Origin of the sequence: Sodalis sp. RH19 (genome assembly GCF_047324215.1) — a bacterium.
Classification (GTDB): domain Bacteria; phylum Pseudomonadota; class Gammaproteobacteria; order Enterobacterales; family Enterobacteriaceae; genus Acerihabitans.
In genome coordinates this window covers 4,547,069-4,604,739 of the sequence record NZ_CP178734.1, presented here as the reverse complement: position 1 = coordinate 4,604,739, position 57,671 = coordinate 4,547,069, and the positions used below count along the sequence as shown (strand labels likewise).

Annotated in this window: 49 protein-coding genes, 2 tRNA genes and 3 rRNA genes (2 of these 54 running past the window's edge); 20 read left to right on the top strand and 34 right to left on the bottom strand. The window is 56.3% G+C overall.

The genetic code is table 11. From position 1 onward, the window contains the following. The 13 genes in view from ACL2XF_RS20745 to ACL2XF_RS20685 are tightly spaced (at most 39 nt apart) and all read left to right on the top strand, a layout consistent with a single transcriptional unit that may run on beyond the window. Positions 1–121, top strand: partial view of a phosphopantetheine-binding protein gene (locus ACL2XF_RS20745; protein WP_410012870.1) — the final stretch only. Its footprint begins 143 nt before the window's first position; only the last 121 of its 264 coding nucleotides appear in the window; the start codon falls outside the window, past its left edge; its stop codon occupies positions 119–121. A 39-nt stretch (positions 122–160) separates the two neighbouring features. Continuing rightward, the gene (locus ACL2XF_RS20740) at positions 161–406 is read left to right on the top strand and encodes an acyl carrier protein (RefSeq protein WP_410012869.1); all 246 of its coding nucleotides are present in this window, start codon (positions 161–163) and stop codon (positions 404–406) included. Positions 407–410: 4 nt separating this feature from the next. After that, positions 411–1,007 carry a hypothetical protein gene (locus tag ACL2XF_RS20735; RefSeq protein ID WP_410012868.1) on the top strand — a complete coding sequence of 199 codons (597 nt, stop codon included), beginning with the start codon at positions 411–413 and terminating at the stop codon, positions 1,005–1,007. Positions 1,008–1,012: 5 nt separating this feature from the next. After that, positions 1,013–2,764 (top strand): AMP-binding protein, encoded by a 1,752-nt coding sequence (locus ACL2XF_RS20730; protein WP_413727450.1) that lies wholly within the window; start codon positions 1,013–1,015, stop codon positions 2,762–2,764. Continuing rightward, positions 2,755–4,494, top strand: a complete 1,740-nt coding sequence (locus tag ACL2XF_RS20725) for a glycosyltransferase family 2 protein (protein WP_413727449.1) — start codon at positions 2,755–2,757, stop codon at positions 4,492–4,494. Before ACL2XF_RS20730 ends, ACL2XF_RS20725 begins: the two co-directional genes overlap by 10 nt. A 4-nt stretch (positions 4,495–4,498) precedes the next feature. Continuing rightward, positions 4,499–4,918 carry an acyl-CoA thioesterase gene (locus ACL2XF_RS20720; protein WP_410016676.1) on the top strand — a complete coding sequence of 140 codons (420 nt, stop codon included), beginning with the start codon at positions 4,499–4,501 and terminating at the stop codon, positions 4,916–4,918. Beyond that, complete coding sequence (locus tag ACL2XF_RS20715; RefSeq protein WP_410016675.1) at positions 4,918–5,529, top strand: LolA family protein; 612 nt, start codon at positions 4,918–4,920, stop codon at positions 5,527–5,529. Before ACL2XF_RS20720 ends, ACL2XF_RS20715 begins: the two co-directional genes overlap by 1 nt. Further along, a complete protein-coding gene (locus ACL2XF_RS20710) occupies positions 5,501–7,831 on the top strand; it encodes an MMPL family transporter (protein WP_413721755.1) in 2,331 nt (776 codons plus the stop codon). Before ACL2XF_RS20715 ends, ACL2XF_RS20710 begins: the two co-directional genes overlap by 29 nt. Continuing rightward, on the top strand, positions 7,831–8,397 hold the full coding sequence (locus tag ACL2XF_RS20705; RefSeq protein ID WP_410012864.1) for a DUF3261 domain-containing protein: 567 nt from the start codon (positions 7,831–7,833) through the stop codon (positions 8,395–8,397). Before ACL2XF_RS20710 ends, ACL2XF_RS20705 begins: the two co-directional genes overlap by 1 nt. 3 nt (positions 8,398–8,400) lie before the next feature. Continuing rightward, entirely contained in the window at positions 8,401–9,585 is a 1,185-nt protein-coding gene (locus ACL2XF_RS20700; protein WP_413721756.1) for a beta-ketoacyl-[acyl-carrier-protein] synthase family protein, read from the top strand. 10 nt (positions 9,586–9,595) lie between these two features. After that, the gene (locus ACL2XF_RS20695; protein WP_413723519.1) at positions 9,596–10,057 is read left to right on the top strand and encodes a 3-hydroxy-fatty acyl-ACP dehydratase; all 462 of its coding nucleotides are present in this window, start codon (positions 9,596–9,598) and stop codon (positions 10,055–10,057) included. 4 nt (positions 10,058–10,061) lie between these two features. Beyond that, the gene (locus ACL2XF_RS20690; RefSeq protein ID WP_410012862.1) at positions 10,062–10,793 is read left to right on the top strand and encodes a 3-ketoacyl-ACP reductase FabG2; all 732 of its coding nucleotides are present in this window, start codon (positions 10,062–10,064) and stop codon (positions 10,791–10,793) included. After that, positions 10,790–12,022, top strand: a complete 1,233-nt coding sequence (locus tag ACL2XF_RS20685) for a beta-ketoacyl-ACP synthase (protein ID WP_410012861.1) — start codon at positions 10,790–10,792, stop codon at positions 12,020–12,022. Before ACL2XF_RS20690 ends, ACL2XF_RS20685 begins: the two co-directional genes overlap by 4 nt. On the opposite strand, the gene ACL2XF_RS20680 is transcribed toward ACL2XF_RS20685, so the two are convergent. From ACL2XF_RS20680 to ACL2XF_RS20660, 5 genes are all read right to left on the bottom strand, one after another. Next, positions 12,003–12,773: a hypothetical protein gene (locus ACL2XF_RS20680; protein ID WP_413727448.1), complete on the bottom strand. Its 771-nt coding sequence runs from the start codon at positions 12,771–12,773 to the stop codon at positions 12,003–12,005. The two genes, ACL2XF_RS20685 and ACL2XF_RS20680, sit on opposite strands and share 20 nt — an antisense overlap. 165 nt (positions 12,774–12,938) lie before the next feature. Further along, positions 12,939–13,223: a DNA-binding protein gene (locus ACL2XF_RS20675; RefSeq protein ID WP_413721759.1), complete on the bottom strand. Its 285-nt coding sequence runs from the start codon at positions 13,221–13,223 to the stop codon at positions 12,939–12,941. A 57-nt stretch (positions 13,224–13,280) separates the two neighbouring features. Continuing rightward, positions 13,281–13,736 (bottom strand): PTS sugar transporter subunit IIA, encoded by a 456-nt coding sequence (locus tag ACL2XF_RS20670; RefSeq protein WP_413727447.1) that lies wholly within the window; start codon positions 13,734–13,736, stop codon positions 13,281–13,283. A gap of 2 nt (positions 13,737–13,738) precedes the next feature. Beyond that, positions 13,739–15,112 carry a PTS galactitol transporter subunit IIC gene (locus ACL2XF_RS20665; protein WP_410012857.1) on the bottom strand — a complete coding sequence of 458 codons (1,374 nt, stop codon included), beginning with the start codon at positions 15,110–15,112 and terminating at the stop codon, positions 13,739–13,741. Positions 15,113–15,116: 4 nt separating this feature from the next. Next, complete coding sequence (locus ACL2XF_RS20660; RefSeq protein ID WP_410012856.1) at positions 15,117–15,398, bottom strand: PTS sugar transporter subunit IIB; 282 nt, start codon at positions 15,396–15,398, stop codon at positions 15,117–15,119. A gap of 337 nt (positions 15,399–15,735) precedes the next feature. Between ACL2XF_RS20660 and yieH the strand changes: the two genes are divergently transcribed. Then, on the top strand, positions 15,736–16,419 hold the full coding sequence (gene yieH, locus ACL2XF_RS20655; RefSeq protein WP_413721760.1) for a 6-phosphogluconate phosphatase: 684 nt from the start codon (positions 15,736–15,738) through the stop codon (positions 16,417–16,419). 13 nt (positions 16,420–16,432) lie between these two features. Here yieH and phoU read toward each other — a convergent pair whose 3' ends face one another. The 26 genes from phoU to ravA form a co-directional block, all read right to left on the bottom strand. Further along, positions 16,433–17,197, bottom strand: a complete 765-nt coding sequence (gene phoU / locus ACL2XF_RS20650) for a phosphate signaling complex protein PhoU (protein ID WP_410012854.1) — start codon at positions 17,195–17,197, stop codon at positions 16,433–16,435. A 14-nt stretch (positions 17,198–17,211) separates the two neighbouring features. Next, positions 17,212–17,988: a phosphate ABC transporter ATP-binding protein PstB gene (pstB, locus tag ACL2XF_RS20645; RefSeq protein ID WP_410012853.1), complete on the bottom strand. Its 777-nt coding sequence runs from the start codon at positions 17,986–17,988 to the stop codon at positions 17,212–17,214. A gap of 44 nt (positions 17,989–18,032) precedes the next feature. Beyond that, on the bottom strand, positions 18,033–18,926 hold the full coding sequence (gene pstA, locus ACL2XF_RS20640) for a phosphate ABC transporter permease PstA (RefSeq protein ID WP_410012852.1): 894 nt from the start codon (positions 18,924–18,926) through the stop codon (positions 18,033–18,035). Then, entirely contained in the window at positions 18,926–19,885 is a 960-nt protein-coding gene (gene pstC / locus ACL2XF_RS20635; protein ID WP_410012851.1) for a phosphate ABC transporter permease PstC, read from the bottom strand. Before pstC ends, pstA begins: the two co-directional genes overlap by 1 nt. Positions 19,886–19,947: 62 nt before the next feature. Further along, entirely contained in the window at positions 19,948–20,988 is a 1,041-nt protein-coding gene (gene pstS / locus ACL2XF_RS20630; RefSeq protein ID WP_410012850.1) for a phosphate ABC transporter substrate-binding protein PstS, read from the bottom strand. A 156-nt stretch (positions 20,989–21,144) separates the two neighbouring features. Beyond that, entirely contained in the window at positions 21,145–22,377 is a 1,233-nt protein-coding gene (locus ACL2XF_RS20625; RefSeq protein ID WP_413727446.1) for an anaerobic sulfatase maturase, read from the bottom strand. Between the two features lie 60 nt (positions 22,378–22,437). Next, positions 22,438–23,055, bottom strand: a complete 618-nt coding sequence (locus ACL2XF_RS20620; RefSeq protein ID WP_410012848.1) for a Crp/Fnr family transcriptional regulator — start codon at positions 23,053–23,055, stop codon at positions 22,438–22,440. Then, entirely contained in the window at positions 23,030–24,544 is a 1,515-nt protein-coding gene (locus ACL2XF_RS20615) for a sulfatase-like hydrolase/transferase (RefSeq protein ID WP_413728841.1), read from the bottom strand. Before ACL2XF_RS20615 ends, ACL2XF_RS20620 begins: the two co-directional genes overlap by 26 nt. Continuing rightward, positions 24,541–26,232, bottom strand: coding sequence for a solute:sodium symporter family transporter (locus tag ACL2XF_RS20610; protein WP_413727445.1), 1,692 nt, complete (start codon positions 26,230–26,232; stop codon positions 24,541–24,543). Before ACL2XF_RS20610 ends, ACL2XF_RS20615 begins: the two co-directional genes overlap by 4 nt. Before the next feature lie 557 nt (positions 26,233–26,789). Further along, positions 26,790–28,622, bottom strand: a complete 1,833-nt coding sequence (glmS, locus tag ACL2XF_RS20605) for a glutamine--fructose-6-phosphate transaminase (isomerizing) (protein WP_410012846.1) — start codon at positions 28,620–28,622, stop codon at positions 26,790–26,792. A 277-nt stretch (positions 28,623–28,899) separates the two neighbouring features. Next, positions 28,900–30,279, bottom strand: a complete 1,380-nt coding sequence (glmU, locus tag ACL2XF_RS20600) for a bifunctional UDP-N-acetylglucosamine diphosphorylase/glucosamine-1-phosphate N-acetyltransferase GlmU (RefSeq protein ID WP_413727444.1) — start codon at positions 30,277–30,279, stop codon at positions 28,900–28,902. Positions 30,280–30,617: 338 nt separating this feature from the next. Further along, positions 30,618–31,040 carry a F0F1 ATP synthase subunit epsilon gene (locus ACL2XF_RS20595; protein ID WP_410012844.1) on the bottom strand — a complete coding sequence of 141 codons (423 nt, stop codon included), beginning with the start codon at positions 31,038–31,040 and terminating at the stop codon, positions 30,618–30,620. Positions 31,041–31,060: 20 nt separating this feature from the next. Continuing rightward, positions 31,061–32,443 (bottom strand): F0F1 ATP synthase subunit beta, encoded by a 1,383-nt coding sequence (gene atpD / locus ACL2XF_RS20590; RefSeq protein ID WP_410012843.1) that lies wholly within the window; start codon positions 32,441–32,443, stop codon positions 31,061–31,063. Between the two features lie 33 nt (positions 32,444–32,476). Beyond that, positions 32,477–33,343: a F0F1 ATP synthase subunit gamma gene (gene atpG / locus ACL2XF_RS20585; RefSeq protein WP_410012842.1), complete on the bottom strand. Its 867-nt coding sequence runs from the start codon at positions 33,341–33,343 to the stop codon at positions 32,477–32,479. A gap of 50 nt (positions 33,344–33,393) precedes the next feature. Next, positions 33,394–34,935 (bottom strand): F0F1 ATP synthase subunit alpha, encoded by a 1,542-nt coding sequence (gene atpA, locus ACL2XF_RS20580; RefSeq protein WP_410012841.1) that lies wholly within the window; start codon positions 34,933–34,935, stop codon positions 33,394–33,396. A gap of 12 nt (positions 34,936–34,947) precedes the next feature. Then, positions 34,948–35,481, bottom strand: coding sequence for a F0F1 ATP synthase subunit delta (gene atpH, locus ACL2XF_RS20575; protein ID WP_410012840.1), 534 nt, complete (start codon positions 35,479–35,481; stop codon positions 34,948–34,950). A 14-nt stretch (positions 35,482–35,495) separates the two neighbouring features. Continuing rightward, positions 35,496–35,966, bottom strand: a complete 471-nt coding sequence (gene atpF, locus ACL2XF_RS20570; protein WP_410012839.1) for a F0F1 ATP synthase subunit B — start codon at positions 35,964–35,966, stop codon at positions 35,496–35,498. 63 nt (positions 35,967–36,029) lie between these two features. Then, positions 36,030–36,269, bottom strand: coding sequence for a F0F1 ATP synthase subunit C (gene atpE / locus ACL2XF_RS20565; RefSeq protein ID WP_132924133.1), 240 nt, complete (start codon positions 36,267–36,269; stop codon positions 36,030–36,032). Positions 36,270–36,318: 49 nt separating this feature from the next. Beyond that, positions 36,319–37,140 (bottom strand): F0F1 ATP synthase subunit A, encoded by an 822-nt coding sequence (gene atpB, locus ACL2XF_RS20560; protein ID WP_410012838.1) that lies wholly within the window; start codon positions 37,138–37,140, stop codon positions 36,319–36,321. Between the two features lie 8 nt (positions 37,141–37,148). Then, positions 37,149–37,529, bottom strand: a complete 381-nt coding sequence (gene atpI, locus ACL2XF_RS20555) for a F0F1 ATP synthase subunit I (protein WP_410012837.1) — start codon at positions 37,527–37,529, stop codon at positions 37,149–37,151. Positions 37,530–38,163: 634 nt separating this feature from the next. Then, positions 38,164–38,784 (bottom strand): 16S rRNA (guanine(527)-N(7))-methyltransferase RsmG, encoded by a 621-nt coding sequence (gene rsmG, locus ACL2XF_RS20550; RefSeq protein ID WP_413727443.1) that lies wholly within the window; start codon positions 38,782–38,784, stop codon positions 38,164–38,166. Positions 38,785–38,826: 42 nt separating this feature from the next. Further along, the gene (gene mnmG, locus ACL2XF_RS20545) at positions 38,827–40,716 is read right to left on the bottom strand and encodes a tRNA uridine-5-carboxymethylaminomethyl(34) synthesis enzyme MnmG (RefSeq protein WP_410012836.1); all 1,890 of its coding nucleotides are present in this window, start codon (positions 40,714–40,716) and stop codon (positions 38,827–38,829) included. 374 nt (positions 40,717–41,090) lie between these two features. Next, positions 41,091–41,549, bottom strand: a complete 459-nt coding sequence (gene mioC, locus ACL2XF_RS20540) for an FMN-binding protein MioC (protein ID WP_413721764.1) — start codon at positions 41,547–41,549, stop codon at positions 41,091–41,093. 89 nt (positions 41,550–41,638) lie between these two features. After that, positions 41,639–42,100 (bottom strand): transcriptional regulator AsnC, encoded by a 462-nt coding sequence (gene asnC, locus ACL2XF_RS20535; RefSeq protein ID WP_410012834.1) that lies wholly within the window; start codon positions 42,098–42,100, stop codon positions 41,639–41,641. A gap of 43 nt (positions 42,101–42,143) precedes the next feature. Then, a complete protein-coding gene (gene viaA / locus ACL2XF_RS20530; RefSeq protein WP_413727442.1) occupies positions 42,144–43,613 on the bottom strand; it encodes an ATPase RavA stimulator ViaA in 1,470 nt (489 codons plus the stop codon). A gap of 6 nt (positions 43,614–43,619) precedes the next feature. Then, a complete protein-coding gene (gene ravA, locus ACL2XF_RS20525) occupies positions 43,620–45,119 on the bottom strand; it encodes an ATPase RavA (protein WP_410012832.1) in 1,500 nt (499 codons plus the stop codon). A gap of 240 nt (positions 45,120–45,359) precedes the next feature. Here ravA and kup point away from each other — a divergent pair, with 240 nt between their 5' ends. Next, positions 45,360–47,228, top strand: a complete 1,869-nt coding sequence (gene kup, locus ACL2XF_RS20520) for a low affinity potassium transporter Kup (RefSeq protein WP_410012831.1) — start codon at positions 45,360–45,362, stop codon at positions 47,226–47,228. A 91-nt stretch (positions 47,229–47,319) separates the two neighbouring features. On the opposite strand, the gene ACL2XF_RS20515 is transcribed toward kup, so the two are convergent. Then, the gene (locus tag ACL2XF_RS20515; protein WP_410012830.1) at positions 47,320–48,009 is read right to left on the bottom strand and encodes a FadR/GntR family transcriptional regulator; all 690 of its coding nucleotides are present in this window, start codon (positions 48,007–48,009) and stop codon (positions 47,320–47,322) included. A gap of 467 nt (positions 48,010–48,476) precedes the next feature. Between ACL2XF_RS20515 and ACL2XF_RS20510 the strand changes: the two genes are divergently transcribed. The 5 genes from ACL2XF_RS20510 to rrf all read left to right on the top strand — a co-directional run bounded on the left by ACL2XF_RS20510 (position 48,477) and on the right by rrf (position 54,080). Beyond that, a 16S ribosomal RNA gene (locus ACL2XF_RS20510) occupies positions 48,477–50,019 on the top strand. A gap of 72 nt (positions 50,020–50,091) precedes the next feature. Then, positions 50,092–50,168: transfer RNA gene (locus tag ACL2XF_RS20505), tRNA-Ile, on the top strand. Between the two features lie 291 nt (positions 50,169–50,459). Then, positions 50,460–50,535: transfer RNA gene (locus ACL2XF_RS20500), tRNA-Ala, on the top strand. 389 nt (positions 50,536–50,924) lie between these two features. After that, positions 50,925–53,838 (top strand): 23S ribosomal RNA (locus ACL2XF_RS20495). A gap of 126 nt (positions 53,839–53,964) precedes the next feature. Then, a 5S ribosomal RNA gene (rrf, locus tag ACL2XF_RS20490) occupies positions 53,965–54,080 on the top strand. The 16S, 23S and 5S rRNA genes sit together here with 2 tRNA genes alongside, the layout of an rRNA operon. A gap of 617 nt (positions 54,081–54,697) precedes the next feature. Here rrf and ACL2XF_RS20485 read toward each other — a convergent pair. Together ACL2XF_RS20485 and mobB are read right to left on the bottom strand one after the other, a co-directional pair. Continuing rightward, the gene (locus ACL2XF_RS20485) at positions 54,698–56,944 is read right to left on the bottom strand and encodes an inverse autotransporter beta domain-containing protein (protein ID WP_413727441.1); all 2,247 of its coding nucleotides are present in this window, start codon (positions 56,942–56,944) and stop codon (positions 54,698–54,700) included. Positions 56,945–57,458: 514 nt separating this feature from the next. Continuing rightward, a protein-coding gene (mobB, locus tag ACL2XF_RS20480) for a molybdopterin-guanine dinucleotide biosynthesis protein MobB (RefSeq protein WP_410012828.1) crosses the window boundary here: on the bottom strand, positions 57,459–57,671 show its 3' end. The gene runs 321 nt beyond the window's last position; 213 of the gene's 534 nt are visible here — the last part of the coding sequence; the start codon falls outside the window, past its right edge; its stop codon occupies positions 57,459–57,461.

Sequence of the window (57,671 nt, the reverse complement as noted above, 5' to 3'; positions counted from 1 at the left end):
GCTGGCGGTAAAAAACCGTTATAACGTCGTACTTTCGGCGGAAAACCAGGAAATACGCAGGCACTTTTTTTCGGTGGCTACCTTGTCGGCGTTTATTCAGTCGCAACGCGCCGCCGGATAAGTATTCTTCAAAGCAGTGCTTATAAAAACAGGTCCAAAGATGGATAAACACGCAATTTACCAAGACGTGACGCAACTGCTGATCGCATTATTTGAAATCGACCCGGCACTTATCACGCCACAGGCGCGCCTGTATGAGGATTTGGATCTCGACAGCATCGACGCCGTGGATATGGTGGTGCATTTGCAGAAAAAAACCGGCAGGAAAATCAAGCCCGAGGCATTTAAATCCGTACGCACGGTGCAGGATGTGGTGGATGCGGTGGCCATACTGCTGGCGGAATAACGCCGTGACTGCCCGTTGCGCGGCTGTCCCGGCCCGCTTCCTGGCGCTCGGGGCGGCCCGCCTGTTCAGCCTGGGGGGGATGATACTGTATCCGTTCGCCGTGTGGTACGGCAGCGCCCACGGGCGACCCGGCCTGACGGCGCTGGCGCTGGCCGCCGTTTTCCTGCTGCGTCTGCTGGTGCTGCGGGGCCTGCTGCCGGCGCTGGACTGGCTGGCCAAAGCGCTGGCGCTGTTCGGCATTCTGCTGTGCGCGGCCAGTTGGCTGCTGCGAAGCCATCATTTACTGCTCTGGTATCCGGTGATGATGAACCTATTGATGCTGCTGCTGTTTGGCGCATCGCTGCTCAGCCGGGCCAGCGTGGTGGAACGTCTGGCCCGGCTGCGGCGACCCCGTCTGCCGCCGCGGGCGATAGCCTATACACGGCGGGTGACCCAGGCCTGGTGCCTGTTTTTTATGATTAACGGCGGCGTGGCGCTGTTTACCTGCCTGTACGGGAATATGTCCTTATGGGCGCTGTATAACGGCGTCATCAGTTATCTGCTGATGGGGCTGCTGATGGGAACGGAATGGATAATCAGGAAACGGACACAAGCCGGCTAGCGCCTTTGCCATTTTTCCCTCCCGCGCGCTGGCTGAGCCGGGAGCGCCCCGATGCCACGCCTGTCGCCTGGCAGGGCGATCGATGCCTCGACCTGGGGCAATTGCGCCATGACGTCACGGTATTATGGCATGCCCTGGCCGATGCCGGCGGCACTCGGTGGGCGCTGTGCTTCGACGATGCCTACGGCTTCCTGGTGGCGCTGCTCGCGCTTTGGCATAGCGGCAAAACGCCGGTCATTCCCGGCCATAACCGGCAGGCGCTGCTGGCGGAGCAACGGCATTTATTCGACGGCGTCATCAGCACCCTGCCGCTGGCCCTGGACTGCCCGCTGCTTGACCCCCGGCAGCATCAACAGCCCGCCGCCCTGCCCCTGCCGCCGCTGGCGGAAGACGCCCGTCTGGTACTGTTCACCTCCGGCTCCACCGGCCGGCCGAAAGAGGTGACCAAAACGCTGCGCGCCATGGAAACCGAATCCCGCTGGCTGGCGGCGCTGACGCGCGACCAGGCGGGGGGGGATACGCTTGCCGGGTGCCGGGTGATCTCAAGCGTTACCCATCAGCATTTATACGGACTGACCTTCGCCCTTTTTCTACCGATGAGCCTGGGCCTGCCCTTTACCCTGGAAATCGCGCGTTATCCGGAACAATTTATCCGCCAGTGCGCCGGGCACCCGGTGCTGTTTATCAGCAGTCCGGCCTTTCTGGCGCGCATCGACCCCCGGCTGCCCGCGCCGCGCTGTATTGCGCTATTTTCCGCCGGCGGGCCGCTGTCCTGGCCCGACGCACGGGCCGCCGGGCAATGGCTGTCGGCCGCGGTGACCGATATTTACGGCGCCACCGAAACCGGAATTCTGGCCTGGCGGCGCCGCTTTGGCGAGGCTGATTTATGGCAACCGTTCGACGGCGTTGAATTTCATGCCGCCGCGGGCGGGATCAGGGCGACTTCGGCGCTGATAGCCGGGCCTGAAGGGCAATTACTGGACGATCGGCTGGTATTCGGCGAAGATGGCCGTCAGTTTTCCCTGGCGGGACGCGACGATCGGGTGGTCAATATCGAAGAAAAGCGGCTGTCGCTGGCCGACATCGAGCAGCGCCTGAACGCGCTGCCGGATATCGCCGAGGCGGTGGCGCTGCCGCTGACCAGGCACGGCCGCCACACCCTCGGCGCGGTGATAGTGCTGTCGCCGGCGGGAAAAGAACGCCTGGCCGCAGGCTCCCTGCCGGCGCTGGTGCGGCAATACCGGCGCGCGCTCGGCGCCTGGCTCGAACCGGTGGCCGTGCCGCGTTACTGGCGCGTGGCCGGCGCGCTGCCGCGTACGGCGCGCGGCAAATACGACTGGGATCGGCTCAAGGAGTTGTTTTTTATTATGCTTCCCACTGAGATTTCCCGCCTGACGCCGGACTGGAACCGGGCCGAACTGCTGCTGCGGCTGGATCCGGCTCTGTTCTGGTTTCGCGGCCATTTTCCCGCACGGCCGATATTACCGGGGGTGGCGCAGGTAGATTGGGCGCTGCACTATTTCCGGGAGCTGCTGGCGCGTGAAGCGCCGGGCGGCGATCAGCCGGCGCCCGCCGTTCAGTTCAGCGGCATTGAGAACGTTAAGTTCCAGCTTCCGGTTAAACCGGGCCAAACGCTGCGCCTGCATCTGGAGTGGCAGGCGCCGCACCGGTTATTACGCTTTCGCTATACGCTTTGCGATGCCGATCTCATGGACGGGCCCACGGTCAGCAGCGGGAAAATAATGCTATGTCCCTGACCGATGCCCGCGCCGCGGAGCCGACGACCTGTGTCATCATCCCCTGTTTCAACCATGGTCCCATGCTGACCGGGGTACTGACGCGCCTGCGGCCCTACGGCCTGCACTGCTTTATTATCGACGACGGCAGCGGCGCCCCTACCCGGAACATTCTTGAGCGGCTTTGCGCCGGGCAAGACGGCATCACCCTGCTGCGCCTGGCGGCAAACCAGGGTAAGGGCCGGGCGGTAATGACGGGACTTGCCGCCGCGGCGGCGGCCGGTTATACCCATGCGCTGCAGGTGGACGCCGACGGCCAGCATCAGCTGGAGGACATCCCCCTGCTGCTGCGCGCCGCCGCCGCCGCGCCGGATAAGCTGATTTCCGGCCGGCCGGTATACGATGATTCGGTGCCGCGCGCCAGGCTGTATGGCCGCTATATTACCCATGTCTGGGTATGGATCGAAACGCTGTCGCTGTCGCTGCAAGACAGCATGTGCGGCTTTCGCGTCTATCCCATCGCCGCCACCCTGTCGCTGGGCCGGCGGGTTACGCTTGGCGCGCGCATGGACTTCGATACCGAGGTGATGGTCCGCCTTTATTGGCAGGGCAACGAGAGCCTGTTTGTGCCGACCCGGGTCATCTACCCCGTGGACGGATTATCCCATTTTGACGGGCTGCGCGATAACTGCCGCATTTCCTGGATGCATACCCGGCTGTTTTTCGGCATGTTGCCGCGTATTCCCGCGCTGTTGCGGCGCAACTGGCGGCGGCGCCCGCCGTCCCTGCATTGGTCCGGCATGGCCGAGCGGCACGGCGCCATGGGTATGCGTTTTATGCTGGCCGCCTACCGTTGCGGCGGCCGCAGGCTATTTAACGCCTTGCTCTATCCGGTTATCGGTTATTTTTGGCTCACCGGCCGGGCCCAGCGCCGCGCGTCCGGGCAGTATTTGCACCGGCTGAGACAGACCGCCGCCCTCCAGGGTATTGAGCTGCCGGGCCGCTTGTCCAGTTTTCGCCATTTTATGCGCTTCGGCGACGCGATGCTGGATAAGCTGGCCGGCTGGCAAGGCGATATCAAGCTCGGGGAGCAGATTGATTTTGCCGAACAGTCCCCGGCGCAGCCGGATATCGACCGCCAGCGCGGCCTGCTGATCCTGGCCTCCCACCTGGGCGATATTGAAGTCTGCCGCGCCCTGGCGCAGGGCGGCGGCCGGGTCAGGATCAACGCGCTGGTATTCAGCGCCCACGCGCAGCGTTTCAGGAGGCTGCTGGAACAGATCAACCCGGATGCGGGCATCAACCTGATCCCGGTGACGGATATCGGGCCGGAAACCGCCATCCTGCTGCGCGAGAAGCTGGATCTGGGGGAATGGGTGGCCATCGTCGGCGATCGCACGCCGGTACAGGCGCAGCAGCGGGGCGCCGGACGCCGGGTAATATGGAGTGAATTCCTCGGCCGGCCCGCGCCGTTCCCCCAAGGCCCGTTTGTGCTGGCGGCGGCCCTGCGCTGCCCTGTAGCCCTGATGTTTGCCCTGAAAGAGCAGGGCAAGCTACGTATTTATTACGAACATTTCGCCGACCGGCTCGAGCTGCCGCGCCAGCAGCGGCAGCAGGCGCTGCAGCAAACCGTCGACAGGTATGCGGGGCGGTTGCAGCACTACTGCCTGCGCTCGCCGCTCGACTGGTTTAATTTTTTTGATTTCTGGCGCCTGCCCGACGAGCAGGCGCCGCAGCCACCCGAGGCCTGATATGCTGTTAACCGATCCGCGGTTTAGCGCGGAAATAGAGATAACCGTCCCGTTTCATGATGTCGACGCCATGGGCGTCGTTTGGCACGGCCACTATTTGCGGTATATGGAGATCGCGCGCGAGGCGCTGCTTAATCAGTTCGATTACGGCTACCGGCAGATGGAAGCTTCCGGTTATCTGTGGCCGGTAGTGGATGCGCGCGTCAAATACCGCGCGCCGCTGACCTTTGAGCAATCCATCCGCGTTCAGGCGCGCATTGAGGAATACGAGAACCGCCTGCGCATCGGCTATAGCATTTTCGACCGGCCGAGCGGTAATAAAACCACCACCGGCTACACCATCCAGGTGGCGGTGGAGCGCCACAGCCGCGAGCTCTGTTTTGTCAGCCCGCAGGCACTGTTGCAACGCATGGGGATAGTATGATGAAAAAGCTGTTGCCGGGCCTGCTGCTTTGCTGCCTTGCCGCCGTCAACGCCCGGGCGGTTACGCTTGATGCGCTGCAGCAGCGTTTCGCCGGGCAGCCGGTGGTGCGCGCGCATTTTGATCAGCAGCGCAGCATCAGCGGCATCGCCCGCCCGCTGCGCTCATCGGGCGAGCTGCTTATCGCCCGGCAAAACGGTCTGTGGTGGCAGCAGCAGCAGCCGTTTCTGCTAACCCTGATCCTCAACGACAGCAAAATGGTGCAAATCACCGGCAACCAGCCGCCTGAGGTGGTCACCGCCGCCGGTAATCCGCAGATGTTCCGCTTTAATCATCTGCTGCGCGCCCTGTTCCAGGCCGACCGCGCGGTGCTGGAGCAAAACTTTACCCTGCAATTCACCGATAAAGGCCAGGAAAACTGGCAACTGGTGCTGGTGCCAAAGACTTCACCGCTGGATAAGCTCTTCACGGCCATCACGCTTACCGGCCAAACCTATCTTGATCATATCCTGCTGGAGGATAAGCAGGGAGACAGCACCGCCATTACCTTCAGCCGGCAGCGCACGCAGCCCGGGGTACTGAGCCATGACGAGCAGCAGCGCTTTGAGCAGTGAATCCTTCAGTAAATTCTACCTGCGCGCGGCGGCGGCCTGGCTGCTGATCTGCCTGGGGCTGTTGCTGGCGTTGGCGCTGCTGCTGCCGCGCAGCCAGATTAACAGCAGCGTATTGGCGTTGCTGCCGCGCCAGGCCATGGGCCCGTTGCCGCCGGCGGTGTACGACGGTTTTATGCAACGCCTCGACCGCCAGCTGGTCTGGATGGTCAGTCCCGCCGACGGGCAGGGATTGGCGCCGGTGCAATGGTGGGCGCAACAGGTGGCTGCCCTGCCCGGCATGGGCGCGGTGAAAGGCCCGATGACCGAACAGCAGCAGCAGCAATGGGGCCGGTTTTATTTCCAGCATCGTAACGCCATGATTGACGACCAGACCCGCGCGCGGCTGCAACAGGGCGGCGGCGCGCAGGCCGATTGGATTGCCGGCCAGCTTTACTCCGCGTTTGCCGGGGTCGGCGGCCAGGAACTGCAGCACGACCCGCTGCTGCTGGTGCGCGGGTCCCAGCTGGCGCTGCAACAGTCCGCCGGCCGCCTGACCCTTGACCAGGGCTGGCTGATGAGCCGGGACCCGCAGGGCGCCGCATGGTATCTGATCCACGCAGAGCTGGCCGCCTCCTCCTATGATATGCAGTCGTCCCATCAGGTGGCCCTGCGGCTGGCGCAACTGCGCCAGCAATTGGAAACGCGCTGGCCGGGCGCGCGGCTGTTATCCCGCGGCACGCTGTTTTACAGCGACTACGCCAGCCAGCAGGCCAGGCATGATATTTCCACCCTGGGACTGGCGACGGTCATCGGCGTGCTGCTGCTGATCGGGCTGGTATTCCGTTCGCCGCTGCCCCTGCTATGCTGCGCCCTGTCGGTGGCCGTCGGCGCGCTGGCGGGCACCGTGGCCTGCCTGCTGCTCTTTGGCGAGCTGCATGTCATGACGCTGATGATGAGCATCAGCATCGTCGGCATTTCCGCCGACTACACGCTCTACTACCTGACCGAGCGCCTGGTACACGGCCGGCAAAATACACCGATGGCCAGCCTGCGCAAGGTACTGCCGGCGCTGTCGGCGGCGCTGGCGACCACGGTGGCGGCCTACCTTATCATGGTGCTGGCCCCCTTCCCCGGCCTGCGTCAGCTGGCGGTGTTCGCCGCCGCCGGGCTGAGCGCCGCCTGCCTGACGGTGATCTGCTGGTACCCGCTGCTCACCAGGCGTTTGCCGGTGCGGCCCACCCCGGCGTTGCCGCTTATCCGCGCCTGGCTGTCCGCCTGGCGGCATCGTAAGGTCCTGCGCGTCGGCCTGCCGCTGGCGCTGGCCGTATTTACCCTGGCCGGGCTGCTGCAACTGCGGATTGACGATGATATCGCCCAATTGCAGGCGCTGCCGCAGCAGATTCATCAGCAGGAAGAAGACATCGCCCGGCTCTCCGGTCAGGAACAGGATCAAAAATGGTTGGTGGTTACCGGCGCCAGCGCGGAGCAGACGCTGCAGCGCATGGAGCAACTGGCGCCGGCCCTGGCGCAGGCGCAAAGCCGGGGCATTCTGGCGGGCTACCGGATGCCGCCGTTGTCGTCGCAGCGGCGCCAGCGCGAGGATCTGGCCTTGCTGACCCGGGCGGCGCCGGCGGCGGTCGAGCGCCTGGGGCAAATCGGGGTGGGCGCCGCGGCGCCCGATCTCAGTCCGATGCCGGTATCGCCCACGGACTGGCTGGCGAGCGTGGTCAGCGAAGGCTGGCGCCTGTTATGGCTTAGCCTGGCCGACGGGCAAAGCGCGGTACTGATCCCGGTAAGCGGCGTGACCGACAGTGCGGCGCTGCGACACCTTGCCCAATCCCGGCCCGGCGTCAGCTGGGTGGATCGCAAGGCGGACTTCGATGCGATGTTCGCCGCCTACCGGCATAAGCTCGGCTGGCTGCTGCTGGCCTCGATTGGGGTGATTGCCGCGAGCTTTATCGCGCGCCAGGGCTGGCGGCAGGGCCTGCTAAGCCTGATCCCGACGCTATTATCCCTGGGGGCGGGCCTGTCGGTGCTGGCGTTAAGCGGCCATGCGCTGAATTTATTTTCCATGCTGGCGCTGGTATTGGTGCTGGGCATCGGCATCAACTATCAGCTGTTTTTCGCCAATCCGCGCGGCACACCCTCCACGTCGATGCTGGCGGTGACCCTGGCGGTGATGACCACTTCCCTGACCCTGGGCATGCTGGTGTTCAGCCACACCCAGGCCATCGCCAGCTTCGGCATCGTTCTGTGCAGCGGTATTTTCACCGCCTTTTTATTGTCGCCGCTGGCTTTGCCGCCCGGGCGGGGGGATTATTGATGAAAGCATTATCCGCACTGGTGCTGCTGCCGGCCCTGCTGCTTGCCGCCTGCGCCGCCGGACCGAAAGCGCCGTCGGCCTGGCTAAAACCCGGGGTGTCCGTAAGGCTGCCGCAGCCCGGCATAACACCGGCCATCAGCGAACAGCAGTTACTGACCGCCACAGTACCGGGACACGGTGCGCAATCCCTGCTGGTGCTGCTGAATGCCGATGGGCAGCGGTTAACCCTGGTGGGGCTGTCATCGCTCGGTATCCGCCTGTTTAAAGTCGCCTACGACCGGCAGGGGATCCATACCGAGCAATCGGTGGTGCTGCCGCAGCTGCCGCCGGCGAGCCAGGTTTTGGCGGATATCATGCTAAGCTATTGGCCGGCCGCGGCCTGGCGCGAGGTGCTGCCGCCAGGCTGGACGCTGGTGGACCAGGCCGACCGGCGGGTGCTGGCGGATCCCGGCGGCCATAGCGTAACCGAGATACGCTATGGGTTAATTGCGGGCCGGCGTCAGCCGGTCGAGCTGCATAACCTGGTTTTCCATTACCAGATCGCCATTCAACATCTGGACGACTAAACGATGATTTCAATTTCAGCGGTCGGCATGCTAAATGCCCTGGGTAACGATATGGCGGAGATCGCCGCCAATCTTACGCGCGGCGTGGCGCCGGGGATGAAACTGAGCCATGACTGGCTATTGCGGGGGCGTCCCTGCTGGCTGGGAGCGGTTACCGGCCCTCTGCCGCGGATACCCGCCCGGCTTCAGCGCCACGATAGCCGTAATAATCGCCTGCTGCTGGGGGCGCTGGCGCAAATCCGCGCCCAGGTGGACGACGCCGTGGCCGCCTTTGGCGCGGAGCGCGTGGCCATCGTGCTGGGCACCAGCACCTCGGGGCTGGATGAATGCGATCGGCAGGTTACCGCCGCCGCGCGCGGGGAAACATCGCCAGGATATTATTATCAGATGCAGGAATTAGGGGATCCGGCGCGTTTTCTCGCCGCGTTCCTGCAATTGGAGGGCCCGGCCTATACCTTATCCACCGCCTGCTCTTCCAGCGCGCGGGCGATTATCAGCGGACGCCGGCTGATTGAAACCGGCATGGCGGACGCGGCCATCGTCGGCGGCGCCGATAGCCTGAGCCGGATGCCGATCAACGGGTTCGACAGCCTGGAATCGTTATCCGCGGAACGCTGCCGGCCGTTCAGCGCCGAGCGCGACGGCATCAGCATCGGCGAAGGCGCGGCGCTGCTGCTGCTGACCCGGGCGCAGGGCGCCGTTGCCCTGCGGGGCATCGGCGAATCCTCCGACGCCTGGCATATGTCAGCGCCCCATCCCGAAGGCAGCGGCGCGATCCGCGCCATTGAAATGGCCCTGGCGGACGCCAATCTCGCGGCGTCGGATATCGGTTACATTAATCTACACGGTACCGCCACCCCGCTGAACGACCGCATCGAAGCGCTGGTGATTCACCGTCTGTTCGGTCAACAGGTTCCCTGCAGTTCAACCAAACACCTGACCGGCCATACGCTGGGCGCCGCCGGGGCAATCGAGGCGGCGCTCGGCTGGTTATTGCTGACCGACTCCCTGCCGCTGCCGCCGCAGGATTTCTCCGCCGCCACCCTCGATCCCGGCCTGGCGGAGTTCGGCCTGCTGACCGCGCCCGCCCGCCTGGCCCGGCGTTATATCATGTCCAACTCGTTCGCCTTCGGCGGCAATAATACCTGCCTTATTCTGGGCGATAACGAGGTAAGCCATGTTGCCTGAAACACCCGTCATGCCCGATGCCTTGCCCGCCGCGCACTATCTGCCGCACGACACGCCGATGGTGCTGATCGAACACGTCTGCGCTATCGACGATCTGCATGCCCGCTGCCGGGTCGCCGTCGGCCGCGAAGGCGTGCTGGGTCCCTTTCTGAATAGGCACGGCGATTTGCCCGCCTGGTACGCACTGGAGATGATGGCGCAAACCATCGGCGTCTGGTCCGGCTGGCATGGGCGGCAGCGCGGCGAGCCGCCCCGTCCCGGCCTGCTGTTGGGCGCGCGCGCCTTACACTGCGCCCGGCCGGTATTTCCCCATGGCAGCGAGCTGGATATCAGCATCAGCCTGTTGCTGCGGGATGAGCGTATCGGCAGCTTTGAATGCCGGATAGAGTGCGCCGGCGACACGCTTGCTTCCGGGCGGCTGAATACTTATCAGCCCGATGAAAATGAAATTAACCCATTATTACAGGAATAAGACGATGACACGCTCGGTATTGGTGACGGGAGCCAGTAAGGGAATAGGACGCGCGATAGCCTGCCAGCTGGCGCGGGACGGCTTTACGGCAATCGTTCACTATCATCATGACCGGGCAGGGGCGGAGGAAACGCTGCTGCGGATAACGGCGCAGGGCGGCCGGGGACGGATTATCGCCTTTGATGTCGCCGACCGCGACGCATGCCGTCAGGCGATAACGGCGGATATCGACCGGCACGGCGCGTATTACGGCGTGGTCAGCAATGCCGGCATGACCCGCGACGGCGCCTTCCCGGCGCTGGACGGCGAGGATTGGGACAGTGTAATGCATACCAATCTCGACAGTTTCTATAACGTGTTGCATCCCTGCATCATGCCGATGATCGGCCTGCGCGACGGCGGGCGCATCATCACCCTGTCCTCGGTATCCGGTCTCATCGGCAACCGGGGACAGGTCAACTACAGCGCGGCCAAGGCCGGCATTATCGGCGCCACCAAGGCGCTGGCGGTTGAGCTGGCGAAACGGCATATCACCGTTAACTGCATTGCGCCGGGGCTGATTGATACCGGCATGATCGACCTGGACGCGCGCGCCCTGGACCAGGCCATGGGCCTTATCCCGATGAAACGCATGGGGCAGGCGGATGAAGTGGCGGGACTTGCCGGCTACCTGATGTCGGACATGGCCGGTTATATCACACGCCAGGTCATCTCCATTAACGGAGGCATGCTATGAACCGCCGCGTGGTGATTACCGGCATGGGCGGCGTCACCGCCTTTGGCGAAAGCTGGCAGGCGGTGGCGCAAGGCCTTAAGCGCCTGGAAAACGCCGTGGTCGCCATGCCGCAGTGGCGCGAGTTCGACGGGTTGAATACCCTGCTGGCCGCCCCGCTGCCCGCCTTTGCGCTGCCCGAACATTATACCCGCAAGCGCATCCGCTCCATGGGCCGGGTATCGCTGCTGGCGACCCGGGCCACCGAACTGGCGCTGGAACAGGCGGGGCTGCTGAATGATGCCATCCTGACCGGCGGCGAAACAGGCATTGCCTACGGCTCGTCCACCGGCAGCACCAAACCCATCAGCGATTTCGCCACCATGCTGACGGAGAAACACACCCACAATATCACCGGCACCACCTATGTGCAGATGATGCCGCATACCACGGCGGTCAATGCCGGATTGTTCTTCGGCCTGCGCGGCCGGGTAATCCCCACCTCCAGCGCCTGCACCTCCGGCAGCCAGGCCATCGGGTATGCCTATGAAGCCATCAAGCATGGCTACCAAACGGTCATGGTGGCCGGCGGCGCCGAGGAGCTCTGTCCTTCCGAGGCGGCGGCCTTCGATACGCTGTTTGCCACCAGCCAGCTTAACGACGCGCCGAAGCTCACACCCGCCCCCTTTGATGTCAACCGGGACGGACTGGTCATTGGCGAAGGCGCGGGCACGCTGGTATTGGAAGCGCTGGATTTTGCCCGGGCCAGGGGCGCCACTATTTATGGCGAGCTGGTGGGGTTCGCCACCAACTGCGATGCCAGCCATATTACCCAGCCGCAGCAGTCCACCATGCAAATCTGTATGGCGCAGGCGCTGCAAAACGCCGGCGTGTCCAGCGGGGACATCGGCTATATCAGCGCGCACGGCACCGCCACGGAACGCGGCGACATTGCCGAGAGCCGCGCCACCGCCGCGCTATTCGGTAATACCACGCCGATATCCTCGCTGAAGAGCTATTTCGGCCACACGCTGGGGGCCTGCGGCGCGCTGGAAGCCTGGATGAGCCTGGAAATGATGCGCGAGGGCTGGTTTGCCCCAACGCTTAACCTGCGCCAGCCGGACCCGGAATGCGGCGATTTGGACTATATCACCGGCCAGCCCAGGCTCATCGACACCGGTTATATCCAGTCCAATAACTTTGCCTTCGGCGGTATTAATACTTCACTGATTATTAAACGCTGGGCACACTGACGCCGCCCGCGCGCTCATCCACCAAGCCGATGCCCGTTCCATTGATGCCGCCGGTCGCGGCATTGGCAAGAATATAGCCCCATAACACGGCCATGGCATGCAGTGAATCGCCAAATTTTTTAGAACCGGAACACGACAAATCCATACGGCCTATTTCCATGGCCAGAACGAGCAGCGACACGGCAAAACTTTTCTGCCCTTTGCAGCTGCTATCTATATGCCTCAGCATACCGATGCCCGGATGGTCATCACCCTTATTTATTATTTCACATGCCTTTTTCTTTGCGCGGCCATGAATTAAGTTCTGCGCTTTCGATTCAGCCAGCCGTATAACGGCAATCCCGATAAAATAAACCTTTTCTTCAACTGTCTGTTGTTTATCTCCCAGGGACGGCAAAGGGACCATAAGGTCGTTAATGATAAGGGTAGCTCTTGCCATTGACGGCTCATCAAGTAATGGTACGATAGCGCCCATCTTGGGGTGAGAACTGTTTGTGGCGCCAAAAGACCACTGTTGGTCGCCATGATGAAAATAATTGCCGACATAAGCCAGCATATCGGCCATGCGCTGCATTACGCGCCGGAAAAAAGGCTTGTGAACGGGCATATTAGTAGCGCTAGCATTTATAGATATTTGACTATTACTGATCGAGTTTACCTCGGATATAAGCGGTTGATTGGCCTCCTCAGCATAATCAAGGTAATCATTATTTATATCATGCCGTATATTGGTTGCCGAAAAATACCACATAACCTTCCTTGGTAACGATAAATTAAATATAAGCACCTTTTCCCGGCCCATTTAATGATAAACCAACGCGGTTGTACATGTACTTTTATGCAATGATAATTTGACGATCCTTGCTTAATATTGCTTAAACCAAACAAACCGGGACAGCAAGCGAACACCGGACGCCTATTTTTTAGGTTTTGCCGCGATCATCTCCACCTGAACGGAAGGATCCATGGCCTCCACCGCCTTTTGCAGCTCCGCCAGGGCGAATTTCAGGGAGGCGATCTCCTGCTGCAGCGCCCGCACTTCGAGCGAAGTGCGGTTGGCTTTGGGAAACGCGTCAAGCACGTCATGTTCATGAAACATGCGCACCTGACGGTTATCCAGGTTAACCATCTGATATTTCAGGCGGCCGCTGTTGATGGCGTTATAAACCGTCTTGCGGCTGACCATTGCTATCTCAATCACCTGGCTTATTCTTAACATCGCATTTCTCTGAAGGCGTAGGGAGATTCCGGCTTCATTCTAACGGGTAGTGATGGATTCAGTGAACAGTTTCGCGATGCCCTCCGGCGAGTTTCCGCCGATTTTGTTAACCTGCTCAATATCCCCCAGCAATGCAAACAGGGATTGGATAATGGCCACTTTTTCGCACGACGGATCGATGGCCATCAACACCACGACGGCCGGTTTTACCACCGCTTGTGGCTCATCGGTGCGATGGAACTCCACCCCCGCCTGGTTTACCGCGACGGCAACGCCGGTGGCGAGCACATGTTCAAACTCGGTATGGGGTATGGCGATACTGTGCGTCTCCATATCGATGCCGGTGGGATAAACCGCTTCCCGATCAAGCACGCCCTGGCGAAAGCTTGCTTTGACCAAGCCGTCCGCGTACAGGCTGTCCGCCATCAGGGTCAGCAGTTCATCCCGGCTTATCGGCTGGGTAATGGTGAAGACGCGCTCGGCGCTGAACATCATGATTATTCTCCCATCTCTGTGCCGGCGGCGCCCGTTTGCGCCGCCAACCGGTCCTCACGGAGGATTTTTTTGCGGTTCCATAGCGCCAGCAGCAGCGCCAAGAGGATCAGCACGCCGACGCCGATGGCCTTGAAATAGAACCCCTGGATAATGACCCAGGGCAGCATTGCGCCGGCATAATCAACGCTGCTGATACTGGTTGCGCCATGGGGTAACGAGAACCCGGTGCTGACGGCGGTACTGGTCACCAGCGGCGCCAGGCTGGTGCCGATTAACAGCGCCAGGCTCAGGGTGAGCAGGCCGGTGAGCAGGGTGCGGAACATATCGCCCCGGCATACGGCGGTCACCAGCACAAAGGCAAACGGCAGGCCCGTCAGCGAGGCGAACGGCAGAAACTGATTACCGGGGATAATCGCCGCCAGCACCAGCATAATCGGGATCATCAGCATCGACACCGACAGGGTAACCGGATGGCCGACGCTGACGGCGGAATCCAGCCCGATGGAAATTTTGCCGAACGAACCGGCCCGGGACTGCGCAATTTCCTGGATACGCTCGCTGATGGGATAGACCCCTTCCATCAACATCTTGGCCATGCGGGGGATAATGGTCATCACCGCGGCCATGGTGATGGCGGTTTGCAGGATGGCCTTCACATCAACCCCGGCGATAACGGCCAGGATGGCGCCGATAATCGCGCCCAGGCAGGCGGGATCGCCTAATATCGATAAGCGCTTTTGAATCACATCGGTATCGATTTTAATATCGCGCACGCCGGGGATACGATCGACTATCGCGTTAACCAGCCAGGCGGCGGGCACAAACGACGCGGAAAAACCATGCGGCACCGAGATACCCGGCAAATTGAGGTATTTTTCCACATCGGCGGTGGTGCGATCGGCTATCACCATGGTGACGATACAGTTCAGCCCGGCGGCCAGCACCCCCAGCCAGAGGTTACCGGTGATAATGGCCACCAGCGAGCCGGTAAACGCGTGATGCCACAGGTTCCAGATATCCACGTTCAGGATACGGGTGGTCTTGGTATAGAGCATCAGGACATTGATGGCGACGCACACCGGGATCACCAGCGCGCCGACCCGGGTACCCATGGCCACGGCGGCGGCGGCGGGCCATCCCATGTCCAATACCGTCAGGTTCAGGCCGAACCGCTCGACAATGGCATGGCTGACGGGCGTTAACGAATCAATCATCAGGTTAACGGTAATGCTTAATCCGATAAAACCGATCCCCACCATCAGCCCGGCTTTAATCGATTTGGCGATGGATAAACGCAGCAGCAATCCCAGCAAAATGAAGATCAGGGGCATCATGACCGAGGCCCCCATGCTCACGATATAATCGATAACAAACATGGTATTAACCCTCGGCGAGAATCAATTCTTTAACGCTGCTGAATACTTTGTCGGTCCCCATGCCGGTCAACAGGGGCAAAGCGTTAATGACCGGTACGGACACTTTCACCGGCGAGGTGGAAACGATAAAGTCCACATCGTCGCGGGTGGCGGCTTCCGCCACGGTACCCTGTGATATGCGCACCTTATCCAGCAAGTTTTCCCCCTGCAGGTAAGCTTCCAGTTTTTTCAGCGCCACGGTGCTGGTGGCAACGCCGGCGCCGCAGCAAATCATCATATGTTTCATAGTCAGTTCCCAGTCGAAGAAGTGGGATGATTAAAACATGTTAATGAATCGCTAAATGTGATCGATGTGTAATTTTACACACTGAGATGACAATATATTTTTAACTACACTATTATCCTTATATATGTTGTTGATATATAATTGTTTATATTATAAAAAACATTATGGCCGTGTGTTCCACTGTGTAACACCCACCAGCCGGGTTAAGCGGGTATCCACCGCTGCCCGCGGCCGGGGCCAAAAAACAGGCGCGGCAACGGGTTAAGCGATCGCTTGTCCGCCCTGATCGGGTAAAGTAAGAGCGGATATTCCCGGCAACGGTATAAGGACAGGGTTAATGACGGACAAAACATGCGTATTATTTGATTGTGACGGCACGCTGGTGGACAGCGAGATCTTGTGTTGCGAGGCCTATGTGCTCCTGTTCGCCCAATACGGCATTGCGCTGACGCTTACCGATGCCATCAGGGATTTCAAAGGCGTAAAACTCAATGACATCTTCGATCGTATGAGGGAACAGCACGGCCTGCGCCAGCGGGCGGATATCCTGGAAGCCGAGTACCGCGCGCATGTAGCCCGGCTGTTTGATGAGCGGCTGGTTGCCATCGAGGGCGTGCGCGAGCTTTTGCAGCGGATCGTCGTACCGATGGCGGTGGTGTCCAACGGTCCGGTCAGTAAAATGGAGCACTCGCTTGGCCTGACGTCGCTGCTGCCGTTTTTTGCGCAACGTCTGTTCAGCGGTTACGATGTGCAGCGCTGGAAGCCCGACCCGGCGGTGATCCATCATGCCGCCGCCCAGCTGGGGGTACCGGTGGCGCAATGCATTTTAGTCGAGGATTCGGTGTCCGGCGTCCAGGCGGGCATCGCCGCCGGCATGCCGGTATTTTACTATTGCGCCGATGCGCATAATCCGCCGATTGACCACCCGCTGGTCACCCGCTTTGATGATATGGGTCAGCTGCCGGCGTTATGGCGCGCGCGGGGATGGGCGTTGACCGGCGCACCGGAAGTATTGGTATGATCGGCCAGGATTATTATTCCTTCGGCGGACTGGCCTCGCCGCCGGCATCCGCGGCCTTATCTTTACCCGTGCCCGTCAGCAGCGTTTCCAGCGCGTCGCCGCCCACATGGCGGAAGTCCTGTCCCTTAACAAAATAGAAAATATATTCGCAGATATTCTGGCAGCGATCGCCGATACGCTCGATGGAGCGGGCGCAAAACAGCGCCGTCAGCACGCTGGGAATAGTGCGGGGATCTTCCATCATATAGGTCATCAGCTGACGGACGATACCCTCGTATTCCTGGTCGACTTTTTTATCCTCGCGATAAATCCGGATCGCCTCATCCAAATCCATGCGCGCAAAGGCGTCCAGCACGTCATGAAGCATCTGCACCGTATGGCGTCCAAGCGACTCCAGGCTGACCAGCATCTGCAAATGCTGCTGGGAGTATTTTTCCAGCGCGGTACGGCAGATTTTATCCGCGCCGTCGCCGATACGCTCCAGTTCGGATATGGTTTTGATGATCGATATCACCAGGCGTAAATCGCTGGCGGTAGGCTGGCGCTTGGCAATAATACGCACACAGGCCTCATCAATGGCCACCTCCATCGCATTCACCTTGACGTCCCCGGCGATGACCCGTTTGGCCAATTCTTCATCCTGGCTGTGCATCGCGCTGATGGCGTCGGTAAGCTGTTGCTCCACCAGGCCGCCCATCGCCATCACCTGGGTGCGTATGTGTTCCAGTTCGGCGTTAAACTGGCCGGAAATATGCTTATTGAGATTCAGGTTTTCCATGATATATCCCGTTATTAACCATAGCGGCCAGTAATATAATCTTCGGTTTGTTTGTTCTTCGGTGCGGTGAAAATGCTATCCGTATCGTTGAATTCAATTAACTCGCCGAGATACATAAATGCCGTGTGATCGGAGCAACGCGCCGCCTGCTGCATATTATGCGTCACTATCACCACGGTATAATCCGCTTTCAATTCTGAAATCAGCTCTTCGATACGTCCGGTCGAGATCGGATCCAGGGCTGAACAGGGCTCATCGAGCAACAGCACATCGGGGCGAATGGCAATGCCGCGCGCGATACATAAACGCTGCTGCTGGCCGCCGGACAGGCTATAACCGCTCTGGTGCAATTTGTCCTTGGTTTCGTTCCACAGCGCCGCTTTGGTCAGCGACCACTGCACGCGCTCCTCCATCTCGCTGCGCGACAGTTTCTCAAACAGGCGCACGCCGAACGCGATATTGTCATAAATAGACATCGGAAAGGGGGTCGGCTTCTGGAACACCATGCCGACCCGGGCGCGCAGCAGGGAAACATCGCGCTTATCGGTGAGGATATTGTCCCCGTCCAGCAGGATCTCCCCTTCGGCGCGCTGCTCCGGATAAAGCTGGTACATTTTATTAAAGCAACGCAACAGCGTGGATTTACCGCAGCCGGACGGGCCGATAAAAGCCGTCACCTGGTTACGGGCAATGTCCAGGCTGATATTTTTCAGCGCATGAAATTTACCGTAATAAAAATTCAGATCGCGAACCTGTACTTTGCTGTCGTTGGCGTTGTTGATCCCGCTCATGCAACACTCTCTCTTTCGATCAAAGACGCGTCGGCGCCTGACGCTTAATAGGTTTTTTTGGCGAAAATAATCCGCGCGATAATGTTCAGCAACAGCACGCACAGGGTAATCAGCAGCACGCCGGCCCAGGCCAGCTGTTGCCATTCGGCAAACGGGCTCATGGCGAATTTGAAAATCGTCACCGGCAGGTTGGCGATGGGCTGCATGAGATCGGTACTCCAGAACTGGTTGGAGAGCGAGGTAAACAGCAGCGGCGCCGTTTCGCCGGCAATGCGCGCCACCGCCAGCAATACGCCGGTGATGATGCCGGAAACCGAGGCCTTAAGCGTGATGGCGGAAATCATTTTCCATTTCGGCGTACCCAACGCATAGGCAGCCTCACGCAGCGTATCGGGCACCAGCCGCATCATGTTTTCCGTGGTACGGATAACAATCGGCACCTGCAGCAGCGCCAGGGCGATCACCCCGGCCCAGCCGGAGAAATGCTCCATTTTCGCCACCACCAGCGTATAGACAAACAAACCGATAACGATGGACGGCGCGGACAGCAGGATATCGTTAATAAAACGGATCACTTCCGCCAGCGCGGACTTACGCCCGTATTCCGCCAGGTAAATCCCCGCCATGATGCCCAGGGGCGTGCCGAAAACAGTGGCCCAGAGAATCAGCAATCCGCTGCCGGCCAGGGCATTGGCCAGCCCTCCGCCGGCGGTATTGGGCGGCGGCGTCATTTCGGTAAACAACGCCAGCGACATACCGTCAAAACCCCGGCTTACCGTGGTCAGCAAGATCCAGCATAACCAGAACAGGCCGAAGGCCATGGTGATCATGGATAATAACAGCGCCAGACGGTTCTTCTGCCGCCGCCAGGACTGCATTTTACGCCGCGCTTCCATTTGTGGCGCGGTATGGGTCATTTGGTGCTCGACGGTCGCCATTATTTGACCCCCTCGTTTTTCGCCAGGCGCATTATCATGAATTTGGAGCAGGCCAGCACGATAAAGGTAATCACAAACAGGATTAACCCCAGCTCCATCAGCGCGGCGGTATGCAGACCCGCCTGGGCTTCGGCGAACTCATTGGCCAGCGCCGAGGTAATGCTGTTGCCCGGGCTAAACAGGGAAATGCTGTCCAGCTGGTTGGTATTGCCGATGATAAAGGTCACCGCCATGGTTTCGCCCAGCGCCCGTCCCAGGCCCAGCATCACGCCGCCGATCACGCCGTTTTTGGTGAAGGGCAGCACGATACGCCAGATCACTTCCCAGGTGGTGCAGCCGATACCGTAGGCCGACTCCTTCATCAACACCGGCGTTTGCTCAAACACATCGCGCATCACGGCGGCAATATACGGGATGATCATGATAGCCAGGATAATACCGGCGGCCAGGATGCCGATACCAAACGCCGGCCCCGAAAACAGGACGCCGATAAAAGGGATGGTCGACATCACATCGCCCAGGGGCTGTTGAAAATACTGGGCGAACAGGGGAGCAAAAACAAACAACCCCCACATGCCGTAGACAATGCTTGGGATGGCCGCCAACAGCTCAATGGCGACGCCAAGGGGACGCTTCAACCAGTTGGGGGCAAGCTCGGTAAGGAACAGGGCGATGCCGAAGCTGACCGGAACGGCAATCAGCAACGCGATAAAAGAGGTCACCAGGGTGCCGTAGATAGGAACCAGCGCGCCGAATTTTTCACCGGGCGGATCCCACTCCTTGGTCCACAGGAACGCGAAGCCGAACTTTTCCATGCTCGGCCACGAAGCGACAATCAGCGAAACGATAATTCCGCCCAACATCAATAAGGTAATCAATGCGGCCAACCTGACCAACGTACCGAATATCAGGTCGCCTTGTTTACCGGGGGCATGCCGTGCCGGCGTATTGTCAGCCATAGAGTACTCTTTTTGTTGGTTCGTAATCCCTTCCCGTAAGGGAAGGGACGAAACACAAGGACTTAGTAGAGCGCTTTACCGTTACTGTCTTTGATATTGGCCTTCCAGGCGGCGCGGATCTGTTCGACCACGTCCTTTGGCAAGGTGGCGTAGTCAAGGGCGTTAGCCTGGTCGGCACCCTTGTTGTAGGCCCAATCGAAGAATTTCAGGGTTTCGCGGCCCTGCTCAGGCTTGGTTTGGGTAGTATGCAACATAATAAACGTGGTGGAGGTGATCGGCCAGGCATTGTTGCCCTTCTGGTTAGTCAGATCCTGGGCAAAAGATTGCTGCCAGTTGACGCCTTTCGCCGCCGCGCTGAAGTTATCCTGCGTCGGCATTACCGGCTTGCCGTCGGCGGAAATCAGCTTGGTGTAGGCCAGGTTGTTCTGCTTAGCGTAGGCGTACTCCACATAACCGATGGAACCCGGCAAACGCTGGACAAAGGCGGCGATGCCGTCATTGCCCTTGCCGCCCAGTCCGACCGGCCAGTTAACCGTGGAACCGGCGCCGATTTTTTCTTTCCAGGTCGCATTCACCTTGGACAGATAGCTGGTGAAGACAAACGACGTGCCGGAACCATCGGCGCGGCGTACCACGGCGATATTCTGATCAGGCAGCTTCAGGCCCGGGTTCAGCTTGGTGATGGCCGGGTCGTTCCATTTTTTGATGTTGCCCAGGTAAATTTCACCCAGGGTATGGCCGTCCAGGGTCAGTTCGCCGCTTTTGATTCCCGGTACGTTGATGGCCAGCACCACGCCGCCAATCACGGTCGGAAATTGGAATAAACCTTCTTTCTTCAGGTCGCCATCGCTTAAAGGAGCATCGGACGCGCCGAAATCAACGGTATTGGCGATAATCTGTTTAATGCCGCCGGAAGAACCGATGCCCTGGTAGTTAACCTTTACGCCGGTTTCTTTTTGATAGGTATCAGCCCATTTAGCATAAACCGGGGCGGGGAATGTGCCGCCGGCACCTGTCAGGTTGGCGGCAGCGAACGAAGAAATACTCGCCAGGGCGAACGTAGCTGCTACAACACTGGCAACGGTGGTATGCATCAGTCTCATAATCCCTCCTGTGGGATATTTAAAATCGGCCCATGGCCGTTTTCTTCAATTATTATAATTGCTGCAGGAGGGAAAATAGGACAATTAGGTTACAGATACATGTCGGTAATATGACATTTTTATGACACCGGGATGGGTACCTATTTTAATGGCATATTAGCCTTTTTTTTCAATCCCCGCCTCCGCAATCCGATCAATATCGCGCATAATGCCGGCGGCCGGCCGATGGTGCGCCAGTTCGCCGGCCATATACGCCATATAGGGCGCGATATGGGAAAAAATAGCTTTATAGCCGGGGCAAAGATGATTATGCCACTGGCCCCCGATGCGGTGAATACGGTGCTTAGGACAGCCGCCGTGACAGGCAAACCGATAGTCGCATGACAAACACGGCGTCGCCACATTGGCTTTTAGCTGGCCGAACTGGCGCTGTTTTTTCCCACCGGCCATGGCGGCCAGGTTCCCTGTCATCAGATTGCCCAGTCTATGCTCAGGGTAGACGAAATGATCGCAGCTATAGATATCGCCGTTCTGCTCGACGACCAGGCCCTGGCCGCAGGTGGGCTGCATCACGCACAGGCTTGGCATCACGCCGCACCAGGCGGCCAGCGCATTATCGAATAGCTGCACAAACACCGTGCCGACATCATGCCGTACCCAGTAGTCAAACAGGGTATTGATAAACGTGCCGTAGGCTTCGCCGCTCACCGACCATGGCGTCAGCGTTTTATCCGCCGTCGACCGGGGATAAATCAATTCCCCCCGCGCGGCTCCGGACAACCTTTGTTCCACGGCCGGGATAAATTGCACATACTGCGCGCCCAGCTCTTGCGTGATAAAAAGATATATTTCCAGCGGCGCCTGGGCGGTTTTATCGTTCACCACGCTCAATACGTTGTAATCTATATGATATTCCTTAAATATCCGGATGGCGTTGATCACGCTGTCAAATACCGGCCGGCCGCTGGCGGTATGGCGATAATGATTATGCAGCCTGGCGGTGCCGTCCACGGAAATACCCAGCAGGAAATGATTATCGGCAAGAAAACGGCCCCATTGATCGTTTATCAATACGCCGTTGGTTTGCATGCTGTTGGTAATCCTTTTTCCCCGTGCGTAACGCTGCTGATAGCGCAGCGCGGCGGCATAAAAGTCAATTCCGGCCAGGGTCGGCTCGCCGCCCTGCCAGGCAAACATGACCTCGTCGCCAGCGCTGGCGTCAATATACTGCTTAATAAATTCCCTGAGCACATCGTCGGCCATATGCTTCGACGCCGATGCTCCGGCGGGTAACAGGGTATTTTTTTTGTCCACATAAAAACAATAATCGCAGTGAATATTGCATTGATAACTGGTGGGTTTCGCCATCAGGGAAAACGGGCGTTTCATAACCGCGACTCCAAACAATATTGCGCGTCAAATACCATGCCGCACCGGCAGCGGCGGCAGTTAACCGGTAAATTCATCCGGCAACAGTCCCTGTAGCTTGAGCTCACTGCCATGGCGGATGGCGGTTTCCGTTTCGCAACCCGCGTATTCGGCAATTTCACGCCAGGTCCATTCATAGCCCGGCCATTGCCGGTATAAATAGTGAATGCCCAGTAATACCCGTTGCTGGGATTTATCGTAGGCCATGCTGGCCAGCCTTTTTTCCGCCTCGCCCAGATCACGCGCCAGCCGCATGAACAAATAGACATTCAGGCGCGGATAGCGGCATAAAAACCGCTGCGGCTGATAGGGGGTAATGCGCGTTACCGTAGCGGTGCGCTGCACGCGCGAGGAACAGTGGTAAAACGTATTACCGAACAGGCTGCGGTAGCCGAAAAAATCACCGGGGCCAAACAGGCGGATCAGGCACACCTTACCGTTCTCCAGCATATGGTACAGCCCCACCAATCCACTGTGCAGGTAATAAAAAGAGAGGGCCTCATCCTCCTGGGGATAAATGCGCGTTTGCTTCGGCAACTGATCCAGCCGGGTAAACATGGCGTGTTCGCTGCCGGACAATTCTGCGAATACGGCGCGGCCCTCGTCCCCATCCTCAGAATTTTTGTCTTTTTTCCTCAATTTTTACTCCCTTGGTCGGCAGGCCGGTATCATAATCCCTGACCACCGGCGAGACGTAATCATCCGGTTTAGGACGAAACGCGCCCAGCCATTGCTCATGCCTGTCGGGCCGCCACGGGCGCATGGCCCAGCGATAGCTGCGAAACGGATCGCGAATACTATCCATATAGTCTACTAAGCTATCATGCAATGCATTACGCCGTTCCGCATAGTCGTCCCGGCCAATCAGGTTTATCAGTTCCTCGGGATCGTTGCGCCGGTCATAGAGTTCATCATCGTCAAACAGATTAATCACCAGTTTTAAATCATTGGTGACCCAGGCGCGCATCGGGATAAAACCGCCGAAGCTGTCATGTTCTATTTCATAACGGTTAAATTCCACCATGACCGACCGCTCCCGTTCCCGCTCCGCCGACGACAGCATAGGCAGCAGGCTTTCGCCGTGCAGCGACGGCGGCACCGGGATACCGGCAATCGATAATAACGTCGGCAACAGGTCGATATGGCTCACCGGTGTATCAATCTCCCGCGCCGGCAGGCCGGGCCCGTGGATGATAAAGGGAATGCGGCAGATGTCGTCATAGCCTGCCGAGCCTTTGCTGATAAGTTGATGCGCTCCCATCATTTCACCGTGATCGGAGGTATACACTATCCAGGTATTTTCCCATTCGTCGGGGGTAAGGTGGTTCAGCACGCGTCCTATCTGGTCGTCGACAAAATCATTGCAGGCAAAATAAATCGGATGATGATAGGTGGCGCCATCCGTTACCGGCGACGGCATCGCCCTGGCCCACAAACGCTGGTGCATCGGTTTATCGCTGAGATCATCGGTTCCTTTTGCGCCCAGCGGGTAATGGAAATCGGCAAAACGGTCGAGATAACGCGGCGGGCAGGTAAAGGGATGATGCGGCTCATCGTAAGAAAGCACCAGCAGGAACGGTTTCTCGCGCCGCAGGCGCTGCTTATCGATAAAATGTATCGCGCGCTGGCTGATGCGATAGCCCCAGGTAAATTCATCATCAATCTGATGTTGTTCAAGTTCTTCCTTTGAATTCAGCCCGTTGCGCCATAAGCTGATTTTTTCTTCCGGCAGGTCATGCAGGTAATTAGCGCCATCGTACCAATATTCCGCCGCCCATTCCGGCGGACAGATGCCGGTGCCGAAATAGTCGTGGCCATCAAGATGCCATTTACCGATATAGGCGGTTTGCCAGCCGGCATCCTGAAAATAGTTGCCCAGGGTGCGCATATTCTTACCCGGCGCCAGATTATTGGTCCAGGGACCGCTTTGGTTGGAATACAGGCCGGTGAACAGGCCCGCGCGCGCCGGGGTGCACAGCGGCGCGGTGGTAAATGCCGAATTGAATTTGGCCCCGCGCCCGGCCAGCGCATCGATATGCTCGGTATGCAGGGGAAGGCCGGTATAGCACCCGACCATATTGGTGGCCTGCGTATCGGTCATGATAAAAATAATATTAGGTTGCATCAGGCGATTTCCTCCCGGGTTTTGGTTTTTCTCAAACCGGCGAATATCAGCCAGCCGGAAATGGCGACAACGGTTATGCCCGCGATCCAGCATAACCAGAGGCTGTGCCAGCCACCGAAGCGGGCGAGAAAGGCATAAATAAATATCATCGCCGCAATAACGCCGACGGAGGCGATTTTTACCGACCGCCACGGCGACATATCCACCGCCAGGGAATCATGGAAGACAAACGGGGTGGCGCGCGGCGCAAGTTTACCGATAACCAGCATCACCAACGCGTTCAGGCAAAACGTTATCGCCAGCACATACAGGAAATGAATAGGGAAATGGAAAACGTAATTGATCAGGATATAGCTGACGATACCTAACAGCAGCGCCAGCTTGGCCGCCATGGCCGGGATACGCGGGAAAAAGAACCCCATGATGATAATGGTGACCAGGGGAACGTTGTACACCCCGTTAAGCTGCTTCATCCAGCTGTATAATCCTTCGGGGGCATTGGCAATGCCGGGGGCTACCACCACCGACACCAGCGCCAGGATCAGGGCGAAATAACGCCCCACCAACACCTGTTTTTTGGACGTGGCGTCAGGATTGATAATACGGCTGTAGATACCCATGCTGAATAAGGTGCTGGCGCTGTTTAAAAACCCGTTGAACACGCTGATAATGGCGCCGAACAGCACGGCGCCGAAAAAACCGACCAGGGGCGCGGGCAGGATCTGGTTGACCAGCACCGGGTAGGCCATATCCGCCTTGGGCAGCCCTTGATACAGGTGATAGGCGATAACGCCGGGCAGGACCAGGATTATCGGGTCGAGCATTTTCAGCAGCGCCGTCAGCAGCGCGCCTTTTTGCCCTTCGGCCAGGTTCTTGGCGGCCAGGGTACGCTGGACGATGCCCTGGTTGGTACACCAGTAAAAGGTATTCACCAGCACCAGGCCGGTCAAGGCGGCGCCGATGGGCACCGGGTCATGGGCGCCACCGATGGAGTTGAGGCGCTCGGCATGATCCGCCGTCAGTGTATTCAGGCCGGCGATAACACTGCCGCCGCCAAGCGCCATCAGCCCGAAAAACGGCACCATCAGCCCGCCAATCACCAGGCCGATGCCATTGACGACATCGGCGACGGCAATCGCGCGCAGTCCGCCGATAACCGCGTACAGGGTGCCTATCGCGCCAAGGGCTATCACCATGACTATCGTCGCGCTGCCCTGGCTCAGCCCGGTAAGGTCGCTGAAATGAAACAGGCTGTTGAGCGCCAGCGAGCCGGAGTAGAGTACTATGGGCAGAAAACAGACGCCGGTGGCGATTAAAAAACAGCAGTCCACCATAATACGCGTGGTTTTGTCGTAGCGTTCTTCGATAAAATCCGGAATGGTAATAATGCCCCGCTGCAAATAACGCGGTAAAAACACCAGCGCCAGCAGGACCAGGGGAATAGCTGAAATCACCTCCCATGCCATCACCGACATGCCGAATTTATAGGCCTGTCCGCTCAGGCCGACCAATTGTTCCGTTGAAAGATTGGTCAGCATCAGCGATGCGGCAATTATTGGCGCTTTAAGGGAACGACCGGCCAGGAAATAGCCCTGCTGGGTATGGGTATCGTTTTTCCTTACTTTCCACCAGGTAACAATAGCGACAAGGCACGTAAAAAATACAAAAGAAAATATCTGTAGGCTATTCATAAATCGCACCTTTTAGTTATAAAAATATCAGCATAGATGTGACCCTTCCAATAAAATCAGAATAGTGGGCGGTCGATTAATGAGAGAAATGCGCAGCTTAAGCCGTTACGATTATTCCGTTCGGTACAGGCAAGCGGCGAGCGGAACCATGCCGCACGTCAGGCGGCATTTCCCGCGGTAAAAACCCAGGAGAAAGTCGTCGCAGGCCAGACAAGCCGGTAATAGTGTATTGTTGACATGACAGATGTTTTACACTTTTCAGCACCCTATTTTTATGACCGTTGTCATAAGCCGGCATGACCCCGCTCACATAATCATTATTGTTATATTCCGGGTGGGAACAAGAAGTTTCTCGTAAATAACCATGCGTAAATTAATTAAGCTTATTTGAATTACGCATTTGCAATATCAATATAAGGAAAAGGATTTATTGGGGTGTGATCGGGCAAAAAAAAATCCGCTGGGGCTTTGCCATCCCCACCGGATCCGATTAACGCTGTGTCGGTTTTTGCGATCACTTTGCAAGCGGCGGCTTAGGTGCCGCCGCAGACGCGGGGTTACTCCACCGTCACCGATTTTGCCAGATTACGCGGCTGGTCGACATCCGTGCCTTTGATCAGCGCAATATGATACGCCAGCAGCTGCAACGGCACCGTGTAGAATATCGGCGCCACAATCTCTTCTACGTGCGGCAGCGGGATGATTTTCATATTTTCGCTGTCGGTAAAACCGGCGTTCTCTTCGGCAAAGACATATAACAGGCCGCCGCGGGCGCGCACTTCCTCGATGTTCGACTTGAGTTTTTCCAGCAATTCATTATTGGGGGCAATAACGATTACCGGCATATCGGCGTCGATCAGCGCCAGCGGGCCGTGTTTCAGCTCGCCCGCCGCATAGGCTTCGGCGTGGATATACGAAATTTCCTTGAGCTTCAGCGCGCCTTCCATGGCGATGGGGTAAAGCTCGCCGCGCCCGAGAAACAGGGCGTGATGTTTATCAGAGAACCCTTCCGCCAGCTGTTCAATCGGCTTATCCAGCGCCAGCATTTGCTCGATACGGGCCGGCAGGGCCTGCAGCGCATGCACAATCTGCTGCTCGACCTGGCTATCCATGCCCTTCAGGCGGCCCAGGCGCGCCACCAGCATCAGCAATACCGTTAACTGGGTGGTGAAGGCCTTGGTGGAAGCCACGCCGATTTCCGTCCCGGCGCGGGTCATCAGCGCCAGATCGGATTCGCGCACCAGCGAGGAGCCGGCCACGTTACACACCGCCAGCGAGCCGAGGTAGCCCAGGGTTTTGGTCAGGCGCAGGGCCGCCAGGGTATCGGCGGTTTCGCCGGATTGCGACAGGGTAATGATCAGGCTGCCCGGCCGCACGGCGGATTTGCGATAGCGGAACTCGGAGGCGATTTCCACATCGCAGGGCACGCCGGCCAGCGCCTCGAACCAGTATTTCGATACCATGGCCGAATGGTAGGAGGTGCCGCAGGCGATGATTTGCACATGCTGTACCTGCTCCAGCAAACGATCGCCGGCCTCGCCCAGTTCGGATAAGGTGATCTGGCCGTGTAAAAAACGGCCCGCCAGGGTGTTTTTAATCGCCTGCGGCTGTTCAAAAATCTCTTTTTGCATGTAGTGGCGATAGATGCCCTTATCGCCGGCGTCGTATTTTACCTGGGACTCAATCTCCGCCCGTTGCACCGGGTTGCCGCGCGTATCCCATACGCGCACCGTGCGGCGGGTAATTTCGGCGATATCGCCCTCTTCCAGGAACATAAACCGGCGGGTGACCGGCAGCAGCGCCAGCTGATCGGACGCCAGGAAGTTTTCGCCCACGCCCAGGCCAATCACCAGCGGACTACCGGATCGCGCCGCCACCAGCACGCTGGGGTCCTTGCTGTCCATGATAACTGTGCCATAGGCGCCTCGCAGGTGCGGGATCACGCGCAGGATCACTTCAGCCAGCGTGCCGCCGCCCTGGCGCTGTTCCCAATGCACCAGGTGGGCGATAACCTCGGTATCGGTTTCGGACGCGAATACATAGCCGCGCTCCACCAGCAGTTTACGCAGCGGTTCATGGTTTTCGATGATACCGTTATGCACCACCACGATATGCCCGGAGACATGGGGATGGGCATTATTCTCCGAGGGTTCCCCGTGGGTGGCCCAACGGGTATGGGCGATGCCCGTGCCGCCGGTCAGCGGATGCTCCGCCGCCGCCTGCGACAACGCGGCAACCTTGCCGACCCGGCGCAGCCGTTGCAAATGCCCCTCGTTATCCACCACCGCCAGGCCGGCGGAATCATACCCACGATACTCTAGCCGGCGTAATCCCTCTAACAGGATTTCGGCAATATCACGCTGCGCAACCGCGCCTACTATTCCACACATCAGTGTTATTCCTAAATGAACGGCATGCTCCGCCGTATCGATGTCTTTGACCTGACAGAGACCGGTTTTTCCGGTTTCCCCGAGCCTGTAGAACTGGGGATTATTATGTTTTGTCAGCCACTCTCGTGAAAATGGCTGACAAAACCATGATAACGGGCATGATGGGCAAGATCGTAAAGACGCCCTATCTCTCATCCCGGCGCCAGGCTTTACTCTCATTGCGCATCATACCCGCGGCAAGCTCATGCCCAGATTGGACAAACCGCGCGTAATACTATTAACGATGCTTTTTAACCGGCCGTTGCCAGCCGGTGATATGCACCTGCCGCACCCGGCTAAGCACCAGTTCGTTTTCCGCCACGCTGCGCGTAACTGTGGTGCCGGCGCCGATGGTGGCGCCGTTGCCTATGGTAACCGGCGCCACCAGTTGGGTATCCGAGCCGACAAAGACATCATCGCCGATCACGGTCTGGTGTTTATTGGCGCCGTCATAATTGCAGGTAATGGTGCCGGCGCCGATATTCACACCGGCGCCAATTTCCGCATCACCCAGGTAGCTCAGGTGCCCGGCCTTGGATCCGCGCCCCAGGCGCGCTTTTTTCATCTCGACAAAATTGCCGACATGGGCGCCCTCTTCCAGCTCCGCCCCGGGCCGCAGCCGAGCGAACGGCCCGACGGTACAGTCCGCACGCAGCCGGGCTTGATCCATGACCGTGTAGGGGCTGACCACCACGTTATCGCCGATGTCGCAGTCTTTTAATACGCAGCCGGTACCGATAACCACATTATTGCCCAAGGATACCCGGCCCTCGATAATGACATTGGTATCAATGGTCACATCGCGGCCGTGCGTCAGCTCGCCGCGCAAATCAAAGCGCGCCGGGTCGAGCAGCATGACCCCGGCCAACAGCAGATTCTCGGCCTGCTGGCGCTGAAAAACCCGTTCAAGGGTTGCCAGCTGCAAACGATTATTCACGCCCTCCACTTCGCTTAGGCGATCGGGGTTAACGGTATTGATACGCCGGCCCTCGCCCCAGGCCAGGGCGATAATATCGGTAAGGTAATACTCTCCCTGGGCGTTATTGGTGGTCAGCCGGCTTAACCAGCGCTTCAGGTCGGCGCCGTTGGCCACCAGGATGCCGGTATTGATTTCGCGGATGCCCCGCTGCGCCTCGTCGGCGTCTTTGTGCTCGACGATACCGCATACCCGGCCGTTTTCCCGCACGATGCGGCCATAGCCGGTGGGATCGTCCAGGGTAACGGTCAGCAGGCCGATACCGCCCTCGGGCTTGGCGGCCACCAGGCGCTCAAGGGTTGACGGCGCTATCAACGGCACATCGCCGTACAGCATCAGGATATCTTCATCATCCTGGAAAAACGGCGCCGCCTGCTGCATGGCATGGCCGGTGCCGCGCTGTTCGGCCTGCAATACCCAGCTCAGTTCCGGACCAGGGCCGGCCAACGCCTGCCGCAGTCGCTCGCCGCCGTGGCCGTAAACCAAATGGATACGCGCCGCGCCCAGGGCGGCGGCGGCGTCAATAACATGCCTGACCAGCGGTTTGCCAGCCAACGGATGCAAGACCTTGGGCAGATCGGAATACATGCGGGTGCCCTTGCCGGCGGCAAGGATCACTACGCTCATCAATCGATTCGACATAACCATCCTGATGAACCTGATTCAATAGACGAAAGTAAACCCGTTCAGAGAAGGGATTACCACATATTTTGGGCCGAAAAACACATTATGGCCGCATAATGACGTAAGCCGGGATCATTTTACCCGGTTTAGGACGCAATGCGGAAATAGTGGGCGTTTCGGGGCCAATTACCGCAGGTACAGGCTGGAATTAGCGGTTTAGGTAGGCGAAGAAGGTGAAACTTATTTCAGATCGAAAAATAAGAGCGTCAAGTTGTGACACTCTATGCGTGGAAGAGAATGAATTCCAATAAAAAAGCCAGTCACAAAGGACTGGCTTTTTAATCACACTAGCTTGATTACATTGCTTTTCTGGTCAATTCAATGACCCGCAGCTTGGCGATGGCCCTGGACAGTTCGGCCGAGGCCTGAGCATAATCCACGTCACCATGTGAATTATTGATATGCTCTTCCGCCATGCGCTTGGATTCCATTGCGCGCGCTTCATCAAGATCTTTGCCACGAATGGCGGTATCGGCCAAAACGGTAACGATGTCCGGTTGCACCTCGAGGATGCCCCCCGACAGGTAGATATACTCTTCTTCGTTATGTTCTTTGACGATACGCACCATACCGGGCTTAATGGCAGTGAGCAGCGGGGCATGGCCGGGAAAAATCCCCAGTTCGCCTTCGCTTCCCGTCACCTGGATTTTTTCCACCAGCCCGGAAAACATTTTCTGTTCCGCGCTGACGACATCCAGATGGTAAGTATTTGCAGCCATATCACCCTCCTATCACAGCGTTACAGTTTCTTGCCTTTTTCCACTGCTTCATCAATGGAACCGACCATATAGAACGCCTGCTCGGGCAGGTGATCGTATTCACCGTCCATGATGCCTTTAAAGCCGCGGATAGTGTCTTTCAGGGAAACATATTTACCCGGCGAACCGGTGAACACTTCGGCGACGAAGAACGGTTGCGACAAGAAACGCTGGATCTTACGTGCGCGGGACACCACCAGTTTGTCATCTTCTGACAGTTCGTCCATACCCAGGATGGCGATAATATCTTTCAGCTCCTGATAACGCTGAAGGATGGACTGCACGCCACGGGCCACGTCGTAGTGTTCCTGGCCGACAACCAACGGATCCAGCTGACGGCTGGTGGAGTCGAGCGGGTCAACCGCCGGGTAGATACCCAGTGAGGCGATTTGACGGCTCAATACCACGGTGGCGTCAAGGTGGGCGAAGGTGGTCGCCGGCGACGGGTCGGTTAAGTCATCCGCAGGCACATATACCGCCTGTACCGAGGTGATGGAACCGGTTTTGGTGGAGGTGATGCGTTCTTGCAGCACGCCCATTTCTTCCGCCAGCGTCGGCTGGTAGCCTACCGCTGAAGGCATACGGCCCAGCAGCGCGGATACTTCGGTCCCGGCCAGGGTATAACGATAAATGTTATCGATAAACAGCAGGACGTCGCGGCCTTCATCACGGAATTTTTCCGCCATGGTCAGCCCGGTCAGCGCCACGCGCAGACGGTTTCCCGGCGGCTCGTTCATCTGGCCGTACACCAGGGATACTTTGTCGATAACGTTCGAATCGGTCATTTCGTGGTAGAAGTCGTTCCCTTCGCGGGTACGTTCGCCCACGCCGGCAAACACCGAATAACCGGAATGCTCGATGGCGATATTACGGATAAGCTCCATCATGTTGACGGTTTTACCAACGCCGGCGCCGCCGAACAGGCCGACTTTACCGCCTTTGGCAAACGGGCACATCAGGTCGATAACCTTGATGCCGGTTTCCAGCAGTTCCTGCGAACTGGACAAATCTTCATAGCTCGGCGCCGGACGATGGATGGACCAACGTTCTTCCTCGCCGATCTCGCCTTTCATATCGACCGGTTCGCCCAGCACGTTCATGATGCGGCCCAGCGTGGCTTTACCCACCGGCACTTCGATCGAACGTTCCAGGTTGGTCACTTTCAGGCCGCGACGCAGACCGTCGGACGAGCCCATGGCGATGCAACGGACAACGCCGCCGCCTAACTGCTGTTCTACTTCCAGCACCAATTTGGCGGCGCCGTTTTCCACTTCAAGGGCGTTGTACACCTTAGGTACAGCATCCTGCGGGAACTCGACGTCAACCACGGCGCCGATAACCTGGATAACATTTCCAGTAGCCATCTTGAATCCTCTACGTAATTCGTAACCCTAAACCTAAACCGCGGCGGCTCCCGAAACGATCTCGGTGAGTTCCTGAGTGATGCTGAATTGACGAGCCTTATTGTAAACAAGTTGCAACTCTTTGATCAGGTTGCCACCGTTATCCGTTGCGGCTTTCATCGCTACCATTCGCGCGGCCTGTTCGCTGGCCAGGTTTTCAACGACGCCCTGATAAACCTGCGATTCCACATAACGGCGCAACAATGTATCCAGCAGCGCCTTGGGATCGGGTTCATACAGGTAATCCCAGGTTTTCTTCTTCAGCTCTTCCCCATCTTCCGCGGGCGGCAAGGGCAGGACCTGAAGCAGTTGCGGTACCTGGGACATGGTATTAACGAATTTGTTGCTGACAATATAGAGCTTATCCAGGCGGCCTTCGTCATACGCCTGCAGCATGACTTTAACCGGCCCAATCAGTTCAGACAGCGTGGGGTTATCCCCCATGCCGGTGACCTGGGCAACCACGTTGCTGCCGACGGCGTTGAAGAACGACACCGCCTTGGAGCCGATCAGCGCCAGTTCCGCATCAACGCCCTTTTCACTCCAGGCTTTCATGTCCGTCAGCACTTTTTTGAACAGGTTAATGTTCAGGCCGCCGGCCAGACCACGGTCGGTGGCCACCACCAGATACCCGACGCGCTTGACGTCGCGCTCTTCCAGGTAAGGATGTTTATATTCCAGATTTCCCAAAGCAAGGTGACCAATCACATTACGCATAGTTTCTGCATAAGGACGGCTGGCCGCCATACGCTCCTGCGATTTGCGCATTTTGGATGCGGCAACCATCTCCATCGCTTTGGTGATCTTCTGCGTGTTTTGCACGCTGGCGATCTTAGTACGTATTTCTTTGGCGCTGGCCATCTCTGCTTCTCCTCATGGCGTCATGGCCTGCCGAAACAGGCCATAGCGCGTTACCAGGACTGGGTTGCCTTGAAGTTATCGAGGATGCCTTTCAGCTTGCCTTCGATTTCATCGTTATAAGCGCCGGTCTGGTTGATTTGTTGCATCAAATCGCCTTGCTCGCGGTCTACGTAGGCCAGCAGCGCGGCCTCGAAGTCGCCGACCTTTGCCAGTTCGATGTCTTCCAGGTAACCACGTTCAGCGGCGAACAACACCAGGGACTGCTGCGATACCGACATGGGAGCATATTGTTTCTGCTTCAACAGTTCGGTCACTTTTTGTCCATGATTCAGCTGCTTACGCGTTGCTTCATCCAGATCGGAAGCAAACTGGGAGAACGCGGCCAGCTCACGGTACTGAGCCAAAGCCGTACGAATACCGCCCGACAGTTTTTTCATAATCTTCGTCTGGGCTGCGCCGCCCACACGGGATACGGAAATACCGGGGTTAACGGCGGGACGAATACCGGCGTTGAACAGGCTTGATTCCAGGAAGATCTGGCCATCGGTGATGGAAATCACGTTGGTCGGAACAAACGCGGAAACGTCGCCCGCCTGGGTTTCGATGATCGGTAATGCGGTCAGCGAGCCGGTCTTGCCCTTCACTTCACCCTTGGTAAAGGCTTCTACGTATTCGGCGTTGACGCGCGACGCGCGTTCCAGAAGACGGGAGTGAAGATAGAATACGTCCCCGGGATAGGCTTCACGTCCAGGCGGACGACGGAGCAACAGGGAAATCTGACGGTAAGCCACGGCTTGTTTGGACAAATCATCATAGATGATCAGCGCATCTTCGCCGCGATCGCGGAAATACTCGCCCATGGCGCAGCCTGAATACGGCGCCAGGTATTGCAGGGCGGCGGATTCGGACGCGGTGGCGACCACGACAATGGTATTGGCCAGGGCGCCGTGCTCTTCCAGCTTGCGCACGACGTTCGCCACGGTGGAGGCTTTCTGGCCGATGGCGACATAGACGCACTTGATGCCGGATTCGCGCTGATTGATAATCGCATCGATCGCCAGGGCCGATTTACCGGTCTGGCGGTCGCCGATGATCAGCTCGCGCTGGCCGCGGCCGATGGGAATCATGGCATCCACGGATTTATAACCGGTCTGTACCGGCTCATCCACGGATTGGCGTTCGATAACGCCCGGCGCAATAGCCTCGACGGCGGAAAAACCGTCGTTCTCTACCGGGCCCTTGCCATCGATGGGCGCGCCCAGCGTGTTGACCACGCGGCCCAGCAGGCCACGGCCAACCGGCACTTCCAGAATGCGGCCGGTGCACTTGACCTTCATGCCTTCGGCCAGGTCTTCATAGGGTCCCATCACCACGGCGCCGACGGAGTCGCGTTCCAGGTTCAGGGCGATAGCGAAGCGGTTGCCCGGCAGGGCGATCATTTCACCCTGCATGACTTCGGCCAGGCCGTGAATACGGATAATCCCGTCACTCACGGAAACGATAGTACCTTCATTGTGAGCTTCGCTCACCACATTGAACTGAGCAATGCGCTGCTTGATCAGTTCGCTGATTTCGGTGGAATTCAGTTGCATGCTCCAGTCCCCTTAAGACTGCAATACGTCTGCCAGTCGTTCGAGACGACCGCGTACGCTGCCATCTATCACCATATCGCCCGCGCGAATAATCACGCCGGCAATGACAGACTTATCAATTTTGCAATTCAGCTTAACTTTGCGTGACAGACGTTGTTCCATCGCGGCAGTAATTTTCGCCAGTTGCTCGTCTTTTAGATGGCTTACGGAAATGACGTCCACTTCCACAGTCGATTCGTGCGCGGCGCGCATCTCCATAAACTGTTCCAGCACATCCGGCAAAACTGCTAATCGTCCGTTTTCGGCCATGACCTTGATAAGATTCTGGCCCGCCTGGTCGAGTTGATCGCCGCATACCGCGATAAACGTTTCCGACAGTGTTTCTGGTGCAACCGCACCGGATAACAGTTCAGCCATCTGATCGTTGCGGCTAACCTCGGCGGTAAACGACAGCATAGCCTGCCACTGTTCAACGCTTTGATGCTCGACGGCAAAGTCAAAAGCTGCTTTGGCGTAGGGGCGAGCTACCGTTACTAATTCAGACATCAGCCCCTCCCTCCCTACAGTTCAGCGACCAGTTTATCTACGATGTCGCTGTTGGCAGCTTCATCCACGGAACGTTCGATGATCTTCTCGGCACCCGCTAAAGCCAGCAGCGCGACCTGTTTACGCAGCTCTTCACGAGCCCGTTTGGTTTCGGCCTGAATTTCTGCCTGAGCCTGCGCTACGATTCTGTTACGTTCGTCTTCCGCTTCCGCTTTCGCTTCGTCCATAATCTGAGCTTTGCGCTTGTTGGCTTGCTCGATGATTGCCTGGGCTTCGGCTCTGGCCTTCTTCAGTTGATCGGTCGCATTGGCTTGCGCGATATCCACCTCTTTTTTCGCCAGATCCGCAGAAGCGAGGCCATCAGCAATTTCTTTCTGACGCTTCTCTATGGCTGCGATAAGCGGCGGCCATATGTATTTCATGCAGAACAGGACAAACAGGATGAACGCGATGGCCTGGCCGAGGATTGTTGCGTTAAGATTCACAGCACAATGCCTCTTATAAAGTTAACGGTTTGATGTTGTATTAATTTCACGCAATGCTACACACTACGCTACGGCAAACATCACGTACAGTCCCAGACCCACGGCAATCATCGGGATGGCGTCGACCAGACCCATAACGATAAAGAACTGAGTACGCAGCAGAGGGATCAGATCCGGCTGACGCGCTGCACCTTCCAAAAATTTACCACCCAGGATGCCGATACCGATCGCAGCACCGATTGCCGCCAGACCCATCATCACAGCGGCAGCCATGTACAGCAGATCGAGATTCAGGTTTTCCATGACAGTCTCCAGTTTGTTTCAGATTAAACGCAACAGTATTGTAAAAATATCAGTGTTCTTCGGACGCCATCGCTAGATAGACAATCGTCAGCACCATAAAGATAAAGGCTTGCAACGTAATGATCAGTATGTGGAAAATGGCCCAGGGCACATTCAGGATCCACTGCGACCACCACGGTAACAGACCGGCAATCAGAATGAAGATCAACTCACCCGCATACATATTGCCGAACAACCGAAGGCCTAAGGAAACTGGTTTGGACAGTAAGCTCACGCCTTCGAGAATCAGGTTGATGGGTATAAACGCCCAATGGTTAAACGGCTGCATGGTGAGTTCTTTGACAAAACCACCGATCCCTTTCATCCGCACGCTATAGATGAGAATGAGGATAAAGACCCCCAGCGCCATGGATATGGTGATATTCACGTCGGCGGAAGGCACCACGCGCAGCGCCGGTAGTCCCATATAACGCTCGGCGATGGTCGGCAGCAGATCGATAGGCAGCAAATCCATCAGGTTCATCAGGAAAACCCAGACGAAGATGGTCAGCGCCAGCGGCGCGATAAGTTTGCTTTTACCGTGGAACATATCCCGCACGCTGCCGTCGACAAACCCGATAATCAGTTCAACCGCCGTCTGCAGTTTACCGGGAACGCCGCTGGTAGCCCTTCTGGCGACGCGCGAGAAAATCGTAATAAAAATCACGCCGAGCAGAACGGAAAAGAACATGGAGTCAATGTTCAGCGTCCAGAATGTTGCCGGGCCGTTATGGGGATTAACCAGTTCAAAAGTACGCAGGTCCAACTGAAGGTTGTTCAGGTGGTGGCCTATGTATTCCTGTGGAGTAGAGATTTCTCCTGATGCAGACATGATGCCTCTTACCCTTTGTTGTTAATTACGGCCGGTGCCAATATCTGCACAATCAGCACCGATAAATAGGTCAGGCCCAATGGAACAAACGCGGCCCTGAACATCCCAAGCGCTACGATAAGCAAAGCTATGGTAGCGACGACCTTGAGCGCCTCTCCGATGGCAAAAGACCAGGCAACACGCCCCGCGGCCGGAACTTTCACCTGATGGCGCCAGGTAAAGAGTACAAACAACACGTTCGGCAGCCAGGCCGCCAATCCTCCGCCCAGGGCGGATGCGGCCCACTGCGGGCTGCGCAAGGCGAACAACGCGCCCAGCAGGCCCAACGTCAATAACTGGATAAACAACACTTTTCCAGCAACTTTCCCACTGTAGAGGGAAAAGGACATTATTTCACTTCCCCCATACCTGTTCCGGTCAGGCTGAAGGTGTATAAAACTGCCTTTAGCGCGATGAGTCAAGTAGCGAAAAACGTGCAAATTATACGGGTAGACACTACGAATTCAATGCATAAGTAGCGAAAAGGTGAACAATAATTTAAATTCCTTCGTTTTACCCGTTTTCCCCGCTAAAGCGCGGGAATGATACCATGCATAACTTTATACTGCTTGGGCAATTATTGCTTCTGAAACTGTGCGTCTGATCACGTTATAGTTCGCTAATTTTTATGGCTCGTCGGCGGGCTTTTTTTGCCTCTGATTAAAATAACTATAAAAACACATTAATTTTCAAACAGTTATATATTAACGTGTCCTTAAAAAGCCTTATATCATCACAATCGCGCCGGAGTGTGATGAGGCGGCTTATTCTCCGCCAAAGCCGGCGGTAATATCACTGACATTTTTGGACACATATATTTTACACAGTGACTATTAGCCTTAGAACTAAATGAGCGACAATACAATATGATAAAATAATGTAAAATTTAAGTAACCGAGATTTGAAATTACACCGCCGGGAAATGCGGCCGTCCGGCAAAAACCGCGATAATTCTATTCAATCTTTTATTGATAAAAAACAAATTTAACGCACCCCGATCACCACTAAATGCCGCTCGCCCTGCAATTGCGGCACGGACAGCGTAATCACTGATTCCAGCACGTATTTTTCCGGCAACGCGGACAATTCCTCCGCCGGCACCTGCCCTTTCAGCGCATAAAAACGGCCTGCCGGCACGGCGGGCAAATGATGACACCAGGCCAGCATATCGCCCACCGAAGCAAAGGCGCGGCTGATAACGCCGTCAAAACCCGTGACCGGCGCATAGTCCTCCACCCGGCTCTGCACCGGTTCGATATTGTTCAGCCGCAGTTCGTGTTGCACCTGGCGCAGGAAGCGAATGCGCTTGCCCAGGCTATCGAGCAGGGTAAAGCGGGAATCGGGGCGGACGATGGCCAGCGGAATGCCGGGCAAGCCGGCGCCGGTGCCCACATCGATAAAATGCCGGCCGCGCAGATGCGGATCGACCACGATGCTATCCAGGATATGGCGGATCAGCATTTGCGCTGGATCGCGCACTGACGTCAGGTTATACGCCTTGTTCCATTTATCCAGCAGTTCAACGTAGCGTACCAGCTGCCGCTTTTGCCCATCGGGCAGCGCAATGCCGGCGGCGTTGAGTAAGACTTCCAGTTTGGCCAGCATGGCGGGATCCTTAAAAATAAGCGGGGTGGCGGACATGTCATCTCAGGCGCTGCGGCGCAGCATGCCCTGCTTTTTCAGCCATACCAGCAAAATGGAAATCGCCGCCGGGGTGATGCCGGAAATGCGTGAGGCCTGCCCAATGGAATTGGGTTTGTGATCGTTAAGCTTGGCGATCGCTTCATTGGACAAGCCTGATACCTGCCGGTAATCCAGCTCCGCCGGCAGCAGGGTATTTTCATTACGCAGCTGGCGGTCGATCTCTTCCTGCTGACGGGTGATGTAACCCGCATATTTAATCTGGATTTCCACCTGCTCCGCCGCCTGCGGATCGGTAAGCGCGGGCGAAAACATCGGTAGCCCGGTCAGGACGCCGTAAGTCATCTCCGGACGCCTGAGTAGTTCTTCGCCGCTGGCTTCGCGTGACAAAGGCGCCTTAAGCAGCAGGTTGATCTGTTCAACCTCGGCGGTGCGGGGATTAACCCAGACGTCGCGCAGGCGCTGGCGCTCCCGCTCGATATTGTCCAGTTTCTCGCTAAAGCGCGCCCAACGCTCATCGTCCACCAGCCCCAGCTGCCGGCCGGTTTCGGTCAGGCGTAAATCCGCGTTATCCTCGCGCAGCAGCAGCCGGTATTCAGCGCGCGAGGTAAACATACGATAGGGTTCCTTGGTGCCCAGGGTGCAAAGATCATCCACCAGCACGCCCAGATAGGCCTGATCGCGGCGTGGGAACCACCCTTCCTGGTCATTGGCCAGGCGGCCGGCGTTGATGCCCGCCAGCATGCCCTGGGCGGCGGCTTCTTCGTAGCCGGTGGTACCGTTGATCTGCCCGGCGAAGAATAATCCGGCAATGTATTTGCTCTCAAGCGTCTGCTTCAAATCGCGCGGATCAAAAAAATCATACTCGATGGCATAGCCGGGCCGAACGATGGCGGCGTTTTCCAGTCCTTTCATCGAATGCACGATTTTCATCTGCACATCAAACGGCAGGCTGGTGGAAATGCCGTTGGGATAAACCTCATTGCTGGTCAGCCCTTCAGGTTCAAGGAAAATCTGATGGGAGTCGCGATCGGCAAAACGCATGACCTTGTCTTCGATGGAAGGACAATAGCGCGGTCCCACGCCTTCGATGACGCCGGCGTACATCGGGCTGCGATCCAGGTTCTGCCGGATCACCTCATGGGTGTTCTCATTGGTGTAGGTAATATAACAAGGCACCTGGCGCGGATGCTGTTCAACCGAGCCCATAAACGAGAATACCGGTAACGGCACATCGCCCTGCTGGGTCGCCAGCTGGCTGAAGTCGATGGTTCTGGCGTCCAGGCGCGGCGGGGTGCCGGTTTTCAGGCGTTTTACCCGGAACGGCAGCTCACGCAGACGTTTGGACAATGAGATCGACGGCGGATCGCCCGCCCGGCCACCGCTGTAATGATCCATGCCGATGTGGATCTTGCCGTCCAGGAAAGTCCCGACGGTCAGTACCACCGCCCTGGCCCTGAATTTCAGGCCCATCTGGGTCACCGCCCCGACCACGCGATCGTTTTCGACGATAAGATCTTCCACCGCCTGCTGGAAGATCATCAGGTTGGGCTGGTTCTCCAATGCGGTTCGGATCGCCAGGCGATACAGCAGCCGATCCGCCTGGGCACGGGTGGCGCGCACCGCCGGCCCTTTGCTGGCGTTTAGTATCCTAAACTGTATCCCCGCCAGGTCGATCGCCTTGGCCATCAGGCCGCCCATGGCGTCGATTTCCTTGACCAAATGGCCTTTGCCTATCCCGCCGATTGCCGGATTACAGGACATTTGTCCAAGCGTATCAATATTATGCGTCAACAGCAGGGTCTTGCGGCCCATCCTGGCCGCCGCCATGGCAGCTTCGGTGCCGGCATGGCCGCCGCCGATGATGATGACGTCAAATTGATCGGGATAAAACATGATAACTCTTCCTCGCATGGGGCCATCGCCTGGGGCGAACGATCGTCAAGGGCGGTTGGGAAAGTGGATTCTACTCAACTTTGCGGGTGATACAAGCCCTGGGGATCCGCAGGTAATTAAAGAAAGATCTTTTTATTTAAAGATCTCTTTATTAAGTCTACTACTATGATCGCGATCCTCTGTGGATAAGCCTTTAAACAGCCGCAATATCAGATCGTTGCTGACGATCGTTTGCTGTGAATGATCGGTGATCCCAAACGGTATAAGCTGGGATCAAGATCGGTACTTATCCACTGATTGAAAAACGAACAAGGGTTATACAGTGGATAAGTACCGGTTATAGGCGGGTTTTAAGCATACTTATACACAAAAAATCAGCGATCTTTTTTAGTTTTTATTAAGTCGATCCAGCTTTCCGCCCATTCTTCCGCCGGATCCTCGGGAATTTCATGTTGCGTGATATCGATCTTTAATATTTCGCCGATGCGCACCGCGCCGCGCGCGATCATGTGACGATCGATAGCATCGATCGCCCCGCAAAAGGTATCGTATTCACTGCTGCCGATGCCGACCGCGCCATATCTAACATTGGCCAGCGACGGCTGCTCGGTTTCCAGTTGTTCAAACAGCGGCTGCAAATTATCCGGCAGATCCCCGGCGCCGTGGGTCGAGGATACGATCAGCCACAGGCCTTCCAGAGCCATCTCTTCCAATTCGGGACCGTGCAGCACAGTGGCGGTAAACCCCTGATTTTCAAGAATACCGGCAAGGTGTTCCGCCACGTATTCGGCGCTGCCCAGGGTGCTGCCACTGACGATCGTTATATCGGCCATATTCTTTCCGTCTGATCAAAGAGCCGATATTGTACGCTGTGTATCGCCTGGGATCTACCTGTGGACAATAGGGGTATAACAATTTGCCGTCAGGGGACGATCGTACGGCTGATGGGGTTTTGCAGCGAGATCAGCGTTTCCGTGGATTGGATTTCATCAATGGTCTGGATCTTGTTGATAAGTACTTCCTGCAAGGCATCGATGGAGCGGCACATGACTTTGATAAAAATGCTGTAATGCCCCGTGGTGTAATAGGCTTCCACCACTTCCTCCAGCGCATCGAGTTTTTTCAGCGCCGACGGGTAGTCCTTGGCGCTCTTGAGAATGATGCCGATAAAGCAGCAGACGTCATAACCCAGGTGCTTGGCGCTGACGTCTACCCGGGCGCCGGTAATAATACCCGCCTGCTTCATTTTCTCCACCCGCACATGAATGGTGCCGGCGCTGACCGCTAATTGCTTGGCAAGCTCGGCATAGGCGGTACGGGCATTGGCCATCAGCGCCTGCAAAATGGCGCGATCGAGCGCATCTATCTGATAATTTTCCGGCATTATTTCCTCTTTGGTGACAACAGGCGACCCCTGCTGCCGGCGGTCAGTCCTGACGGCGCCAGCGTCGTAGCAAACGGTTTTTCAGGCCGGTATCGAAGCGCCAGATATGATCGAATATCTTCAGGATACCCGGTTTTCCCAGGGACGACAGCGCAACGGCATGAAACCGCTGAAGCTGCCGCTGCTGCTGCTGTTTTATCCTGGCGGCCAGTTTGTCCGGCAAACGCTGGGCGATAAAATCGGAGATCACTACCGCGTCCGCGTCCCGCCACTCGGGCGTATCCAGCCGATCGGCCAGGGCGGCGATGCAGGCGGTTAAGTCGGTGCCGCCGCTAAAGCGCTGGCCGAGAAAACGGATCGCCTGTTCCAGCCCGGATAGGGCGCTAAGCTCATAGCTGACCATGCCGGTGGAGAACAGCGTAATATAGCAGCGCCGGTTATCCGCCAGCGCAATACGCATCAGCGCCAGGCAGAACGCCTTTGCGCATTGCTCGTTAAATCCGCCCATCGAACCGGACGTATCGACGCAGACGATAAACGGCCCCCGCGGCTGCGGTTGCCGTTGCTCGCCCTGCGCCGACTGTTTTACCACCCGCTCCCGCCAGCCCTCGCCCTGCAGGCGATAGGTCAGCAAGCGTTTCTCCAGCAACCGCCGGTAGAATTCATACTCCAATTCATCAATACCCAGTGTTGCCAGCTCGGTGGGCAGCAACCGCAACAGATCGTCGCTTTGGTGAATACCGCCGACTTCCTCGGGTTGTACCATGGGTTCGCGCACCCGCAGCCGCATCCATTGCTGCGGCGCCTCGGGAGCGGCGGCGGCGTGGGCTTCCCGGCTGCGTCCCAAGCTTTCGGCCAGCCGGCGTAATTCCGGTTGCCGACGTAAAAACTCGCCGTAATGGACCAACTGGCGGTAATCCTGCTGCTGCCTTTGCGCGGCGGCCATGTCCCACAAACGTCCGGCCGCGGCTTCGTTTTCCGCCATCAGGGGCGCCAGCGCTCCGCTGGTCGCCAGCTGCTGAGCGAGCTCGTCAAGCAGCAGTTCGCGTTCCGTATCCAGCAACTGATGGTGCAGGGTGACCGCCCTCAGCGTCAGGTCGATGCGCCAGCGCTGTAAAAACAGGGGATGGAAGCTTTCCTGCGGGCGCGCCCGGGCAAAGGTCGCCGCCGCGGCCAGGCTTGCGGCCTCCGGATAAAAAGGCGAGGAAAGCCGCTGCAGCAGTTCCAGAGTGGGGGCAAGCGCGTCCCTGAACTCGCCTGGCGATAGCAGTTGGCAGTGTTGGAAGTGGTAAAACTCCGTGGCCAGTTCGGATGAAACCCGGGTTTCCATCAATACCCGTGCCAAACGTTGCCGGATAACCGGCATGCGCTTGAGCAAAACGGTTTTGAACAGCGGGTATTTTTCCATGAACACGGCTAACTGCGGGCTGGCAAGCAGCGTCAGGATAAAATCGTCCAGCAGCTCGCCTTCGTTGATGGATAAAAATAAATCCAGAGTGCTCAAGGCCAGCACGATGGGTTAACCTTGTCCGGCTTGCGCGAGCTGGCGGGACACTTCCAGCAGGCTATCTTCTATTTTAGCCACCCAATCGCGCGGGATGAACAGACAGGCTTGCTGTTCGCTGAACCGGGCGCGCTGCTGGCGATACTGCCTCTCCACCAAGGCCAACGCCTCTTGCAGCGCTTGCGGCGGTGCCGCCGGCGGGAGTTGCTCCTCCAGCGCCAATAGCGAGGCTTGCCGGCTGATATCCAATATTTCCAGCTGTCGCTCGGCGTTGATGCGTACCTCCAGGGGCTGGGCAAAGCCGATATTATTGAGCCGCCCTTTTAAAACCGTATCTTTAAGCAGCCACTGTTGCAGCGCCTCACGCTCGACGGCGATATGGGTCACGTTGACGTCATGCAATACCAGCGGTGTTTGCAATACCAGCCGCAGGGTGCCGTCGGTTATCGCTGCGGGCAGGGAATAGACCGGTTTACGATTTATCAATCCTTTGCGCGACTCGAACGCCAGGGCCTGCCGTTGGTTTTGCCGGCGACGGTGCGCCAGGCTTTCCCGCTGTATATCCTGGATTTTCAACAGCATGGTTTGCTGTTGATAGCCTTGCTCGATAAGCAACAATTCAACCTGGCGTTCCACCAGTTGCAGACTGTCCGGATCGTGCCACAGGCAATCCTTTAACAAGATGATGTCTATCGGGGCGATGGCCTGCCGGTCGCTGAAAAACGCGCTTGCCCGCAGCAGGCGCAACGCTTTTTTCCACCGCCGGTCGGAGACATAAGGCGCCTGAGTCACGGCATCCAGGCGCTGGCGCAGCAGGTAAATCAATTCAAAACATTCCGCCGGCAGGCTGATGAGATCTATTTTCGGCTGCCATGCCAGATATTCTTCGTCGGTAACGCCCAGGCCGTCGGGTAAAGCCTGCTCCCCGCTATCAGCCGTGTGAATCAGCAACGCGTGGAAATTGGCTTTCTCTTTGACCTTATGCAGCCACAAACGGATCAGCATACGGTCATACAGGGCTTCCAGGCCGCTGTCATTATCCGGGAGTTCATTGGACGCGGTTATCAGCAGCCGCATCGGCAATACCTGCTCGGTATCGCCGTTGCGAAAACGCCGCTCGTTAATGGCCGTCAGCAGGGTATTCAAAATGGCCGGTCCGGCTTTCCATATTTCATCAAGAAAGACAATTTCCGCCTCCGGCAGGTAGCCTTTGGTCAGGCGATGGTAACGCCCGTCTTCTTTCAGGGCCTGGATGGACAGGGGGCCGAACACTTCTTCCGGTGTGGAAAAGCGCGTCATCAGATAATCAAAGGCCCGCGCATGGCTGAACGCCAGTTTAAGACGGCGCGCAATAAGACTTTTGGCGATGCCGGGCGGACCCAATAAAAACACGCTTTCGCCGCATAACGCCGCCAGCAGGCACAGGCGCACGGTATGCTGCCGTTCGTACAGCCCGCTTTCCAGCGCGCTGCTCAGGCGATAAATTCTCTCAACCAGCGGGGATGAATGAGCCATAATAAATGTCTGATCCCGAGTAATTATGATGACGCAACAATAAACTACCGCTTTTTATAATGATAGGACTGAAAACAGGCGGGAGGCAGGGTCATTTCTTCCCGACGGGCTGATATCGATGCGAAGAAAGATGATATTAGATTAGGTATTCTGCTAGTTTCATGCATACTGTGCGCTTTTTGATGAGCTATGGATTAAGCCCACCAAACGCTACGGATACATTACAGCGCGAAAGAGGTTATGAGTAGAGAGAATAAGCAATCCCTATCGGCGGTAACATTGGCCGCTATCGGCGTGGTTTATGGAGATATCGGCACAAGTCCTCTATATACCCTCAGAGAATGCCTGGCAGGGCACTATGGTTTCGGTGTTGAACGGGGCGCGGTGCTTGGTTTCCTGTCGCTCATCTTCTGGCTGCTGATCCTTATTGTTTCCTTCAAATACCTGTCTTTCGTCATGCGGGCGGATAACGCCGGGGAAGGCGGTATTTTAACCCTGATGTCGCTGGCCGGCAGGAATACGTCGGCGCGCATGACCTCGGTGCTGGTTATCATGGGGCTTATCGGCGGCAGTTTCTTTTACGGCGAGGTTGTGATTACGCCGGCCATCTCGGTGTTGTCGGCCATTGAAGGGCTGCAAATCGCCGCGCCGTCGCTTGATGCCTATATCGTCCCCTTATCCGTAGCTGTCCTGACGCTGCTGTTCCTTATCCAGAAAAAAGGCACCGGCGGCATAGGCAAATTGTTCGCGCCGGTCATGGTGGTGTGGTTTCTGGCCCTGGCGGTGTTGGGCGCGCGCGGCATCATGGACAATCCCGAAGTGCTGTACGCCCTCAATCCCAAATGGGCGGTAAGCTTTTTTATTCAATATAAAACCATTTCGTTTTTTGCCCTTGGCGCGGTGGTGTTGTCGATTACCGGCGTGGAAGCGCTGTATGCCGATATGGGCCATTTCGGCAAGCTGCCGATCCGTATCGCCTGGTTCAGCGCGGTTCTGCCCTCGCTGGTATTAAACTATTTCGGCCAGGGCGCGTTATTGCTGAAATACCCCGCCGCCATCAAGAACCCTTTCTTTTTGCTGGCGCCGGACTGGGCGCTGATTCCCTTATTGATATTGGCCACCCTCGCCACGGTGATTGCCTCCCAGGCGGTGATATCCGGCGTCTTTTCCCTCACCCGACAGGCGGTGCGCCTGGGTTACCTGCCGCCGATGCGCATCGTCCATACTTCCGAGATGGAATCCGGCCAGATCTATATCCCCTTTATTAACTGGCTGCTGTATGTTGCCGTGGTGCTGGTGATCATGAGCTTCGAGCATTCCAGCAATCTGGCGGCGGCGTACGGTATCGCGGTTACCGGCACCATGGTGCTGACCAGCATCCTGTCCTGCACCGTCGCCATAAAAAACTGGCATTGGAACCGTTTGCTGGTGTTGGTATTGCTGATATTGCTGCTGGGCATGGATATTCCCATGTTCGCCGCCAACGCCCTGAAGATTTTCTCCGGCGGCTGGCTGCCTCTGCTGCTGGGTTTCCTGATGTTTATCGTCATGACCACCTGGAAGAGCGAACGCTTCCGGCTGTTGCGCAGGATGCATGAGCACGGCAATTCCCTGGAGGCGCTGATCGCCTCGCTGGAAAAATCGCCGCCGGTCAGGGTAGCGGGCACGGCGGTATTTATGTCGCGGGCGATGAACGTCATTCCTTTTGCGCTACTGCACAATCTCAAGCACAACAAGGTGCTGCACGAACGCGTGGTGCTGTTGACGCTGCGCACCGAAGACGCGCCATTTGTACACAATGTGCGGCGCGTCACCATCGAGCAGCTTTCGCCGACCTTCTGGCGGGTGGTTGCGAGCTACGGCTTTAAAGAAACGCCGGATATGGAGGAAATTTTCCATCGCTGCGGCCTGGAAGGGCTGTCGTGCCGGATGATGGAGACCTCTTTCTTTATGTCCCACGAATCGCTGATCCTGGGTAAACGCCCCTGGTATCTGCTGGTGAGGGGCAAGCTGTTCATCGCCTTAAGCCGCAACGCCCTGCGTGCGCCCGATCAATACCTGATTCCACCTAACCGGGTTATCGAGCTGGGCACCCAGGTGGAAATCTAAGTCGCCGGCTGATCTGTCCTCCAGGCGAGCCAGCCCGGCAGGCCGTTTGTTAACGGCGGCGCGGGGGCCGCTTGCCGTCTTGCGCCGCTGACTAATCGTTTCCTGCCAGCAGCCGCTGGCAGGCCGCCATCGCCTCCCGCGAATCGCCGGCCAGAATGGCATCCACGATAGCCTGGTGCGGGTCGGCCTTCACGTTTTCATCGCTGACGATGGCGCGAAAATAGTTCTGATAGATGGAACTGAACAGATTGGCAAAAGATGAAAGGAATGGATTGCCGCTGATTTCATAGATATGCCGGTGGAACTGGGCATCGACGTGTATCCAGCGTTCACGGTCAAAATGCGCATGCAGCAACTGCATCTCCTCCATCAGCATCACCAGCCTGTTTTTTTCCTCATCGGTGGCATTCACCGCCGCCAGCGCGCAGGCCTGCGGCTCAAGGCTGGTGCGCATGACCAGGAAGTGATCCATCACGCCGTCAAAATTCTCGCGGGTGACCCACCACCCTAGTAATTCCTGATCCAGAAAATTCCACTGGTGGCGCGGTAAGACGCGCGTGCCGATACGCGGCCGGGGCAAGAGCATGCCTTTTGCCGCCAATATTTTCACCGCCTCCCTGACCGCGGTACGGCTGACGCCAAACAGATCGCCCAGCTCAATTTCACCCGGCAAAATGTCGCCGGCGGCATATTCTCCCGCCAGGATGCGTTGTCCCAGCTTCTCGGCCAGAATATAGGAAAGGTTTCGTTGTGCGGCTTGTTGTTGCGGTGTCAAATGCATCGCGTCCCGTCCCATGTGTTTTAATTGACTCTATATTATGCCTGCGCACGGGCATATGGCGGGGTAAATGTCGTAAATGCAGTCCCGATCCCTGAATTTATCCAAGATTTGCTGAAAAATAAACCGATTGGCTTATTTTTACCAATTAACCCTTGTCAGGCTGGGGAAAGTCCCTATAATGCGCCTCCACTGACCGGGAACAAACGCTAACGCGATGCCGGGTCGGGAAGGGAAAAGCGCCCGGTTCGGGCAAATAAAAGCTTGACTCTTCAGCGGGAAAACGTAATATACGCAACCCGCGCCAGGTGAGATTGATGCACGCTGGCCATGCTCTTTAACAATTTATCAGACAATCTGTGTGGGCATTCACAAGACCGTATCGAAACACAAAATACCAAGTCTTGAAGAGTGAACAAACAGTTAATTCATAAGATTAACAGTATGACAATCTTTGAGCATCAAGCTTTTAATTGAAGAGTTTGATCATGGCTCAGATTGAACGCTGGCGGCAGGCCTAACACATGCAAGTCGAGCGGCAGCGGGAAGTAGCTTGCTACTTTGCCGGCGAGCGGCGGACGGGTGAGTAATGTCTGGGGATCTGCCTGATGGTGGGGGATAACTACTGGAAACGGTAGCTAATACCGCATAACGTCGCAAGACCAAAGTGGGGGACCTTCGGGCCTCACGCCATCGGATGAACCCAGATGGGATTAGCTAGTAGGTGAGGTAATGGCTCACCTAGGCGACGATCCCTAGCTGGTCTGAGAGGATGACCAGCCACACTGGAACTGAGACACGGTCCAGACTCCTACGGGAGGCAGCAGTGGGGAATATTGCACAATGGGCGCAAGCCTGATGCAGCCATGCCGCGTGTGTGAAGAAGGCCTTCGGGTTGTAAAGCACTTTCAGCGGGGAGGAAGGCGATAAGGTTAATAACCTTGTTGATTGACGTTACCCGCAGAAGAAGCACCGGCTAACTCCGTGCCAGCAGCCGCGGTAATACGGAGGGTGCGAGCGTTAATCGGAATTACTGGGCGTAAAGCGTACGCAGGCGGTCTGTTAAGTCAGATGTGAAATCCCCGGGCTTAACCCGGGAACTGCATTTGAAACTGGCAGGCTAGAGTCTCGTAGAGGGGGGTAGAATTCCAGGTGTAGCGGTGAAATGCGTAGAGATCTGGAGGAATACCGGTGGCGAAGGCGGCCCCCTGGACGAAGACTGACGCTCAGGTACGAAAGCGTGGGGAGCAAACAGGATTAGATACCCTGGTAGTCCACGCTGTAAACGATGTCGATTTGAAGGTTGTGGCCTTGAGCCGTGGCTTTCGGAGCTAACGCGTTAAATCGACCGCCTGGGGAGTACGGCCGCAAGGTTAAAACTCAAATGAATTGACGGGGGCCCGCACAAGCGGTGGAGCATGTGGTTTAATTCGATGCAACGCGAAGAACCTTACCTACTCTTGACATCCAGAGAAGACTTCAGAGATGAGGTTGTGCCTTCGGGAACTCTGAGACAGGTGCTGCATGGCTGTCGTCAGCTCGTGTTGTGAAATGTTGGGTTAAGTCCCGCAACGAGCGCAACCCTTATCCTTTGTTGCCAGCGAGTAATGTCGGGAACTCAAAGGAGACTGCCGGTGACAAACCGGAGGAAGGTGGGGATGACGTCAAGTCATCATGGCCCTTACGAGTAGGGCTACACACGTGCTACAATGGCGCATACAAAGAGAAGCGAACTCGCGAGAGTAAGCGGACCTCACAAAGTGCGTCGTAGTCCGGATTGGAGTCTGCAACTCGACTCCATGAAGTCGGAATCGCTAGTAATCGTGGATCAGAATGCCACGGTGAATACGTTCCCGGGCCTTGTACACACCGCCCGTCACACCATGGGAGTGGGTTGCAAAAGAAGTAGGTAGCTTAACCTTCGGGAGGGCGCTTACCACTTTGTGATTCATGACTGGGGTGAAGTCGTAACAAGGTAACCGTAGGGGAACCTGCGGTTGGATCACCTCCTTACCGAAAGATACGTAATGTGAAGTGTCCACACAGATTGTCTGATAACTGTAACGAGCAAGAAAAACCTTCTATAGGCTTGTAGCTCAGGTGGTTAGAGCGCACCCCTGATAAGGGTGAGGTCGGTGGTTCGAGTCCACTCAGGCCTACCAGTTCTACTTACCCTGGTCATTTTCACCGCTGCGTGACTCATGTGCTTGCGCACACTGCGTTACTCGCGCCGAAACTGTCTGCGGCTAAGCGAACTGGTCCATTCTTTACTGTGCAGGATTACGGCGCCACTCGTTTATTTCAATAAACTTCGTGACCCCACGCCTTGCCTGGAAACGAATGGGCTATCAAGTTGTTCTCCTTTCTAAATGCCATTGCTTTGTAGCTTAATTGATGCACAGCAATTTCAGTGCGGGAAAGAGTCTGGTTGATGTTAAAAGGTTAAACGACTTGGGGCTATAGCTCAGCTGGGAGAGCACCTGCTTTGCACGCAGGGGGTCAGCGGTTCGATCCCGCTTAGCTCCACCATTTCCTGATGGGATGGGTGGTAAGATTGTCTGGTTTTTCTTATTTATTTCAGAGCACATTGTTACGCAACCGCGTATCAGTATGCTGCGAAATACATGCTCTTTAACAATCCGGAACAAGCTGAAAATTTGAAAAAAACATGCTGAGCAAAATCAGTATGCGATTCTCTCAAAGCAAGCAAACCTAATGATTGCCGTGTCGATGGCAATCTCTGTAGCCCAGGCGAGGGTTTACCCTCACCAGGGTGAGACTGTGCGAACAGTGTCAGGGCAAGGCGCACGGCGCGCAGCCAGCGGAGTGGACTCAATGTCCATGAGCATGGCGAGCACCGCGCAACGATGCCATGGCAGTGTGCAGCCAGTCGCAACACAGACACTTTAGGGTTGTGAGGTTAAGTGAATAAGCGTACACGGTGGATGCCTAGGCAGTCAGAGGCGATGAAGGACGTGCTAATCCGCGAAATGCGCCGGTGAGCTGATATGAAGCGCTATCAGCCGGCGATGTCCGAATGGGGAAACCCAGTGCAATTCGTTGCACTATCATTACGTGAATCCATAGCGTATTGAGGCGAACCGGGGGAACTGAAACATCTCAGTACCCCGAGGAAAAGAAATCAACCGAGATTCCCCTAGTAGCGGCGAGCGAACGGGGAACAGCCCAGAGTCACCATCAGCATTTGCATCAGGAGAACGGTCTGGAAAGTCCGGCAACACAGGGTGATAGCCCCGTATCCGAAGGTGCAAGTGCTGTGAGCTCGATGAGTAGGGCGGGACACGTGATATCCTGTCTGAAGATGGGGGGACCATCCTCCAAGGCTAAATACTCCTGACTGACCGATAGTGAACCAGTACCGTGAGGGAAAGGCGAAAAGAACCCCGGCGAGGGGAGTGAAATAGAACCTGAAACCGTGTACGTACAAGCAGTGGGAGCCTTGATTTATCAGGGTGACTGCGTACCTTTTGTATAATGGGTCAGCGACTTATATTCTGTAGCAAGGTTAACCGTATAGGGGAGCCGTAGGGAAACCGAGTCTTAACTGGGCGTTAAGTTGCAGGGTATAGACCCGAAACCCGGTGATCTAGCCATGGGCAGGTTGAAGGTTGGGTAACACTAACTGGAGGACCGAACCGACTAATGTTGAAAAATTAGCGGATGACTTGTGGCTGGGGGTGAAAGGCCAATCAAACCGGGAGATAGCTGGTTCTCCCCGAAAGCTATTTAGGTAGCGCCTCGTGAATTCATCTTCGGGGGTAGAGCACTGTTTCGGCTAGGGGTCCACCCCGGATTACCAACCCGATGCAAACTGCGAATACCGAAGAATGTTACCACGGGAGACACACGGCGGGTGCTAACGTCCGTCGTGAAGAGGGAAACAACCCAGACCGCCAGCTAAGGTCCCAAAGTCATGGTTAAGTGGGAAACGATGTGGGAAGGCATAGACAGCCAGGATGTTGGCTTAGAAGCAGCCATCATTTAAAGAAAGCGTAATAGCTCACTGGTCGAGTCGGCCTGCGCGGAAGATGTAACGGGGCTAAACCATGCACCGAAGCTGCGGCAGCGATACCTTCGGGTATTGTTGGGTAGGGGAGCGTTCTGTAAGCCTGCGAAGGTGGCCTGTGAGGGTTGCTGGAGGTATCAGAAGTGCGAATGCTGACATAAGTAACGATAAAGCGGGTGAAAAGCCCGCTCGCCGGAAGACCAAGGGTTCCTGTCCAACGTTAATCGGGGCAGGGTGAGTCGACCCCTAAGGCGAGGCCGAAAGGCGTAGTCGATGGGAAACAGGTTAATATTCCTGTACTGGGTGTGACTGCGAAGGGGGGACGGAGAAAGCTAGGTTCGCCGGGCGACGGTTGTCCCGGTTTAAGCGTGAAGGTGGAAAGAGCAGGTAAATCCGCTCTTTTATTCAACACTGAGGCGTGATAACGAGCCACTACGGTGGTGAAGGAATTGATGCTACGCTTCCAGGAAAAGCCTCTAAGCTCCAGGTCACATCGAATCGTACCCCAAACCGACACAGGTGGTCAGGTAGAGAATACCAAGGCGCTTGAGAGAACTCGGGTGAAGGAACTAGGCAAAATGGTGCCGTAACTTCGGGAGAAGGCACGCTGGCATTAGGTGGAGGGACTTGCTCCCCGAGCTGAAGCCAGTCGCAGATACCAGCTGGCTGCAACTGTTTATTAAAAACACAGCACTGTGCAAACACGAAAGTGGACGTATACGGTGTGACGCCTGCCCGGTGCCGGAAGGTTAATTGATGGGGTTATCCGTAAGGAGAAGCTCTTGATCGAAGCCCCGGTAAACGGCGGCCGTAACTATAACGGTCCTAAGGTAGCGAAATTCCTTGTCGGGTAAGTTCCGACCTGCACGAATGGCGTAATGATGGCCAGGCTGTCTCCACCCGAGACTCAGTGAAATTGAACTCGCTGTGAAGATGCAGTGTACCCGCGGCAAGACGGAAAGACCCCGTGAACCTTTACTATAGCTTGACACTGAACATTGAGCCTTGATGTGTAGGATAGGTGGGAGGCTTTGAAGTGTGGACGCCAGTCTGCATGGAGCCAACCTTGAAATACCACCCTTTAATGTTTGATGTTCTAACTCCGGCCCATAATCTGGGTCGAGGACAGTGTCTGGTGGGTAGTTTGACTGGGGCGGTCTCCTCCTAAAGAGTAACGGAGGAGCACGAAGGTTAGCTAATCACGGTCGGACATCGTGAGGTTAGTGCAAAGGCATAAGCTAGCTTGACTGCGAGAGTGACGGCTCGAGCAGGTGCGAAAGCAGGTCTTAGTGATCCGGTGGTTCTGAATGGAAGGGCCATCGCTCAACGGATAAAAGGTACTCCGGGGATAACAGGCTGATACCGCCCAAGAGTTCATATCGACGGCGGTGTTTGGCACCTCGATGTCGGCTCATCACATCCTGGGGCTGAAGTAGGTCCCAAGGGTATGGCTGTTCGCCATTTAAAGTGGTACGCGAGCTGGGTTTAGAACGTCGTGAGACAGTTCGGTCCCTATCTGCCGTGGGCGTTGGAAGATTGAGAGGGGCTGCTCCTAGTACGAGAGGACCGGAGTGGACGCACCACTGGTGTTCGGGTTGTCATGCCAATGGCATTGCCCGGTAGCTACGTGCGGAAGAGATAACCGCTGAAAGCATCTAAGCGGGAAACTTGCCTCGAGATGAGTCTTCCCTGTGGCTTTAAGTCACCTGAAGGGACGTTAAAGACGATGACGTTGATAGGTCGGGTGTGTAAGCGCAGCGATGCGTTGAGCTAACCGATACTAATGACCCGTGAGGCTTAACCTTACAACACCTAAAGTGTTTGACGCGAAGAGAGCGTTGCCCCCAGGGGTGGCGAGAGAATTTTCAGCGAAGTTCCGGATAAAGGCCGATGGTCATCAGTAGCAGGATGACGGTTGGTAAACGAATTTGCCTGGCGGCACTAGCGCGGTGGTCCCACCTGACCCCATGCCGAACTCAGCAGTGAAACGCCGTAGCGCCGATGGTAGTGTGGGGTCTCCCCATGCGAGAGTAGGGAACTGCCAGGCATCCAATTGACGAAGCCCTCTGTGAGAACAGAGGGCTTTTTCATGTGCGTAACCCTGGCGGTTCGCTACTCGAGTCAGAGAGTAGGACAACAGGCGGAGCCTGTTGAACGCCGCCTGCGGCGGCCCGCAGGGTGGCCGCCGCAGGCGGACATCAACTGCCAGGCATCCCATTGACGAAGCCCTCAAAGAAAACAGAGGGCTTTTTCATGTGCGTAACCCTGGCAGTTCGCTACTCGAGTCAGAGAGCAGGACAACAGGCGGAGCCTGTTGAACGCCGCTTGCGGCGGCCCGCAGGGTGGCCGCCGCAGGCGGACATCAACTGCCAGGCATCCCATTGACGAAGCCCTCAAAGAAAACAGAGGGCTTTTTCATGTCCGTAACCCTGGCGGTTCGCTACTCGAGTAAGAGAGTAGGACCCCCGGCAACGCCGGTGGAACGGAGCCGCAGGCGACGGCCCGCAGGGTGCCTGGCGCAGTCAGGCATCAACTGTCAGGCATCCCATTGACGAAGCCCTCTGTGCAAACAGAGGGCTTTTTCATAGCGATAAAACAGGCAAGCCAGCAGGGCAAAAGGGTACCCATTGGTAATAAAATAGCATCTGGCTGGCCTGACGTATTTTATACTATTATCGGTTGAAAAAATATTGGTTTATTAGCGTCCACCTGCGTCGCGGAAATAACCTCAGTACTAACTTCATCACCATTATGTTTATCATCAATATCTTCATTTTTATCACCAATTACATGTCCTCGACGGCGAGCAAGTGTTTCAATAAGAGTTTTATCAAGTTTTTTTGCGGAGTGAGAAGGATCTTTTGACTCATTTGATGGAATATCCTTTTTAAGCACCTGGGGCACTGAGGCTTTAATATTAGAAAGTAAATCATGCTCAGACGGTTGCCGCCCAAATTGGTCATGATGTTCATTCGAGAAATTACTGGGCTGCCCCGATACTTTTCTTAACCCCTCCCGCGCTTTCTGAATAACATCCAATGTTATCTCCGGCCGGTGCGGTGGTTGTTGCCCAGAGCTTTTTTTGAGAATTCGCCTTTCCTTGGATTCACTATTGAAAGGCGGCGGTGGTGGCGGCGGCGGCGGTGGCGGCGAACCATTGGTACCGCTAGTGTCAGTGGCGATTCCATTATCTTCTGTCTGTGAAGACACTGACTTAGAATTCTTTTTTCCTCTGTCGCTCATATCACTATTAATATCGCTAGCGTCAGTGGGGATGCCATCATCATCTGTCTGTGAAGACACTGACTTAGAATTCTTTTTTCCTCTGTCGCTCATATCACTATTAATATCGCTAGTGTCAGTGGGGATGCCATCATCATCTGTCTGTGAAGACACTGACTTAGAATTATTTTTTCCTCTGTCGCTCATATCACTATTAATATCGCTAGTGTCATCGGGGATGCCATCATCATCTGTCTGTGAAGACACTGACTTCATATCCTTTTTTTCATTTCCGCCCGGATTAACTATAGGCTGGATAATCTCAGGTTGATTTATATTATCCTGCGTTGATATAACCATCTTGCTCTCATCTGCGGTATTTTGTTCGTTAAGCTGACGCCACGGGTAGGGCTCGGTGTTTATGGTCATCTCACTGCGATTTGACGCATTTCCCCGCTTATCATACGCAACGGCTGAGACGACATACTGGTTGGTACCATGGCTGCTGAAGTCCGGAAATTGTACCTGGTAAGCATTATTGTTGAGGGTAACGATTTGACCCCCTGCAGGCTTCAGCGCGCTGTCGTCCCATTCAATACGGCTAATATCATGTTTAGCCGAGACCCTAAAATTAATGTGTTTCCGTTCGCCTTCAACCCCGCTCAGCTCCGTGGGTAGCTGGAAATGAATTTGTTCCCTGCGCTGATACTCAAGCACAATATTATTATTACGCGCCACAACATCCAATCGGCTGCCGGCCAGGCTGCGCCGCAGCGGCGTATAATGCGGATCCAGCTGTTTTGCTAAAGGTACATTAAAATGATAATTTAATGAAAGATTGGCTTTACCCTCTGTTTTGCCATTATTCCAACGCGCATGATCCGCGCCAAATGTAATCAGCGGTACCGGAGAATAGGTCAAGCCCGCGGTAAGCGCCGAGGGGTTTCGATACCGTTCATTGCGGCTGAGGGTTACGACCTCAGCGCCGAAATAGCGCTCATATTTTACTTTGGCGCCCACCTGGGGGTATGCCGGTAAAAACGTCTCCGCTACAAGATCAAAACCATTCGCGGCGCGTTCCTTGGTACCTGTGAGTAATGAAGACGTTTTCCAATCCGACAGGCGATAATAGCCGTTAGCCGCAAGCTTAATATTATCTCCCCAGACTTCAAATCCGATACCTGCCCGTTGATGATGATTGCCTGAGATTTGCGCGTCGTAAAAGGCGTTATATCCCAGCATCCAGCTCTCGAAAAAATGACGCTGCCCCACACCAATATTGATGATACTTTTGGCATTATGCCGTCTTATACCGAGCTGGCTGAAGAGCATCCGCTCGTCCCTGTTTGTCAAGGGCACCAGGAAATCAAATGAGGCGCCAGTCAATAAATTGTGTTTTATTGGCAAATTGACTGCCGAGGTGCCAGACGGCGTTCCGTGTTTAACGCGCGGGGCTGTCGTGTTGTCCTTGGAGGAAAGGGTGTTTTCATTGAGCGAAGGGATTGATAGTAAAGATTCATGTAATGTATGGTCGTTAAAATTGGGTTGGGGTAATTTTTCCCTGATGGTAATATCTTCGCCTTTATGGGTGCTGGTTTTTTTAAGTTCCTTTTTTTTGTCAGTTGAAAAACAGCCGGCCAACAAGGCCGCTATACTAATAACGGTAACGTGCCATTTTGTATAAATCATATATAATGCCGTAAAGTAAATATTTCAAGCAGTTGCCAATACTGCCACATGATTATATTTATATGCAGGAAGTTATAAATCAAAAGAGAATGAATAATCAGTTTTCTCTGGCAGGCTTCACTGCATGTTTAATGATTATTTAATCTATGATTAAAACACAGGTTCGCTCCTTTCAGGGCCGCTTAGCAGCAAAACAGGCACGATCAAGGAAATGCCCCCATCGGCATGCCGGGACCAGTATAATAAATAAAAATAAACTCATCCCTCGATGGCCTGTTATAAAGCCATCTTGGGATTTTTTAAAATACGATTTATCTGAATGAAACGATGATAATTCTCGTCTTGACCTGATGATTGTAATTTAATCTATATAAACAGTTGATAACTTATTTGAAGAAATATCTTTTTTAGGCAAGTGATGAAAATCCAATCCACTCTTAAAACTTATTTAAAAGGGATTTCAATGCCCCATCCGTCTGCGTCCGGGATCGCCGTTCGCGCCGGCGTTGCCCAATCAACCTACGCCGGACTGCTGCTGTACACGCAGCCAGTTGGCGATAAAAATCGCGATAGCATCGGGTTGGTTGATATCCAGCAGCGGCAGGTTGACGTCAATCTGCACGTCGCAGGCCACGGCAATGACATGGCCGTCAATCAATGGCCGCCACTCTTTGCCGGTATCCTGGCGAAACAGGGCGATTTTAGGCACCGGCTCGTCTTTGAACCC

What these genes read in the sequence shown, in the direction of transcription:
- ACL2XF_RS20740 (WP_410012869.1), top strand. Translation starts at nt 161, where the DNA reads ATGGATAAACACGCAATTTACCAAGACGTGACGCAACTGCTGATCGCA.
- ACL2XF_RS20725 (WP_413727449.1), top strand. Translation starts at nt 2,755, where the DNA reads ATGTCCCTGACCGATGCCCGCGCCGCGGAGCCGACGACCTGTGTCATC.
- ACL2XF_RS20715 (WP_410016675.1), top strand. Translation starts at nt 4,918, where the DNA reads ATGAAAAAGCTGTTGCCGGGCCTGCTGCTTTGCTGCCTTGCCGCCGTC.
- ACL2XF_RS20710 (WP_413721755.1), top strand. Translation starts at nt 5,501, where the DNA reads ATGACGAGCAGCAGCGCTTTGAGCAGTGAATCCTTCAGTAAATTCTAC.
- ACL2XF_RS20705 (WP_410012864.1), top strand. Translation starts at nt 7,831, where the DNA reads ATGAAAGCATTATCCGCACTGGTGCTGCTGCCGGCCCTGCTGCTTGCC.
- ACL2XF_RS20700 (WP_413721756.1), top strand. Translation starts at nt 8,401, where the DNA reads ATGATTTCAATTTCAGCGGTCGGCATGCTAAATGCCCTGGGTAACGAT.
- ACL2XF_RS20695 (WP_413723519.1), top strand. Translation starts at nt 9,596, where the DNA reads ATGCCCGATGCCTTGCCCGCCGCGCACTATCTGCCGCACGACACGCCG.
- ACL2XF_RS20690 (WP_410012862.1), top strand. Translation starts at nt 10,062, where the DNA reads ATGACACGCTCGGTATTGGTGACGGGAGCCAGTAAGGGAATAGGACGC.
- ACL2XF_RS20685 (WP_410012861.1), top strand. Translation starts at nt 10,790, where the DNA reads ATGAACCGCCGCGTGGTGATTACCGGCATGGGCGGCGTCACCGCCTTT.
- ACL2XF_RS20680 (WP_413727448.1), bottom strand. Translation starts at nt 12,773, where the DNA reads ATGTGGTATTTTTCGGCAACCAATATACGGCATGATATAAATAATGAT.
- ACL2XF_RS20670 (WP_413727447.1), bottom strand. Translation starts at nt 13,736, where the DNA reads ATGATGTTCAGCGCCGAGCGCGTCTTCACCATTACCCAGCCGATAAGC.
- ACL2XF_RS20665 (WP_410012857.1), bottom strand. Translation starts at nt 15,112, where the DNA reads ATGTTTGTTATCGATTATATCGTGAGCATGGGGGCCTCGGTCATGATG.
- ACL2XF_RS20660 (WP_410012856.1), bottom strand. Translation starts at nt 15,398, where the DNA reads ATGAAACATATGATGATTTGCTGCGGCGCCGGCGTTGCCACCAGCACC.
- yieH (WP_413721760.1), top strand. Translation starts at nt 15,736, where the DNA reads ATGACGGACAAAACATGCGTATTATTTGATTGTGACGGCACGCTGGTG.
- phoU (WP_410012854.1), bottom strand. Translation starts at nt 17,197, where the DNA reads ATGGAAAACCTGAATCTCAATAAGCATATTTCCGGCCAGTTTAACGCC.
- pstB (WP_410012853.1), bottom strand. Translation starts at nt 17,988, where the DNA reads ATGAGCGGGATCAACAACGCCAACGACAGCAAAGTACAGGTTCGCGAT.
- pstA (WP_410012852.1), bottom strand. Translation starts at nt 18,926, where the DNA reads ATGGCGACCGTCGAGCACCAAATGACCCATACCGCGCCACAAATGGAA.
- pstC (WP_410012851.1), bottom strand. Translation starts at nt 19,885, where the DNA reads ATGGCTGACAATACGCCGGCACGGCATGCCCCCGGTAAACAAGGCGAC.
- pstS (WP_410012850.1), bottom strand. Translation starts at nt 20,988, where the DNA reads ATGAGACTGATGCATACCACCGTTGCCAGTGTTGTAGCAGCTACGTTC.
- ACL2XF_RS20625 (WP_413727446.1), bottom strand. Translation starts at nt 22,377, where the DNA reads ATGAAACGCCCGTTTTCCCTGATGGCGAAACCCACCAGTTATCAATGC.
- ACL2XF_RS20610 (WP_413727445.1), bottom strand. Translation starts at nt 26,232, where the DNA reads ATGAATAGCCTACAGATATTTTCTTTTGTATTTTTTACGTGCCTTGTC.
- glmS (WP_410012846.1), bottom strand. Translation starts at nt 28,622, where the DNA reads ATGTGTGGAATAGTAGGCGCGGTTGCGCAGCGTGATATTGCCGAAATC.
- glmU (WP_413727444.1), bottom strand. Translation starts at nt 30,279, where the DNA reads ATGTCGAATCGATTGATGAGCGTAGTGATCCTTGCCGCCGGCAAGGGC.
- ACL2XF_RS20595 (WP_410012844.1), bottom strand. Translation starts at nt 31,040, where the DNA reads ATGGCTGCAAATACTTACCATCTGGATGTCGTCAGCGCGGAACAGAAA.
- atpD (WP_410012843.1), bottom strand. Translation starts at nt 32,443, where the DNA reads ATGGCTACTGGAAATGTTATCCAGGTTATCGGCGCCGTGGTTGACGTC.
- atpG (WP_410012842.1), bottom strand. Translation starts at nt 33,343, where the DNA reads ATGGCCAGCGCCAAAGAAATACGTACTAAGATCGCCAGCGTGCAAAAC.
- atpA (WP_410012841.1), bottom strand. Translation starts at nt 34,935, where the DNA reads ATGCAACTGAATTCCACCGAAATCAGCGAACTGATCAAGCAGCGCATT.
- atpH (WP_410012840.1), bottom strand. Translation starts at nt 35,481, where the DNA reads ATGTCTGAATTAGTAACGGTAGCTCGCCCCTACGCCAAAGCAGCTTTT.
- atpE (WP_132924133.1), bottom strand. Translation starts at nt 36,269, where the DNA reads ATGGAAAACCTGAATCTCGATCTGCTGTACATGGCTGCCGCTGTGATG.
- atpB (WP_410012838.1), bottom strand. Translation starts at nt 37,140, where the DNA reads ATGTCTGCATCAGGAGAAATCTCTACTCCACAGGAATACATAGGCCAC.
- atpI (WP_410012837.1), bottom strand. Translation starts at nt 37,529, where the DNA reads ATGTCCTTTTCCCTCTACAGTGGGAAAGTTGCTGGAAAAGTGTTGTTT.
- rsmG (WP_413727443.1), bottom strand. Translation starts at nt 38,784, where the DNA reads ATGCTGGCCAAACTGGAAGTCTTACTCAACGCCGCCGGCATTGCGCTG.
- mnmG (WP_410012836.1), bottom strand. Translation starts at nt 40,716, where the DNA reads ATGTTTTATCCCGATCAATTTGACGTCATCATCATCGGCGGCGGCCAT.
- mioC (WP_413721764.1), bottom strand. Translation starts at nt 41,549, where the DNA reads ATGGCCGATATAACGATCGTCAGTGGCAGCACCCTGGGCAGCGCCGAA.
- asnC (WP_410012834.1), bottom strand. Translation starts at nt 42,100, where the DNA reads ATGCCGGAAAATTATCAGATAGATGCGCTCGATCGCGCCATTTTGCAG.
- ravA (WP_410012832.1), bottom strand. Translation starts at nt 45,119, where the DNA reads ATGGCTCATTCATCCCCGCTGGTTGAGAGAATTTATCGCCTGAGCAGC.
- kup (WP_410012831.1), top strand. Translation starts at nt 45,360, where the DNA reads ATGAGTAGAGAGAATAAGCAATCCCTATCGGCGGTAACATTGGCCGCT.
- ACL2XF_RS20515 (WP_410012830.1), bottom strand. Translation starts at nt 48,009, where the DNA reads ATGCATTTGACACCGCAACAACAAGCCGCACAACGAAACCTTTCCTAT.
- ACL2XF_RS20485 (WP_413727441.1), bottom strand. Translation starts at nt 56,944, where the DNA reads ATGATTTATACAAAATGGCACGTTACCGTTATTAGTATAGCGGCCTTG.